We start from the raw sequence: 54,920 nt of genomic DNA on the forward strand, positions 1-54,920 counted from the left end.
CATGATCTTCCAGCGAAAACTCATAAAACAGCGCCGCTTGCGCTTCTTGTCTCGGTCCCAACATCGCCAAATCCCTCCACAATACGGGAATTGAATCAGTAGTTCAGGCCGCAATCAAGGAAGAGTTTTTCAACAAAATACGCCGATAGTGTTGAAAAACTCCGTTTTTAGCTCTAATCAGCAAATTTTTTCGCCGTACAACATGACAAGCTTTTGGTGGCGAGGGGGTCGGCTAAATTGGCCTTTCACCGCTCATGTGCCAGCTCTCGCCGCCTCACGAACGATCTCATCTGACTTCGTGGGGTTATGAACTTTTGCCCGAAAATCTCGATGTCAGAATTTCAGAGTTTTTCAACACAATGCGCCCTTTGTGCATGAGTTTCTCATAATGCGACTGGACTTCAGCGACTGGCAGAGCGGTAGTGTTAGTGCGCGCGATAAGTATTCGCATGGCTCGCCCGAAACCACCGGGCTCTGCTCAGTAGCAGCGGGATCTTTCCGCTGATCATCTGAGGAGACAGCCATGACTCATTCACCTAAGAAACGCGTCACCAAGAAAGACCAGCTGATCAGGCTGCTCGGCACGAAGTCCGGCAGCGATATCAGATCACTGAGCGCAAAGCTTGGCTGGCAACAGCATACGACACGGGCGGCGTTGAGCGGTCTGCGGAAAGCCGGGTACGAGGTTGCCAGCGAGAAGCCTGTGTCCGGCGGCGTTTCAAAATACCGTATTCTGTCAACGCCTGCCTCACAGCAGAGCGCGCCAGCAACGGGACAGGCGCATGGGGCGTGATCCGAACCCTGAGCGTCCGGCGACACTCGCGCAATGGGAGGCGGTCTTCGGATCGTCTCCGCCGCCGTATATGTCTGTGCCGTTCATGCAGAAAGCCTTGCGCTATGAAGCACAGTGTAAAGCGCTGGGCGGCGTGCCTGCGGGAACAAAACGCGCGCTGAAACGCATTGCAACAGGGGAGCCGGTTGCCGCGTCGAACAGCAGCAGCCTGCGGCCGGGCGCGCAGCTTGTTCGGGAATGGAATGGCAGAACCTATCAGGTTCAGGTCGTAGAAGGTGGCTTTGAATTGGATGGCAAATCGTGGAAATCATTGTCCGCAATCGCCAAGCACATCACGGGGGCCACATGGTCAGGCCCGCGCTTTTTTGGGCTCAACAGTCGGGCAGGGCGGCCATGAAAAAGCTGCGCTGCGCAATATACACCCGGAAATCCTCGGAAGACGGCCTGGAGCAGGAGTTCAACTCGCTCGACGCTCAGCGCGAAGCCTGTGCGGCCTACATTTCCAGCCAGAAGCATGAAGGCTGGGTGCTGCTGCCCGAGCATTATGATGACGGAGGGATTTCCGGCGGATCATTGGATCGGCCTGCACTCAAAAGGCTGCTGCAGGATATTGCGGACGGGCTGGTGGACCAGATCATCGTCTACAAGATCGACCGGCTGACACGGTCCCTCGCAGATTTCTCCCGGATTGTCGATACGCTGGATGCGGCAGAGGCGTCGTTCGTATCGGTCACGCAGTCGTTCAACACGGCGACCAGCATGGGGCGTCTCACCCTGAACATGCTGCTGTCGTTTGCGCAGTTTGAGCGCGAAGTCACGGCAGAGCGCATCCGCGACAAAATCGCAGCCTCAAAGCGCCGGGGTCTCTGGATGGGTGGGAATGTGCCGCTGGGATACGATGCCGATGGCAGGACGCTGAAGATAAATGACAAGGAAGCAACGACGATCCGCGCGCTCTACGAACTCTACGAACAGCACGGCACTGTCCGGGAAGTTAAGGCGGTTGCGGATCAGCAAGGTTTACAAACGAGGCAAAGATCGACAGCCGATGGAAAGCAAACGGGTGGCGGGGCATTTGATCGCGGCCATATTCACCACATCCTGATCAACCCGGTCTATTCAGGACGCATCCGCCACAAGGAAAAGGTCTTTGACGGGCAGCATGATGCGATCATCGATCCGGATCGTTGGGACCGCATCCAGCAGCAGCTGCAGGAGGGTGCTGCGAAAGGCAGGGCTCGCAAGACGGCGAAGCAGCGATCGCTGCTTTGCGGCAAGCTCTTTGATGAAACCGGCGATCGGCTGACCCCGTCGCATTCCAGGACGCGGGCTGGGGTTCGGCTGCGGTACTATGTGTCACATCGCCTGATTAAGAAAAGCGGCGAGGCGAACCTTGATGGCTGGCGCTTGCCTGCGCAGGAGCTGGAGATCAGGGTTGCGCATCTCATGCGCGAGCAGCTGAGCGATACGACCTTCACGAGCAGGCTGGTTCCGAACTGCTCCGCAGAAGAAATAAAGACTCATCATAGCATCCTGCAAAAGCTGTGTGCCGACAAGGACATCAGTCACATGCTCAATCTCGTTGAGCGGATCGATCTGAGCCCCGGTGAGCTGACCATCACAATTGATTGCGTTCAGCTTGCTTTAATAATCAAAGCTGGCGCTGACGAGATCGACGAGGAGCTGCAGGCGATCACGGCGCCCTTCCAGCTGAGGAAGCGCGGCGTTGAGACAAAGCTGGTTCTTGGTAATGCTGCCAGCAACCCTGATGAAACCCTGATCAGAAACATCGCCAAAGCGCATCTCTGGTTTGGGCAAATCAAAGCCGGTAGAACACTGTCGGAGATTGCAAAAGCCGAAGGCACGACAAACGGCAGGATTTATCAGCTGATCAATCTGGCTTTCCTTGCCCCCGACATCATCCGCGATGTCCTCGACGGCCAACAACCTCTGGGCCTGACATCCGACTGGTGCGTGCGGCACACGCTGCCGACCAGCTGGCAAGACCAGCGCGCTCTGATCGCGACTCTCTGATCACCCCCTTCGGACACTCGTATCGCAAAATACCCGAACTCAGACTTAGGGGTGTATTGAGGCTTATCTGCGGGGCGTGAACGGTCTGCGTTGAGTGAACATAACCGTAACCCTCTGAAATACCGCCACTACCTCGAGCGACAGTCGTATCGTCTGTTCTTGAAAGAGTGTTTGGCTGGGATGGTAGGATTCGAACCTACGGTACACTGTACCAAAAACAGTTGCCTTACCACTTGGCTACATCCCAACGTGACGCGGTAACTAAGCCGCTCTGGCCCGACGCGCAAGACCCGTTTTTTACAAAAATTGTGCATTTTCGGTTAATGAAAGCAGATAGCAGATCTGAAGCACGTACCTTTTTCTCCGTTTTGGAAGTGGCAAGTGTCACGCTGGACACACTCACTTTGAACAGTGTCTTTGTCGCGAGGGGTTCGGTCGAATTCACGACCAGCCATGTCGGCGAATTAACAGGCGTGCCGTGTGCTGGCTTCAACTGCCTGTGCTTACCCTTTTTGATGCAGAGGAGTGGACCAGTCTGGATTGGGCTTTGTAGTGATGACTGCACTCTCGGTCAGGCGAAAAGCGGCTGATAGCTACTGGAGATTTACCGGAACAACAAATTGGCCCGGAATTGATCCATTTTATCAATGGGCTAACCACTTCGACCGAGCGCCAACGTACGGGTCGAACTTAATTGCGGATTTCATCTTGCATCACGCCCCACAGGCGCGATTTGGGAGCCCAGCCACGATAGCCGCCCGATTTAACATGGCACCATTCAGGGCCGCATTTGCCCAGTTTCGCGATCACGCCGGCTTCCAGGGCCGCTGCGACAGGAGCTTCCAAGTCAGGACGCATGTGGATTGCCAGCATGTTTTCTTCCACGATAACAGTTCGCACACCCGACAAGAGCGAATAGTGGACCCAGCCTCCCTGGCCGTCGCGATCTTCGACACGGCGCCAGTGGCCAAATTCGGCGGTAATCTGCAAAGGCATGTCGCGATGTTTAAAGACCCAGTCGATACGGTGAGTCAGAGAAGGGCCGCGCCTTACATTACCTTCAGAGGCTTTCATTGAGACGTAACGCGGGATTGGCAGATTTGTGACCGGGCCGATGTCTCGCGCCATGCCGACGGTCCCAAGCACAAATATCGTTAGCGCACCCAGGAGGGATGCAAGAAAAGTTTTGAACATGACACGGCCTGTTATTCGTATTTTACCCGATTGAACACGCGAGGTTCTTGTGCCTCGTCGCCTTCTCGGCCACCATGCCATGAAAAGGGTGATCACGCCAAGACCGGGGAGGCTCTAAATGCCAAAGCCAAAACTAAGTGTTGTCGTTACGCGACGGTTGCCAGAGGCCGTAGAAACCCGGCTTTCGGAGCTTTTTGATGTCAAACTGCGCGACAATGATGTTCCGATGAGCCGGAACGATCTGGTTGCGGCAATGAAATCAGCAGATGTCCTGATCCCAACCGTTACCGATGAAATTGATTCCACCCTCATTGGGCAAGCGGGTGACCGTTTGAAACTGATTGCGAATTATGGGGCTGGCGTTGACCATATTGATGTTTCGACAGCCCGACAGCGCGGGATATTGGTGTCGAATACACCCGGCGTTTTGACAGATGATACAGCCGATATGACGATGGCGCTGATGCTGGCGGTTTTGCGGCGCATGCCTGAAGGGTTGACCGTCATGCAGTCAGATGCCTGGGATGGTTGGGCGCCTACCGCGTTCCTCGGGGGGCGCGTTGGCGGGCGACGGCTGGGCATTCTGGGCATGGGGCGTATTGGGCAAGCCGTTGCGCGCCGGGCCGCTGCCTTTGGCATGCAAGTGCACTACCACAACCGCCGCCGTCTGCGCCCGGAGATCGAGGATGCACTCGAAGCGACATATTGGGAAAGTTTGGATCAGATGGTGGCTCGCATGGATGTGGTGTCGGTCAATTGCCCGGCCACGCCCTCTACCTTTCACCTGATGAACGCGCGTCGTCTGAAATTGATGAAACCTGAGGCCGTTCTGGTCAACACGTCGCGCGGCGAAGTGATTGATGAAAACGCGCTTACGCGAATGTTACGCGCTGGCGAGATCGCGGGTGCTGGTCTCGATGTTTATGAGCGTGGCGCCGGTGTAAACCCTCGACTGCGGGCTTTGGAAAATGTCGTTCTTTTGCCGCATATGGGATCCGCAACCCGTGAAGGCCGGGTTGAAATGGGTGAAAAAGTTATCATCAACATCAAGACCTTTGACGACGGTCACAGGCCGCCCGACCAGGTCGTACCGTCAATGCTGTAAACCACCCTTATCAGATTGGAGTGATCATGCGACTTTTCTTGACAGGACTGGCATTATTTGCGGCATCCGCCGCCCCTGCGCAGCAGGCGGCTGATGCGGTACAGCCCGAAGCGGCAACACAAGGCGCATTTCAGGCGATCTCTAAAGAAGTAGCCAGCGCGCTGGAAGCGAAATTCGCAGGCACACCGGTTGAGGCAGAGAACTGGATGGTGGCTGCGGCAAACCCATGGGCTGTACAATCAGGAGCGGATGTTTTGGCCAAGGGTGGGTCCGCGGCGGACGCTCTGGTCGCGGTTCAAGCCATGTTGGGGCTGGTGGAGCCGCAATCCTCCGGGCTCGGAGGTGGCGCGTTTCTGGTTTACTACGATGCCGCCAGCAGCACTTTGACCACGTTGGACGGGCGCGAAACCGCACCTTTGGCAGCGACCCCGCGCTTGTTTCAGGATGGTGAGGGCGAGCCCTTGGCGTTCTTCGACGCGGTCGTAGGTGGTTTGTCTGTCGGCACGCCCGGCACACCTGCGCTGATGGAAGACGCCCATGTGCGCTGGGGCAAACTGCCATGGGCCGAGTTATTGACCCCGGCAATTGAGCGCGCCGAAATGGGTTTCGAGGTATCGCCCCGCCTGGCCGGTCTGATTGAGGCTGATGCGGAACGTTTGGGCCGCTTTGCCACGACATCGCAGTATTTTATGCCCGGTGGCACACCTTTGGCCGAGGGTGATTTGTTGAAGAACCCCGCTTATGGCACGACCTTGCGGGCGATGGCCGAGGGTGGATCGCGGGCATTCTATACAGGAGAAATTGCCGCCGACATCGTCGCAACTATTCAGAACGCCGAAGGCAATCCGGGCGTGCTCTCCCCGCTGGATCTGAGTATTTACAAGGTGAAGGAACGTGCCCCCGTATGCGTCTCTTACCGCGCGCATGATGTCTGCGGCATGGGGCCGCCCTCTTCAGGTGCCTTGACGGTCGGACAAATCCTCGGCGTTCTGGATAGCTATGATCTGAGCGCTGGACCCTTGGATTTGAATGTGCGTCGCCTGATCGGGGACGCGTCGCGTTTGGCCTTCGCCGATCGTGGGCGCTATATGGCGGACAGTGATTTCGTGCCAGTGCCTGCGCAGGGCCTGCTTGACGGGGCCTATATTGCGGAACGCGCGGCGCTATTGGCTGGCGATGACGCTTTGCCCGAAGTCGCACCTGGAAATCCCGAATTTGACCATGCCCTGAACTGGGCAGATGATCAGTCGATTGAACTGCCTTCGACTTCGCATTTTGTCATCGTGGATGGCGAGGGCAATGTGGCCTCAATGACCACCACCATTGAAAATGGTTTTGGTAGCCGTCTGATGGTGCGGGGGTTTCTGCTGAACAACGAATTGACCGATTTTTCATTTCGCTCCCACGTCGATGGCGTGCCCATTGCCAATCGTGTTGAGCCAGGCAAGCGTCCTCGGTCATCGATGTCGCCGACAATCGTGATGAAAGACGGCGCGCCGGTTCTGGCCATCGGCAGCCCGGGCGGCAGCCGTATCATCGGCTATGTGGCGCAGAGCGTTATCGCGTATTTGGACTGGGGTCTGGATGTACAACAAGCTGTTTCTGTGCCACATGCAGTCAACAGATTTGGCAAATACGACGTCGAGGAAGGCACATCCGCCGAAGATCTGACCGAGGGTCTGACCGGGCTCGGATTTGAAGTTGGCAGCCGCGCTCTCACGTCGGGAATACATGCCATATCCATCGGCGAAACCTTAAAAGGCGGTGCCGATCCGCGCCGCGAAGGTATTGCGCTGGGCCAGTAGGTTCGCAGCGCAAGAAGGAGATACGCAATGGTGAAACACGCGACCTTGCCCCGCAACCAGACGGGTATCGACACGGTACTCGGTGTTCTGAAACAGCAGTTTGGGGAACGTATTCAGAATGGCAAGGCGATCTGCGAGCAGCATGGTCACACCACAACATGGATCGAAAATCAGCCGCCGGATGCAGTCGTTTTTGCTAAAAATACCCAGGAAGTTTCTGATATCGTGACGGTCTGTGCCGCGCATCGTGTTCCGGTGATTGCCTACGGCACCGGCACCTCATTGGAAGGCCATGTCAATGCGCCAGCAGGTGGGGTTTGTATCGACTTGAGCCAAATGGATGCGGTGGTCGAGGTCAACGCAGGTGATCTTGACTGCCGGGTGCAGCCCGGTGTGACACGGCGGGCATTAAACACGCATTTGCGCGATCAAGGATTGTTTTTCCCCATCGATCCCGGTGCAGATGCGTCATTGGGCGGCATGGCCGCAACACGGGCTTCCGGCACCAACGCTGTCCGTTACGGCACAATGAAGGACAACGTCTTAGCCGTTGAGGCCGTAATGGCGGATGGCAAGATTATTCGTACAGGGACACGCGCGCGCAAATCCTCGGCGGGCTACGATCTTACCCGCTTGCTGGTCGGATCCGAAGGCACATTGGGCATCATCACCGAGATCACCCTGAAGCTGCAAGGCATCCCTGAGGCCATAAGTTCTGCCAGGTGTTCTTTTCCAACGGTTGACGCTGCCTGCCAAACCGTCATGTCCGTGATCCAGTATGGTCTCCCTGTGGCGCGGATCGAATTGCTGGATGCAATGACAGTCGAAGCCGTTAACGGCTATTCCGGGCTGGATCTGCCGTTGACGCCGCTCCTCTTGCTCGAATTCCACGGATCCGAAGCCAGTGTTGTGGAACAAGCGGAAACTTTTGGCGCTTTGGCAGAGGATCACGGCGGCGAGGGCTATGCCGCGACCACGACCGCCGAAGAACGTACCAAACTCTGGAAGGCTAGGCATGACGCATACTGGGCGATGCTGCAATATCGGCCAGGAGCCAAGGCCATTGCGACAGATGTCTGCGTTCCGATCTCCCGTTTGGCGGAATGCGTCGTCGTTTCCCAAAAAGAGGCTGAGAAGTTGGGGCTTGTCGCCCCGATCGTTGGGCATGCAGGTGATGGCAATTTCCACGTGTCATTGCTCGTCGATATGGAAAATCCCGATGAACTGGACAGGGCGGCGGGATTTGTCAGCTGGCTCAACGGGGTGGCCATTTCCATGGATGGCACCTGCACGGGCGAGCACGGGATTGGACAGGGCAAGCGCAAGTATCTCAAAGACGAGTTGGGAGAGGCGACCGCCGTGATGTCGGCGATCAAGCGGGCTCTTGATCCCGACAACATCATGAACCCCGGTAAAATTCTGCCCTGAAGTCTGCACAGCCTTGATCCGTTGCCAGTGATGTCGCTTTCCCGTCAAGACCGGTCGGGGGCGTTTTGCGCAATTGGCCGTCAGGCGCTAAACCTTGGGCGTCAACATGCGTCAGGGAGTCTCGCGTCATGAAAACCCAAGTCAAAGCTCTTGTTGTCGGTGGCGGTGCTGTCGGAACATCTATTGCCTACCACTTGGCGCGGGCGGGTTGGGATGATGTGATGCTGCTGGAGCGTGACGAGCTGACGTCAGGGTCCACATGGCATGCGGCGGGCTTGTTACCCTATTTCAACATGTCTTTTGCGACGACGCATATTCATGACTACTCCATCCGGTTCTACAAAACGCTGGAAGAGGAAACCGGGTTGAACGCAGGCTTTGCGGTGGTTGGCAACCTGCGCATGGCACAGACGCAGGAGCGTATGGATGAATATATGCTCTATGCCTCTACGGCGGAAACTTGCGGCGTTCCCTACCAATGGATGACCCCCGATGAAATCAAAACCAAATGGCCGCTAATCCGAACGGATGACCTCAAAGGCGCGCTCTATCATCACACAGACGGTTACATAAACCCCGCCGATGTCACCATGGCGATGGCCAAGGGTGCTCGCCAGCGCGGCGTGATGATTGAGCGTAAGTGGCAGGTAGACGCCTTCCATTGGACGGGCAGCCATTGGGAGGTCACCGCGACCAAGATGGCGGAAAAAGGTGGCAATCTTGTGCCAACGGACGAGCAAGTCGTCGTCACTGCTGAACATGTGGTCACGGCCTCGGGCAATCACGCGCAGCGCACAGCCCAGATGTTGGGCATCAAGATGCCTGCGATCCCGGTAGAGCATCAGTTCATCGTAATGGAGCAGGACCCGTCGCTGGTAAAATTCCGCGCTGAAGGCAATGTGGAACACCCTGTTGTGCGTGATGCGGATGCCCAATCCTATGTGCGCGAAGAACGCGGCGGCTGGATATTGGGCGTCTATGAAAAGGGTGCACCCGTGCGGTTCGAATACGGCGTTCCGGACAGTTTCCGCGCAGACCTTTTCCAGCTCGATCTGGAACGGATCGAAGACCAATATATGGCGATGATCCATCGCCTGCCATCTTGCGAAAACTCTGGTCTAAAGGACGATTTCAACGGTCCTATTTGCTACACGCCTGATGGCAACCCGCTGGTTGGCCCGGCGCCCGGTCTGCGCAACATGTGGTTGGCGGAAGGGTTTTCTTTCGGGATCACAGCAGCGGGCGGCACGGGGTACTACCTGGCGCAGTTGATGGTCGAGGGGGAGGCCGAGATTGACATGGCCTCACTGGATCCCAAACGTTACGGCGACTGGATGACAACCGAATTCGCGGCGCGCAAGAACGAAGAGGCATATGATCACGTCTACGTTCTGCACCACCCGGACGAGGAACGCCCGGCCTGCCGTCCTCTGCGCACCTCACCTGCCTATGACCGGCAGGCGGCGCGCGGCGCGCAATTCGGTTGGGTCAATGGCTGGGAACGTCCGAACTACTTTGCCCCTGAAGGGTTCAGCGATCATGACAGCCGTTCGTTTCGCCGTGGAGGTTGGTGGCAGTATGCGGTTGACGAGGCCAAGGCGATCCGTGAGGGCGTAGGTCTAGTTGATGCGACGGCCTTCACCAAACATCTGGTGCGCGGGCCGGGAGCGACGCAATTCCTCGATTGGTTCACCTGCAACAAATTGCCTTCGATCGGTCGGATCAACCTGACCTATGCGCTGACCGGGCATGGCACGACGCGCACCGAATACACCATCGTGCGGCTGGGACAGGATGAATATTACCTTGTTTCCGCTGGTGCATGGACCGCCTATGACGCGGACTACCTGCGCAAAGCCATCGAGGATAAGGCGCCTGAATTTGGTTATGTCGAATGCCACGATGTGACAACACAATGGGGTGTTTTTGCCATTGCCGGGCCAAAGTCGCGTGATGTGCTGAATGAGATCGTCAAGGATGCAGACCCCGCCACAGTTCTGTCCAACAAGCGGTATCCTTGGCTGACCATGCGCAACATCGAGTTGGGCATGTGTCCGGTGCGGGCAATCCGGGTTGCCTATACCGGGGAGTTGGGGTGGGAGCTGCATCACCCGATAGAGATGCAGAACTATCTTTTTGACCAGCTCGAAAAAGCCGGTGAGGCACATGGCCTCAAATTGGTCGGCGCGCGGGCGCAAAACTGGTTGCGTCAGGAAAAATCCTATCGCGCTTTTGGCAATGAACTCGGTCGCGATGCGACGCCGCTAGAGGCAGACCTGCCTCGGTTTATCGATCTCACCAAAGACTTCCACGGCAAAGCTCAATTGGAGAAAACCGGCGTGCGCTCGAAATGTGTCACGGTTTTGATCGACGGGCCTGCCGATGCTGATCCTTGGGGACGCGAGGCCCTCTATCATGGCGACACCCGCGTTGGGCGTCTGACATCAGGCGGGTATTCTGTGGCCTTTGGCAAGAGCATTGGCATGGGCTATGTGACACCTGAATTTGCGGCCCAAGGTACGAAGCTCAAGGTGAAAATGCTGGATCGGCTCTGGGAGGCGGAGATCGTCGAAGACAGCCCCTATGATCCCAAAAACGCCCGTATCCGCGCTGATGGTTAGGCTTTGGTAGCGACAAAAGCGAGGTTGTTTGCAGGCATTTCCACCTTGTCAATGGATGAGGCACCCGCTGAATTCAACCAGGCTAAGATCTCCACATCGTCCTTGTAGCCGATCTTTGGGTCGGCCGCGCGCAAGCTCGCGTCAAAGCCAGCGTCGCCACTGCTGGTAAGAGCTCCGTTCCTTTTGAATGGACCGTAGAGTATAAACTTGCCCGCTGAAGGCAATGCATGCATCGCTTCGATCACAACTGTGTTTGCGACTGTGTCCGTGATCAGGTGCAGCAAGTTAATCAGCACAATCAAATCTGTGCCACGATGCTGTTGATGCCAACCGGGTTGTGTCGCATCCAGGAACGAGGCAGCCCTAACACTGGCCAGATCTGTGTCTTGAACATAGGCATCAATACTGGCCAGCCGGTCATGATCCACGTCCGTCGGTTGCCAGATAACTTTCGGCAGAGCCTCGGCGAAGGAAATGATATGCTGCCCTGTCCCACTGGCGATTTCCAGAGCGGTTCCGGTTTGTGGAGCATATTCGCGCAACAGATCACATAAAAACCGGGCGTTGCGAGTAGCGGCGGGCGCATGTAGTTTTGCGCCGTCCACAGCGTCGGCAACGCTGGCATTGGGGGGTAAATTTCTCGTCATCGCAACCGCTCTGGCCTCAGAGCCGCCGACACATCCTTGTCCAGTGATGGTGTTCGCCCGCAAACAAGGTCGGCCAACAGTTGCGATGCCGCAGGGGCTGTTTGAAAACCGTACCCGCCTTGCCCGGCACACCAAACAAACGCCGGGTGATCCGGATCACGACCCAAGACCAGCGTCCGATCCGGCGCAAAGCTACGCAGCCCGGCCCAGCTGGATTGCAGCCGCGTGACAGGTTCGGTCACCATCTCTTCATAGAGCGCCAAACCCTGAGCCAGTGTCAGATCTTCAGCCCAAGCGTCATGTGGTTTTACTGCATCTTCGTCGGCAGGGGATACGAGCAGACAGCCTGCATCCGGTTTCGCATACCATGTCTCATCAACCCCGAAAAACATCGGCCAGGCGCTGACATCATGCCCGCCGGGGGCTGGAATGCGGGCCATGGAACGGCGGTGTGGGGTGATCTCCAGCGGGGCAACATGCGCCAATTCTGCGATTTGATCGGCCCACGCGCCCGCCGCATTTACCAGCATCGGCGCGGTAAAATGCATGTCGGCTGCGCGCAGGTCCCACTTTCCCGACGCCCAATGGATCGCATCCACGCGACATCCGGTTTCGATGGTTCCGCCATTTTTCCGCAAAGTCCGTGCGAAGTCTTGCAGCAGAAGATCGGTGTCAATGTCCTGCGCATCCGCGTGATAGGCAGCATATGTGAGCTTTGCGGGGTTTAGCACGGGCACAAAAGAAATCGCCTCGGCTTGCGTAATGGGCGAAGTGCCCAAGGCGGCGGCGTCTTTTTCAAAAGCGGCGCGTTCGTGTGCCTGTGCGATGATCAACAATCCGCGGGGACTCAAGTAGCCACCAGATTCCAAAAAATCGACACTGGCTCGGTTGAGCGCCTGAACACTCGACGCGCCATAATTCGGCTCGATCAGGGCGGCAGAACGGCCCGATGCGTGATACCCCAGCGATGCCTCCGCTTCGATCACGGTCACTTTGGCGTTTTCCGACAGGCGCGCCGCGGCGGAGAGGCCTGCAATCCCGCCACCAATCACGAGGATGTCTGTCACTATTGCTCTTCGATCCGGTCGGTCGCAGGGGGTGGCGTCGGGCTCAGACCTGAGAGCCGGTCGTAAAGTTCAGGTGTCATCTGGAAATCCAATGCGGCCAACGAAGGCTCGAGCTGTTCGGCTGTTCTGGCAGAAATGATCGGGGTTGGTCCCATGGGGTGCGCCGCTGCCCATGCCACCGCCAAGGTCGCGGCGCTCACGTCGAGTTCTTGCGCTACTTGACCAAGACCAACGGCGGCTTGATGCATCCAATCCAATCCATAGCGCGCGGCATAGCGATCATCTTCGGTCAGCCGCCCGGTATCACCTAAGCTGTATTTCCCGGTCAGCAGGCCCCCGCCCAAGGGCGAATAGGGTGCGCAGGCCACACCTTGATCGGCACACATGGGCAGGATTTCAACCTCGGCTTGTCTTTTCACTAAGTTGTACATGGGCTGCAGGATATCCACGCTGATATCGAACTTGGCGGCGATGTTGATGGCCTTGACCACTTGCCAAGCGGCGAAATTGGACACACCGACATAGCGGATCAAGCCTTGTTGTTTCAGTTCCGCCAGCGCTTCCATGCTCTCGTGCAAGTCGGTGTCAGGGTCGAACCGGTGCATGTAAAGAACATCGACCACATCCAGCTTCAGCCTTTTGCGTGAAATTTCAAAGGAATCCTGGATGTTTTTTCGCGACCCGCCGCCGGTGTAAGCTGCTTTGGTTGCAATGATCAGACGCTCACGGTCATCGCCGAGCATTGCGCCCAGCAGTTCTTCGGACGCGCCATCGTTATAAACATAGGCGGTGTCGAAATGAGTGATGCCGCTTGCAAGCGATGCCTCGAATATTGCGCGCGAGGCTGCGACATCCGCCCGTCCGCCAAATTGCATTGTGCCAAAAGCGAGGCGGCTTGCGGGGGTGCCATCTAGGCTGGTGAGCTGTTTTTCCATTGCGCAAACGTGGCATGGCGCGCAGGCCCGTGCAATATTCAAAGATGTTCAATGCAGCCAGAAAGGAACCGGCGTGATCGTCACAAGCAAATCTGAATTAAAGGGGACACCGCGGGATGCTTCGGGCCCTGGCTGGACCAGCCTGAGGTTGTTGGTCAAATCTGACGACATGGGGTTTTCGATGACAGAGACACAAGTTCTGCCCGGCGCGGCCATGAAATTGGAATACAAAAACCACATCGAGGCCTATTACTGCATCGGTGGGGTTGGCGTCGTCACGGAGTTGGACAGCGGTGCCGTTCACCGCATCACGCCAGGCATGTTATACGCGCCCAACGCACATGACCGGCATGAAGTGCGCAATGACGGGAGCGTGCCCTTTCATCTGATTTGCGTGTTCTCCCCGGCGTTGCAAGGTGACGAGACGCATGGGCCGGATGGCAGTTATGCGTCGTCTTGAAGGGGGTCGGGTATCAGACACAAAACGAAATCAATAACTGTCCGTGCGGGCATTTCGCAGGGAAAGAGCCGTGATCCGGTTCCAAGACGATAGAAATTGAAGCTTATGTAGTCTTGCCCGGTAAGCTCTTCGGCAACCAGTTTCATGGATTTTCCCGCGTTGAACATGGTTTTACTGATAACTTAGCGACGGTCTTTTACACTGCCTTTGAAGGTGCCAATTGGCAATGCAGCAAGAGCGTACTCGAACCCTGCCGAGGGGCTTTCGTTCATGATTTCTGGCCGATTTTCGGTTCAGTTCCGGCGCGTAATCGGGCGATATTGGCGCGGTGTCGCCACATAACAAGAGCCGTTAGAACCGCGCCCAGCACCAAGGCCGCGCCAGAGTTCAGGATCACCATCAGAAAGGTCGAAGAGGCTGCAGCCACAAGAGCGCCCATCGACGATATGCGCCAGACCAGCGCGCCGACCAGCCAGGCGATGCAGCAACCGACCCCTACGGGAAGGCTGAGCGCCAGCATGATGCCTAGAAAGGTCGCGACGCCCTTGCCCCCCGCAAATTTCAACCAGACCGGGTAGCAATGCCCGATCATTGCCATCAGCCCGGCAATTTGCGCTGTATCTTCGCCCCCAAAGTATCGCGCCAGCAAGACCGCTACCGCGCCCTTGCCTCCATCGAGGAGCAGAGTCAGGGCTGCTGCGGTTTTGTTTCCAGTCCGCAAAACATTTGTGGCCCCGATGTTGCCCGACCCAATGCTACGCAGGTTTCCAAGCCCCATCACACGGGCCAGAACCATGCCAAATGGGATCGACCCAAGGAGATACCCGATCAAGGCCCAAAGCATCAGAACGCTTGCAGAATGTTCGATGACGGGCATCAGGTCCTCTCAAAAACGCAGGTACCTGCGACATAGGTCGACAGGACCTTACCTTGCATCCGTGCGCCGTCAAACGGTGTGTTGCGCGATTTCGATTGCAGGGTTGCGCGGTCCATCAAAAAGGGCGCATCCGGGTCAAACAACACCAGATCGGCCGGGGCACCGGGTGTCAAACGCCCACTGTCCAGACCCAGACGATTGGCTGGATTGAGCGACATGGCGCGCCACAGAACAGGCAGGTCAATCAATCCCGCATGATAGAGCCGCATAGCCGCGGGCAGGAGTGTTTCAAGCGCGACAGCACCTGAAGCAGCTTCTTCAAAGGGCAGGCGTTTGCTTTCTTCGTCCTGCGGCGTGTGCATAGACGAAATCACGTCAATCAGCCCGGATTTGACCGCATCGGCCACCGCAAGCCTGTCTTGCTCGTCTCTGAGCGGTGGTTTGAGTTTAAAGAATGTTCGATAATCCGCGACATCCAGCGCGTTCAGGGTGAGGTGGTGGATGGATGTCCCAGCAGTGATGTCCAATCCGTTTTTCTTGGCGCGCTCTAGGGCTGGCAAGGCGCGTGCGCAAGTTATTTGATCTGCGTGATACCGCGCGCCCGTCATTTCGATCAACGCGATGTCACGGTCCAGCGCCATGCGTTCGGCCATCGGAGACACCGCAGGCAGTCCGCGCAGTGATGCGAATTTGCCGGACGTGGCTGTAGCCCCCTTGCTGAGGCCGGGGTCCTGCGGGTGGGCAATCACAAGCGCGCCAAGGCCGCGGGCATAGGTGAGCGCGCGGGAAAACACCTTGGTGTCCGTCACCACGCGATCGCAATCGGTGAAGGCCACGGCGCCTGCATCCATCAAGAAACCGATCTCGGTCATCTCGCGACCGTCGCGCCCCTTGGTCAGGGCCGCCATGGGCATCACGTTGACAGGCGCTGCTTCATTGGCGCGGCGGGTGACAAACTCAAGCGTTTCGGGGTTGTCGATGGCGGGTTCTGTGTCGGGCCGTGTCACCATGGTCGTCACGCCTCCAGCGGCGGCGGCGAGGCCGGCGGAGCGATAGGATTCCTTGTGGCGGTCGCCGGGCTCGCAGACCTTGACGCCGATGTCGACAATGCCGGGTGCGAGGTATTTGAGGTTGCAGTCGATGACCCGACCAGAGGTCAGCCGCGGCGCATCTTTGGGCAAGAGCTTGGTGATGCGCCCATGTTCAACCACAAGTCCGCCGATGGTGATCTCGTCCTTTTCCGGATCAACAAGACGGGCATTCAGGAAAGTCAGTTTCGTCATAAGGTCGGGCTCCGCAGGCTGAGCGATTTTTGTATGTCAGTTCGGTTTGCCCTCATGTGCCCACCCAAAACATCAGGCCTACCACGCCAAAGGCCACCAGCAGGGCTATCATCGCGATGCGGCCAGACATTTTGGGGTCTTTGGGATCGTTCATCCTGACATTCCTCTGCAACTCATCTGCTCAGTCCCCACAATGCCAATCCCAAGATCAACAGGGCGCCCAAGACAACAACGACGCTTCCGGCGCGGCCACGCCGGGGCGATATGACCTTGTTCTGTGTCGTGCCGGTGTAGGGTTTCGCGCTATCCGCTGCGATGGCACCGGTACCCGCCGGTGGCTGGTATTCTATGTATGTGCCTATCAAGGTCAGATCGACCGTAGGTGTGAGGATCACGTCGGCCCCTGCCGAACCATCGGAAAACAGCAAGAGAACATAGGCATCCAGCGCGTCCAGTTTATTGCGATCCGCGTCAATCTGGGTGTCTTCTACCGCGTAGCCTTCACTCAGATAGGTTGCTAATCCCACGCCAGTCAAATCGGAGACTGGAAAAATTTCCGCGCTTGCCGTGTCGAGATGCGGGTTATCAAGAAGTTGGCGCGCTAAATCTGCCTTAGGCAGGGTTTTCAGAGCATCGGAAATTTCAGCAGCGGGTTTGTTGATTGCAAAAACGCGGATCGTGCCGCCTTCGTGTGCCGGGATGGTCAACCGCGCGGTCATGCAGGCTCCGCCCGTGTCAATTGCAAGTTACGTGCGAGCAGATCCATGGCCGCCATGCGTACGGCAACGCCCATTTCCACCTGATCCTGAATAACGCTGCGATTGATATCATCAGCCAGCGTACCATCAATCTCGACACCTCTGTTCATCGGTCCGGGATGCATCACGATGGCATCTGGTTTGGCGTGGGATAGTTTTTCGGCATCAAGGCCATATCGGTGATAATACTCGCGCTCGCTGGGGATAAAACCACCATCCATGCGTTCTTTTTGCAAGCGTAGCATCATCACCACATCCACGTCTTTAAGCCCGTCTTGCATGTTATCAAAGACTTCTACACCAAATTCATTGATGCCTGAGGGCATCAGAGTGGGTGGGCCAATCAGACGCAGGCGGTTCTCCATTTTGCCCAGCAACATGATGTTGGACCGCGCGACCCGGGAGTGAGCGATGTCGCCGCAAATGGCGATTGACAGGCGGTGCAGACGGCCTTTGGCGCGGCGGATTGTGAGTGCATCCAGCAACGCTTGCGTGGGATGTTCATGGCGACCATCACCGGCGTTGAGAACGGCACAGTTCACCTTTTGCGCCAGCAGATCAACCGCCCCGGAATGTGGGTGGCGCACCACCAGCAGATCTGGATGCATGGCGTTTAGGGTCAGCGCCGTATCCACCAGAGTCTCGCCCTTTTTAACCGAACTGGCCTGCATCGCCATGTTCATCACATCTGCGCCAAGGCGCTTGCCCGCGATTTCGAAACTCGCTTGGGTGCGGGTCGAGTTTTCAAAGAACATATTGATCTGCGTCAGACCGGTCAGTGCATCGGAATGCTTTTCAGGTTGCCGGTTCAGCGCGGCGTAGGTGTCCGCCAAATCAAGCAGTGTGGTAATCTCATCGGGACGCAGGGCCTCGATACCCAGCAAGTGGCGGTGCGGAAACGTCATCAGCGGCAACCTATCTTGATTTGTCACCTTATAGGAAGCGGGTGCCTTGCGGGCAAGCAAGGGTTGCAGGTTTAAACCGCAGTTCAATTCACCGAAAGGTCAGCGTAGTGTGGCGCCATGGAATCAGCAGAATTTCACTCCGCTTTGGCGCTTTTGGATTGGCAGATCGAACTTGGCGCGACCGAGGCGATCTGCGACGCGCCGGTCAACTGCTATGATCTGCCCGACCGTTTGGTAAAACGTGATGTCAAATCCGCCGCGCTTGTGGAGTCCGGCCCCGTGCCTGCAGCACCCGAAATCGATCCTGTTGCGGAGGCTAAGCGTATCGCCCAGGCGGCGCCTACACTTGATGCGCTGAATACGGCACTGGCTAGTTATGAACACTGCGAATTGAAACGTGGTGCGCACAATCTGGTGTTTTCCGATGGTGTGCCGGGTGCGTCGGTCATGATAATTGGCGAGGCGCCCAGGCGTGACGAAGACCGTGAAGGGCGCCCTTTTGTCGGGCGCGCAGGGCAGTTGCTCGACAAGATGTTGTCGGCCATCGATATGGGCCGAGACCATGCTACATCGCCGGTCTACATCACTAATGTGCTGCCCTGGCGGCCGCCGCAAAACCGCGATCCGCACCCTGAAGAAATTGCGATGATGCGCCCCTTTCTGGAACGCCACATTGCTCTCGCACAACCGCAAATGCTTGTGATCATGGGAAATATCAGTGCACAGGCCTGTTTGGGCAAACGCGGTATCACCCGGCTGCGTGGGAATTGGGCAGAAGCTTTTGGTCTGCCAGCCCTGCCGATGTTTCACCCGGCTTACCTGTTGCGCCAACCTGCCGCCAAACGCGAGGCCTGGGCAGATTTGCTAAGTTTGAAGGCGCGTATCACCGGTGGTTGATCCTATTGTTCTTATTGCTTTTGTGCCTGCAGCGCTTGCGCTCAACCTCACCCCGGGGGCGGATATGATGTTTTGCCTGGGGCAGGGGCTGCGGTCCGGTCCAAAGGCCGCGTGGTTGGCCAGCGCGGGGATTGCCACCGGTGGTATGATCCATGTTCTTTTGGCAGGCGCCGGGCTGAGCGCGGTGCTTGCCTCGATGCCGCTGGCTTTTGATTTGATCCGATGGATGGGTGTGGGCTACCTCTTGTGGCTGGCCGTGAATGCGCTGCGTCGCGCGGCCGAGACCCCAGAGGCACGGGCCCTGCCGGATGGGCAGGCCTTCCGGCAGGGATTGTTCGTCAACCTGACAAACCCAAAGGTCATTCTCTTTGTGCTTGCTTTTGTGCCACAATTCATCCGCCCTGATGCCGGACCTGTGCTGATGCAATTCGCCGTGTTTGGTGGCGTGTTGGGTTTGGGTGGTTTCTTGATCAACGGGTTGGTCGGCGTTTTCGCGGGCTCAATGGGTCAGCGGTTGGCGCAGGGCAGCCGGGTCTTGGATTGGATTACGGCGGGCGTATTTACAACCCTCGCCCTGCGACTTGCCGTTTTGGAGAGGTCTTGAAGTGAGCCGAATTGATGAATCCAAAGACTTCATTCCGGTGCGTATCGCTGTTTTGACCGTATCCGACAGCCGTGGCTTGTCAGAAGACCGCTCGGGCGACACGCTGGTCCAGCGTCTGCTGGACGCGGGCCACGTATTGGCGGATCGGCGCATCCTGCCAGACGAACGTGCTGAGATCTCAACTCAGCTGCGGGCATGGTGCAAAGACAGTGGCATCGACGTCGTCATTTCTACCGGGGGCACTGGGCTGACTGGACGTGATGTTACCGTTGAAGCGCACAGAGATGTTTATGAAAAGGAAATCGATGCTTTTGGCACCGTTTTCACGATCGTTTCGATGCAGAAAATCGGTACAAGTGCGGTTCAAAGCCGCGCGACTGGCGGTGTCGCCAAGGGTACGTATCTTTTCGCCCTGCCTGGCAGCCCTGGCGCCTGCAAAGATGCCTGGGACGAAATTCTCTCAAAACAGCTGGATTTTCGGCATCGCCCCTGCAATTTCGTAGAAATTTTACCACGTCTGGCCGAACATCAGCGACGCAAATAACGTTTCAGTGCGTATAACGATTGCAGGTTGGTATGCACAGATTACCAACTAAGTTATAATACGGTGCAGTAAACCATTAGGATTTCGGCGAAATGCGGTTTTTACGCCAAAGCATGATTGGGTTTTTTCTGTCGGCGGTGACGCTGGGTCTTTTGGCCTATGCGGGCCAACTGGTGGGCAGCGCTATTCAGGATCGACTGGCGGAAGAACCAGCTGCTGCGGGATCGCGGGAACGGGTTTTCGCAGTTGACCTGATCCGCGCCGAAGCTCAGACGGTGAACCCTCAGCTTGAAACTTTTGGCGAGATAAACTCCCGTCGCACTCTGGAGTTACGTGCAGCCATCGCAGGGCGCATCGTCGAGCTTTCGGATGCCTTTGAGGATGGAGGGCGCGTGCGCGGCGGAGATGTGTTGGTGCGGATTGACCCTGCAGATATGCAAGCGGCGCTGGATCGTGCCAAGGCAGATTTGGCGGATGCACAGGCCGAGGTCAGCGACGCGGCGCGTACACTGGATTTGGCGCGGGATGAAGAAGCCGCCGCCGAAGATCAGGTGACTTTGCGTCAGAAAGCCTATCGACGCCAAGTGGATTTGGCCGCCCGGGGTGTCGGGACATCGGCTTCGATCGAAACAGCCGAGCTTGCGGAAGCTGCGGCACGGGCGACCGTTCTGGCACGCCGGCAGGTTGTAACGCAAGCCGAAGCGCGCATCGACCAGGCGGCCACTCGTTTGGTCCGTGCACGTATCGCTTTGGAGGAGGCCAAGCGGGATCTGAACGATACCACCGTGCGTGCCCCGTTTGATGGCACACTCAGTAAAACGGCTGTGGTGGCGGGGCGTTTGGTTTCGGCGAACGAACGTTTGGCGGATCTGATTGACCCGGAAGACCTCGAAGTGGCTTTCAGGATGTCAACTGCGCAATACGCGCGTTTGTTGGATGCGCAAGGTGACCTGATTGCAGCACCGGTGACCGCAACACTCGATGTAACGGGCGTTGATCTGCAAGCAACGGGTGTATTGAGCCGCGTCGGCGCAGCCACGGCCGAAACCCAGACAGGCCGGCTGGTATTTGCGCGTTTGACTGATGCACCCGGGTTTCGACCCGGCGATTTTGTTTCGCTCAGCGTCACCGAGCCACCGCTTGAAAACGTCGTTCGATTGCCCGCCTCTGCGCTCAATGCGCGTGGCGAAGTATTGGTTTTGGGAAGCGATGACAGGTTGCAAGCCCTTTCTGTAACGCTACTCCGGCGTCAAGGTGACGATGTGCTGGTACGAAGCGATGAATTGATCGGGCGCGATGTGATCCGCGCGCAGACGCCGCTGTTGGGGCCGGGGATCACGGTACGACCCATGCGCCGGGAGAGCGAAAAAACGGTTGTTTCGCGGGATATGCTGGCGCTTTCTGAAGAGCGTCGTGCGCGGTTGGTCGCCTTTGTTGAGAACAACCGGGCGATGCCGCAAGACGCAAAGGCACGCGTTCTGGCGCAATTGGCAGAGCCTGAAGTGGCCGCGGCTGTGGTGGCACGCATTGAAAGTCGCATGGGAGGTTAGGGTTTTATGACGCGGCGCGTCTCTGATACGGCTGGCGGTGTCCTTTCTTATTTCGCGCGCCATCGCACCGTTGCGAACCTCGTTCTTGTGGTCATGGTGATTGCAGGATTTGCTGCTTTGCCAAATATGCGCACGCAGTTTTTCCCCGATACGATCCTCGATCGGGTCACGGTCAACACAACCTGGGAGCATGCTGGTGCGGATGATGTGGACCGCGCCGTGATCCAGGTGCTGGAGCCCGCTTTGCGTGTGGTCGAAGGTGTCGAGAGCACTGAGTCGTCCGCCGAGCAAGGACGCGCCAAGATTACTTTGCACTTTGAGCCCAATTGGGACATGACGCGCGCGACGGGCGAGGTTCAGGACGCGGTGGCGGGGGTGACGGATCTGCCTGATGGTGCAGATGAGCCGGAAGTGCGGCGCGCTGTCTGGCGCGACCGCGTGACGGATGTTGTGATCACTGGACCGGTTGGACCCCAACAGCTTGGGAATTTTGCTGATGAATTCGTGAACCGCCTTTTCGCGGCAGGGATTACGCGCGCAAGCATCCGCGGCGTCGCGGCCCCGCGCATAACCGTCGAAGTGCCTACGCTGCAACTCATTTCCTACGATGTGACCATGTCCGAGATTGCCGAAGCGATTGCTGCTGAAGTGGATGTCACGCCTGCGGGCAGCGTAACAGGCGCGAACACACGGGTGCGCACCGGGTCCGAGAAAAGAGAGCCGGACGAGATTGCAGGGATCGTGTTGCGGTCAAATCCGGATGGCTCGAAGCTGACAATCGGTGATGTGGCAACGATCACCAAGGAAAGCGGAGACCGGAACCGCGCCTATTTTGTAGGTGAAAATCCGGCCATTTCTGTGCGCGTGGACCGGTCAGCCGAAGGCGATGCAATTGAGATTCAGGCTACAGTTGAAGAGATTGCAGCGGATTTGCAGGCAACTCTGCCCGCAGGCTCCACACTGGAATTGATCCGCACGCGGTCCGCCTCAATTTCCAGCCGCCTTGATCTTCTTGTCGACAATGGTTTGATCGGGCTGGGATTGGTTTTGGGGCTTTTGTTTCTGTTCCTCAATGCGCGCACTGCCTTTTGGGTGGCTGCAGGTATTCCGGCGGCGATGTTGGCCGCAATTGCGCTCATGTATGCGGGCGGGATCACCTTGAACATGGTCTCGCTCTTTGGCTTGATCATCACGCTTGGGATCGTGGTCGATGACGCCATTGTGGTGGGCGAGCACGCCGATTACAGGGCGCGTCACCTGAAAGAGGACCCGTTCGTGGCGGCTGAATCTGCAGCGCGCCGCATGTCGGTTCCTGTTTTTGCAGCAACTCTGACGACTATTATTGCGTTTTTTGGTCTCCTGACTGTCGGTGGACGATTTGGTACACTCATCAAGGACATACCCCTGACGGTGATCGCCGTTCTGATTGCCTCTTTGGTTGAGTGTTTCCTGATCTTGCCAAACCACATGGCGCATTCTATCGCCCGCGCCAAGGAGACTGGTTTTTCCAAAGGAAAACTGGCTGCAGCTCTTGCCGTGGTTGTCGTTGTGGTCGGCGGAATGGCGGCATTTCTTCGCAGGCTCTGGCTCGCACCGCCGGATGCCATGATCTCAGATCTGCCTTATGCCAGTGACGTGACAACCGGAGTTCTGGCCATCGGCGGGATTGCCGCGCTGTTTCTTGTGATGCCACGGCACCGCAAGGTTTTTGCGATGGAGTGGATGGGCATGCGCGGCATCGATTGGCCTTCGACGCTGGTCAACTACGGGTTTAACTGGGTCCGGGATACCCTTTTTCGTCCCTTTATGGCCGGGGTGATTGCAGCACGGTATGTGGTGTTGGCCGGGCTAGTCGTTTTGCTCGCCAGTCAGGTTGCGGTTTTCATCAGAGGCGACGTGCAATGGCGGTTTTTCAATGCGCCTGAGCGTGGTTCGGTTTCTGGAAATTTCGCAATGACCGAAGGGGCAACGCGGGAAGATTCCATCGCGATGATGCGGGAGTTGCAACGCGCGACAGCGGAACTCGGCCTAGAATACGAAAAAACCTATGGTGTCAATCCGGTTGAATTCGTTTTGTCGGAAGTTGGTGGCAATACCGGCCGGGGGTTGGACGGGACCGAAGCAAAAGCCAGGGATTTGTTGGGAGGCATTTCGATAGAACTGATCGATGCCGACCTTCGACCCTATTCCAGTTTCGCCTTTACAGCTGACTTGCGGGACCGGGTTGTAAATCATCCACTTGTGGAGACCGTTTCCTTTCGCGGCTGGCGGTCCGGTCAGGGTGGAGATGCGTTGAGCGTACGCTTTTCCGGCGGCGATACCAAAATCCTAAAACGAGCCAGCCTCGATTTGCAGGACGCTCTTTTGGAATACCCCGAAGTGCTCGCGGTGCAGGACAACCTTGCCTATGGTAAAGAAGAACTGATCCTCAACCTTACGGCCAAAGGTCAGGCGCTGGGGTTCAAGATCGATGCTTTGGGTCGCGTGCTCAGCAACCGCTTGGGCGGGATCGAAGCCGCAAAATATCCCGACGGCAGCCGCAGCGCTACAATTCAGGTCGAATTGCCGGAAAACGAACTGACGTCCGATTTTCTTGAGCGCACACAGATGCGCACGCCCGACGGAATATATGTACCCCTGGCCGATATCGTGAATGTGCAGAACCGCGATGGGTTTCGAACCGTCAAACGTCAAAATGGCGTCCGGGTTGTTTCGGTCAGTGGAGACATTACCGAAGACGATCCCGAACGCGCAGCGGAGATACAGCGAGCCTTAACTGAGGACATTCTGCCGAGGATCGCCAGCGAGCGTCAGGTTTCCTGGGAACTGTCAGGGCTGGCGGAACAGGAACAAGAGTTTCTGAATGACGCGACGACCGGGCTGATCCTGTGCCTTGTGGGCATATTTCTGGTGTTGGCCTGGGTCTTTGGCAGTTGGTCGCGCCCGGTGTTGATTATGGCGATCATACCTTTTGGTCTGATCGGAACGATCTACGGGCATGTGGTTTGGGAAGTGCCCCTGAGCATGTTCACCGTCGTTGGCCTGTTGGGCATGACCGGCATCATCATCAACGATTCCATCGTTTTGATCACGACCATTGATGAATATGCGCAAGATCGCGGCCTGATCCCTTCCATCATTGACGGCACTGCAGACAGATTGCGGCCTGTCATGCTTACCACAATGACCACGGTTTTGGGTATGACGCCGCTGCTCTATGAAAGCAGCCGTCAGGCACAGTTTCTCAAGCCGACGGTGATCACGCTGGTCTATGGTTTGGGTTTCGGTATGGTTCTGGTGATGCTGATTGTGCCAGCTCTGGTGGCCGTGTCGCATGACGTGTCGCGTCAGATGACAGCCATGCGCCGGAGTCTCAAGGCGCCGGTTTTGGGTATACGACTGGCTTTTGCGAGCCTTTGGGTGCTTGTTCTGGTCTGGGCTTGGGTCACTTTGGGTATTGCCATTTGGCACGGAGCACTCGCGCCGGAAATGGCCGCACTTGTGCCCGCGGTGGAAACTTGGCCCGCAATGCCTGCCGCGCTGTTCTTGTTTGTCGTTGGCGCTGGGCTTGTTGTTTTTTTCGCCTATGCGATTGCGGCGCTGTCCATGATGCTGCGCCAACGTCGGTCCCTGGTCTAGCCAGCGTCGCAGCCTCTGATGTCAATCGCGTGATCTTTGCCCAAAACCGTCAAACGGATGGCAGACCGATCAACACCAATTGTGCCTCCTTCCACATGTATCATTTCGGATACGGCGGTTATGCGGTTGCCGGACCGTTGGGTAACGGCCTCACTGACCCAGACATCCGCAATGCCCGGTTCAATCACCATGACTTCGTCCTGCCCAGCAGAGGGTGCTGAAACACGCGCCTCAATGCGAAGCCCATCACGCGTGGGTTCAATCAAGCAGGAGGCTGCTGTGACACCAGCTTCTTTTGCGGTGTAGGGCCGTTGCGCCAACGCCGCGGCAATCGCAGGGGTTGGTTTGCTGCCCCCGCCCTCCAGCGTGGTATCGAAATTGAGGGTGTGCGGTACGCAAATATCCGAACAAATGCCAATGCCCATGTCGAGTTTGATCGAAATGGGCTTTCCCGCCTCGGACGGAGCAAGCACGACCGGAATCACCAACTCGTTCTCATACCCGATTGATCGCATTCCATTTTGGTCAAAAACCTTGGGCGTGGGCCAGGTCAAGGCGACCGAATGCAAATTACGTGACCCGGACCAATTGAAACTCGGCGGGATGCCTGCGTCACCGGGCGCGCGCCAATAGGTTTTCCAACCCGGTTCCAACGATAAGCGGATGCCTGTCATTCGGGAGCCATCATCTCGTATCCAGCCGGGTAAGATTTCTGCCGAAACCGGCATGTTAAATCGATCCTGAGCAGCAATCGGAAACGCAGCAAAGCAGGCGAGTACAGCAGTGGCAAACATTTTTTTCATCATTTTGATATGGTCGAGCACGATTGAAATGCCAAGTCACGATCAGGTTAGCCATGTTTCGCCGTCTGCTGTTGTATGCCTCTTGCACCAATAGGAAGCTCAGGTCATTCTATATCTATGGGGGTTCGCATATCTGAGTCAGAAACGCTTGATTTGACCGGCTCGCTTTTGGTGGCGATGCCATCAATGGGCGATATCCGATTCGAGAAGTCGGTGATCTTGCTCTGTGCCTACTCGGACAAGGGTGCCATGGGCTTGATTGTCAACAAACAAAGCGCTGATGTCCGCATGAGCGATGTGCTGGACCAACTGGAGATTGAACCCACGCCGAAGGCGGCACAGATGCCGGTGTTTTTTGGCGGACCTGTTGAGACGGGGCGGGGTTTTGTTCTGCATTCGAATGACTACCAATCAAGCTTGCAAACGCTGGCGGTGCCCGGCGGCTACGGCATGACCGCAACCTTGGATATTCTGGAAGAGATTGCCCGCGACGCGGGACCTGCCCGGGCTTTGATGACGCTTGGATATGCCGGGTGGGGCCCTGGGCAGTTGGAAGCCGAGATAGCAGGCAACGGGTGGCTGACAACCGAAGCGACGAGCAAATTGGTGTTTGAGACATCACCGGAACGTAAATGGTTTCAGGCGGTCAAGAGTATTGGTATTGATCCGCTCGGATTGTCTGCGACGGCCGGTCGCGCATGAACAATTCTTTGGTTGGTCTGCGGCCCAACCTAGGGCATGCGTGGTGCGGAAGCGCGATTAAGTCGGTCGTTTATGGCATTGCCCAAACCGTGCATGGGGATCGGTGCCACAGCGATCGGGCGGTTCAGATCATCCAGGCGATGTAAGTGGTCAAAAAGATTGGCCGCAGCCTCGTACAGGTCTCCTGATACCGACAGGTTGAGATCACAGGCCATCGGTCCAAAACCCAGCAAGAGTTCCCCGGGCGCGGCTGAGGTTGCGTTCATTCTGAGCGTTGCGTTTGGGGCGTAGTGCGACGCAAGTTGTCCTGGGGCGGTCACCGTTTCGTTGGAGCTTGGACGCGGCAGATTGGATAGGCGTAAGCCCAATGATGCCTCAATGGCCTCCAAAGGCAATCCGCCTGCGCGCAACAGGGTCGGTTCTGGCACGAGGCCAACGATTGTGCTCTCAAGCCCAACAGAACACGCGCCGTCATCCACAACCGCCGTTACGCGCCCACCCAAGCCCTGAACCACATGATCGGCGGTCGTAGGGCTGATCCGGCCCGAGGGATTGGCCGAGGGGGCCGCCACCGGGCCGCCAAACGTTTCCAGCAGGACCTGGGCAGAAGCTTGAGCAGGCGCGCGCAAGGCCACCGTCGGAAGGCCAGCGGTCACCAGCGGCGATAGTCCATGGTCTTCCGCGAGAGGCAGAACCAGGGTCAGAGGGCCCGGCCAAAAAGCTCTGGCAAGAATATCGGCGGTGTCGGACCAAACCACATATCGGCGCGCAGCAGAGATGCTCGGCACGTGGACGATTAAGGGGTTGAAATGGGGGCGGTCCTTGGCGGCAAAGATACCGGCAACCGCTGCGCCATTGCGGGCATCGGCACCAAGCCCATACACCGTCTCAGTTGGGAAGGCGACGAGGCTGCCTTTTGCCAGTAGTGCAGCAGCGCGTGCCAGTCCAGCCGCGTCGGGTTGCAGGATCAGCGGTGAGGTCTTATTCATCACGCTCCGTGACGCCGCGTTTTTATTGCCCAAGGCGGCGATGCGGCACATGTTCAAACGCAAGGACCCATATAGGGCCAAATCTTGCTTGCCAAGACCAACGCGCGGTCAATCGGAGACACCACAATGCCCTATCATGCACCCGTAGATGGGTTTTCCTTTTTACTGAAACATGTGGTGGATTACGCAAAACTGCGCGAAACAGATCGTTTTGCAGAGGCAACGGATGATGTTACCGATGCGATTCTGGCAGAAGCGGGAAAGCTTTCAAATGAAGTTCTGGCGCCGCTTCAACGCGCTGGAGACCTCAACCCCGCAAGACTGGAAAACGGAGTTGTGCGCACATCGCCTGGGTTTGCTGAGGCTTGGAAAGCCATCGCCGAGGGCGGATGGGTCGGGATGGCCGCGGACCCCGCCCATGGCGGGATGGGTTTGCCTATGACCTTGACGTCTGCGGTCAACGAAATGATGAGTGGCGCATGTATATCGCTGCAACTCGCCCCTTTGATGAGCCAGGGCCAGATCGAGGCACTGCAACATCATGCCAGCGAAGACATAAAGGCGCTTTACCTGCCTAAATTGACGGCAGGCGACTGGACAGGCACGATGAACCTGACCGAACCGCACGCAGGCTCTGATGTGGGTGCTTTGTCGACAAAAGCCGAAGACAATGGCGATGGCACATTTGCGATTACGGGCCAGAAAATATACATCAGCTGGGGCGATCACGATGTGGCTGAGAACGTGTGCCATCTTGTACTGGCGCGTCTGCCGGGTGCGCCTGCGGGCACAAAAGGCATCAGTCTGTTCCTGGTACCCAAGTTTGTTCCAAACTCGGACGGCACCCTGGGCGCGGGAAACAGCCTCAAAGTGGTCAGTCTGGAACATAAACTTGGCCTGCATGGATCTCCGACCGCAGTGATGCAGTTTGACGCAGCAACAGGTGTCTTGATTGGTCAGGAACAGGAGGGAATGGCCGCGATGTTCACCATGATGAACAATGCACGCCTTGGTGTTGGTGGCCAGGGCATTGGCGTTGCAGAAGCTGCATTTCAACACGCGTGCGACTATGCCACTGACCGCAAGCAAGGCCGGGTATTGAGAGCAGGTGGTACCGGCACGATTGTGGATCACGCCGATGTGCGGCGCATGTTGATGACCATGAAAGCGGACGTTTTTGCCGCCCGCGCCATTGCTCTGAGCTGCGCGATGGCGATTGATATGGCGCATGCCACAAGGGATGCCGACTGGGATGCCCGTGCGGCGTTTTTGACACCCATTGCCAAGGCATTTGGTTCGGACACCGGTATTGCAGTTGCTGAGATGGGCGTACAAGTACACGGAGGCATGGGAGTCATTGAAGAAACCGGTGCCGCGCAATTCAGTCGTGACGTGCGCGTGACCGCCATTTATGAAGGCACCAACGGCATCCAGGCCATGGACCTTGTGGCACGCAAAATGATGGATGGCGGAGATACTGCCGCGCGTCTTTTTGACGAGATTGAAACTTGTGCAGAGGCTGCCCGCGCCGTTCTGCCAGACCTTGCTGAACCCGTCTGGCAGGCGTCGGAAAGCCTCAGGGAGGTGACAGAGTGGTTGGTCGCAGAACCTGACTTGAATACGCGGTTTGCTGGTGCGGTGCCCTATCTGCGGGCATTCGCGCGGGTCTTGGGCGGATATATGCACCTCAAGGCTGCCTTGGCAGACAAAGGCGGCGCGCATGAAGCGCTGGCGCGTTTTTACATCAAACGGCTATTGCCAGAGCACCTTGGTCTCCTGGCGCATGCACGGGCAGGTGCGGAAGATCTATATGCGCTGAGCGCTGACGGATTGGCCGCCTGATGAAAGATCAAGTTCCAGCAGGCCTGCGGTATCCGTGGGAGCAAGCACCATCCGAAGGTGAAGCCACCGAGGTGGCTCCAGGCGTTCTGTGGATGCGGTTGCCACTGCCGATGAAGCTGGACCATGTGAATGTCTACGCGCTGGATGATGGCGACGCATGGACAGTGGTCGATACGGGATTTGCCTCCAAAAGAACAAAATCGATCTGGCAAAAACTTATGGCAGGGGCCCTGCAAGGCAAGCCTATCAGCCGCGTTGTTGTCACACATCATCACCCGGATCATATGGGTTTGGCCGGTTGGTTGCAGTCAAACCATAATGCCGAGCTGATCACCACGCGAACGGCTTGGCTCTTTGCGCGTATGCTGACCTTGGATGACCAGCCGTTGCCATCGCAGGAAAGCAGGGCTTTTTACCGTAGCGCCGGTATGGACGCTGAGATTTTCGCGCAGCGGACACAAGAAAGACCCTTCAACTTTTCGGACGTCGTCGCGCCAATGCCTTTGGGTTACAAGCGGATCAAACAGGGCGACGTGATCGAAATGGGTGGACGTACCTGGGACATCCATATCGGCAACGGCCATGCGCCGGAACATGCGACTTTCTGGAGCCGTGACGACAATCTGGTGCTGGCGGGAGATCAGATATTGCCCTCAATCAGCCCCAACATTGGTGTTTATGCTACAGAGCCCATGGCCGATCCGATAGCGGACTGGTTGGAGGCTTGTGAACGGCTTTCAATACTGGCCCGCACGGACCATCTGGTTCTGGGAGGCCACAAACTGCCCTTTACAGGATTGCCGATGCGGATGCGGCAATTGATCGACAACCATCATGGCGCACTGTCCCGTTTGCTGGAGTTCCTCGATGTGCCAAAATCGGCAGCGGAATGTTTTACCCCTCTATTCAAACGAAGTATTGGACCCTCTGAGTACGGCTTGGCGCTGGTGGAAGCCGTTGCCCATGTGAGCCATCTTTACCAGGCAGGGCTTGCTACACGACGGCGACGCGAAGATGGTGCTTGGGTATACCAACGCGGAGGATGAAATATGGGTGAGGACATTGCAACCGCAGCTGAGGCAATTGAAGCCGATGTATTGCCGCGCGTTTATGAGGTCCATTGTGACCCCAACACCCCCGAAAGCGCCGGGCCAAGCGTACCGGATGCCTTGAAGTCTAAACCGGTTGCGCAAAAATCCCCCGCGCAATGGGCCTACGAACGCATTGTTCTCTACCTCAAGAATTTCGAAGAGCAACTCGACAGTTCTCACGAAGTTGCCATGGGGTTTACGGGTGGGGAGGTGGGTGTTTTGCGTATCGAAGGCATGGGCTATTTTGACCCGGACATCATCACCTTCTACGGAACAGACAGCGCGGGCGGCAAAACCCAACTCATTCAGCATGTTAGCCAGTTGAACGTCATGTTGCGGGCCCTGCCAAAACCGGATGCCAAAATTGAGGCCAGGCGCATCGGGTTTCGTTTGGCGAAGGACATTGAGAAAAGTGAATAAAGTCTCTGCAGCCGGATGAGCATCAAGCGCATTCAATTTTGGCGGGAAATTGCGGTGATGGGTGACATCTGCTGCCGAATCCATTAGGGCTGGTGGCAATATTACAAAAAGGGCTGCGGCAATGGCAGAGCACAAACACGGTGACATGGATATCACCACGCAAGAAAAGACTTTTGACGGCTTCATGAACTGGACCACAAAGATTGTGATCGGAATAATCGTCTTGTTTGTCTGGATGGCAATTTTCATCACGTGACATTGATGTCGGTGGGGGTCGCGTGATGCGCGCTTTGATTGTGCTGGTCCTTGTGACCCTGTTGACCGGCTGCGCAATATCCTCACCTTTTGAGGCCACGCCAGAAGAAATAGCTGCCAAATCCTATACCGCGGATGGGCCACCCAAGCTGACTGTTTTCACCGTGGTGAACAACAATTCTGGCAGCGGCGGGCATTCCGCTCTTATGGTGTCGGGATCACAGCGGGTGATTTTTGACCCTGCAGGCTCATTTTTTCATGCGGATGTGGCGGAACGCGGGGACGTTCTTTACGGCATGACGCCGGGCTGGGTGCAAGCTTACAAAAGCGCCCATGCGCGCAGTACGTATCACGTTGTCACTCAGGAATTTACTGTTACCCCCGAACAAGCGGAAATCGCATTGCAATTAGTGCGCGCCAATGGCGCTGTTCCCGGTGCCTTTTGCACACAGTCCACGTCTTCGATTTTGAGCCAGGTGCCGGGATTTGAGGACGTAGAGACAACATTTTTTCCAATCAGATTCATGAAACAGCTGGATCAGCGTCCGGATGTCGTGACCGACACTTACTATGAAAACGATGCGGGCGATGTGCGCGATGGCATTGTCGCCGCGCAAAGCTGACTATCGGGTCAAGCGGCCAAGTACAACAAGCCGAGCAGTGTCGCCGCCCCAGAAAACACCGCCGCCAATACATTTTTGGTGATCAAACCAACGGCCAGAGTCACGAAAGCAGCGGACATTCTAGGCAGGTCTGCTGCACCCCCGGTTGCGGCTGGCCATACAACTTGTGGCGCGACCAATGCGGGTAATATGGCCACCGCCGTGTAACGCAAATGGCGCAGCAACCAGGCTGGCATTGGGCGATCCCCGACAATGCCCAAAAATGTAAACCTCAGGGCGTAGCTGCCGACACCCAGACCAATAATCACTGTCCAGAGTTTTACCGGATCAAGCATCAGGAAATCTCCTGCGTTCTAAAAAGACTTCTGCCTGAGCGCCAGCCATCATGCCGCAGGTACCGGCGATGATCAGTCCCAGTGAATAGGGGACCCAGGCGGTCAGAAGGCTGGTGATGATGGCCACAAGGGCCGCGGCAACATGCGCTGGTGTGCGCAGCATCGGGCCGACGAAGGCCAAAAACGTGATCGGGAGCGCAAAATCCAGCGCCCATGTTTCGGGGACCTGTGTCCCAACCAGAGCGCCAAAAAGAGTGCTGATGTACCAGGTCGGGACAATTGGGGTCAAAACGCCAGCGAAATAGGCCATGCGCTCGGGCACGGTCATGTGCGGTTCCTTTTCGAACTGCATTACCGAGCAGGCATAGGACTGGTCCACGGTGAAATAGGCCGCAATTGCGCGCTGCCACAGTGGTGCCGCACCGATCCACGGGGTCAGTGCCGCGGAATACATCGCCACACGCAAATTGACCGCCAAGGCAGAAGCCAACACAACAATCGTTGGAGCGTTTTCCTGCATCAATTGCAGGGCAGTGAATTGTGCTGCCCCGGCGAAGACCACGGCTGAAAACAAGAGTGTTTCGACCACATTGAGCCCGGCCTCGGTGGACAAGACGCCAAACAATATGGCGAAGGGGGCTACGACCAGCAAAAAGGGCGCGCCGTCGGCGGCACCTTTCCAATAGGCTTGCGCCCTTATGCGTGTTTTCGGTGTGGTGGAGGGCATAAGATGCTTCTAGAGTTGGCCCAAGTCGTAGCGTAGCCGTAAGGGGGATGCAATTGGCCAAACTGCAGGACACAAGCGATTACCTGATCGCGCCTGACCCGGGTGCATCGCGTCTAACGCGCGCGGTGGCAGGAACGGATCATGAAGGCAATCCTGTAAACGCCAATGTCGTGGAAGAGCGCCCGTTGACGATTTTCCTGAACAGTCAGGAAATTGTTACGGCGATGACGATTGGCGACTACCCGGACTACCTGGCCTTGGGATTTCTGCGCAATCAGGGCATGCTCAGCGCCTCCGACGACATCAAGGGCGTGGACTATGACGAAGAGCTGGAAACAGTTGTGGTGCGTACGGCCCGTCAAACCGATTTTGAAGAAAAGATGCGCAAGAAGACCCGCACGAGCGGCTGCGCGGTGGGCACTGTATTTGGCGATATGATGGCGGGTTTGGAGGGGGTAAGCCTGCCAGCGACGCCGGTCAAAACATCCTGGCTTTATGCCCTGAGCGCTCGCATCAACCGTACCCCATCGCTTTATCTTGAGGCCGGTGCCATACATGGAACCGTGCTCTGCCATGAAGATAAACCATTGGTTTATATGGAAGATGTGGGACGGCATAATGCGGTCGACAAGATCGCAGGGTGGATGCTATCCGAAGATATCCTTGCGGTGGACAAGATCCTTTATACCACGGGGAGATTGACCTCCGAGATGGTGATCAAGACGGCGATGATGGGCATACCGGTCCTGGCGTCACGTTCCGGTTTTACCGCTTGGGGCGTTGAAATTGCGCAACAGGTGGGGTTGACCTTGATCGGGCGGATGAAGGGACAGCGTTTCGTTTGTCTCGCAGGCGAAGACCGGCTGATCCGCGATGCCGACCCTGCGGCCATTCCAAAAGAGCCGCGTCGCGCGGCTCGAAAGGGCGCAAAATGAAGCAACCTTTGGGCGTGATCCTGGCCGGTGGACAGGCCACCCGCATGGGCGGCGGTGACAAGGGGCTGTTGAAGATCGGTCAGCAAACCCTCTTGTCGCGGGTGATCGACCGCCTGTCAGTCCAGGTGGCGGAACTGGCATTAAATGCAAATGGCGATCCCGCACGATTTGACCGTTTTGGATTGCCGGTGCTGCCGGATAGCATTGAGGGTTTCGCGGGGCCCTTGGCGGGTGTTCTGGCCGGGCTAGATTGGGCGGCGGAACGCGGCGCCGACACAATTGTGACGGCGGCGGCAGACACACCTTTTTTTCCCGGCGACCTAGTGCCACAGCTTTTGCTGGCCAGCGAGGGCATGACGCACCCTCTGGTGCTATCCGCGACGCCTAACCGTGAACGAGGGCGTGTGCGCCATCCTACGTTTGGCTTGTGGCCTGTGGCCTTGCGTGAAGATCTGCGCGCGGCAATACAAGGCGGGTTGCGCAAGGTTGTTCTCTGGACCGACGCGCACGGGGGACGCGAAGCGCTGTTCCCGGTCACGACAATCGATCCGTTTTTCAATGTGAACACGCCAGATGATCTTGCACGGGCGGAGGCCTTGCTGTGAGGGTTTACGGCATTGTTGGCTGGAAGAACGCGGGCAAAACCGGTTTGATGGAGAGGCTGGTGCGAGAGATATGTGGGCGTGGTTATTCTGTATCCACGGTCAAACACGCGCACCATGTTTTCGACGTGGATCAGCCCGGCAAAGACAGCCATCGGCATCGCGTGGCTGGGGCGACCGAAGTCTTGCTGGCATCGCGCAAACGATTTGCCTTGATGCACGAGTTGCGGGATGCAGACGAGCCCACCCTGGAAACGCTTCTGGCAAAACTCTGCCCCGTCGATCTGGTTCTGATTGAGGGCTATAAACGCGATTCCCATGCCAAGATCGAAGCCCATCGCGCAGAGACCGGGAACCCGCTCATCGCCCCGACGGACGAGACCATTCGCGCTGTGGCGAGCAATGCACCCATGACGTTGGACAGGCCGGTGTTCGATCTGGATGATACGGCATCCATTGCGCAGTTCATCTTGTCAGAGGTCGGTTTGTGACAGGTTTTGATACCTTTGTGATGGTTGATTGGTCGGGCGGCAATGATACCGGCAAGTCGCCGCGACAGGACGCAATCTGGGCCTGTGTCGCGCGGATGGGACGGGCAGAGGAGCCGGTTTACTTGCGCAATCGTAGAGTTGCAGAGGATTGGCTCGCGGCTTTCTTTGACGCTGAGACTCGCGCTGGACGACGCGTTTTGGCTGGATTTGACTTTCCTTTTGGGTATCCATGCGGTTTCGCCAAAGCACTGACTGGGCGCAAGGATGCATTTGCCGTTTGGGGCTGGTTGACGGATCGCATCGAGGACACACCCCAATCCAATAACCGGTTCGATGTAGCAGCAGACATAAATCGACGCTTTGGCGGAGAGGGTCCGTTCTGGTTCAACGGTCTGAAACGCGACATTGACGGATTGCCGCGTCGCAAAGACAGCTACAACAATCCTTTCCCTGAAAAACGCGCGGCTGAAGACCTTGCAAAAGGCGCATTTTCTTGCTGGCAACTCGGTGGTACAGGCGCGGTTGGCTCGCAGGTTTTGATGGGTCTGCCTGTTCTGTCGCGGCTGAAAAAGCGTTTTGATGCATCAGTTTGGCCGTTTGAGCCCCTGACGAACAGCATTGCGTTTGTCGAGATCTGGCCGTCGTTGACCCTTGGAGCTGGGCCGGACGGTGCGATCAAGGACGCGTGGCAGGTGAAAGAAGTGGCACGGTCGGTGTCCAACTTGGAACCTGACGTTTTGGACCGGCTTCTGGAGGTCGATGCCCGCGAGGAAGGGTGGATTTTTGGCCTTGGCCACGAAGCGGTGCTGGTGGATGCAGCGGCGCAACCGCCAAAACTGACAAACGATTGCTTTGCCTTGCCTCCGGGCGTGCATTGGACGCCCGTCGCCGAAACACTGGCGATGTTGAAAACGCGCCTGCAACCGGTCACACCGATCAAAACGGTTCCGATCTGTGCCGCTGCAGGCCATGCGTTGGCCAGCGATGTGGTTGCGTTGCGGTCAAGCCCGCCTTTGCCCAATACGGCGGTGGACGGATATGGGTTTGCTGGCAGCAAGGACGCAGGCATCCACCGCATGCCGCTTGTAGAGGGGCGCGCCGCCGCTGGAGATGCGCCGGGCGCGGTGCCGGAGGGGTTTGCCGTACGTATTCTCACAGGTGCTGCGTTACCGGACGGGATCAATACGGTGGTCTTGCAGGAGGACGTCAGTGTCCAAGACGGCGAAATCGCATTTCGCGGGCCCATCAAGCTGGCAGCCAACACGCGGCGCGCCGGAGAGGATGTGGAGAAGGGCGAGATCGTCTTGACCAAAGGCACCCGAGTCGGTCCGGCCGAGGCTGCCTTATTGGCCGCAACTGGCATTCGTGAGGTTGACGTGCATGCGCCTTTGCGCGTTGCGGTCATTTCAACAGGGGCGGAACTTGTCGAAGCAGGTGATCAGGCAGCCCCGGGTCAGATCTATGATGCCAACCGGCCGATGTTGCTCGACCTGATCCGCGCGTTTGGTCATGTGCCCGTGGATATGGGGCGGGTCGCTGACAACCGCGATCAGCTTTCCAAGGTTCTGAATGCCGCTGCAAAACAGTCCGATCTGGTCCTGACCAGTGGTGGGGCCTCGGCGGGCGACGAGGATCATGTCTCTGCCTTGCTGACTGAAACCGGGTCCATGACCCTCTGGCGTATCGCAGTGAAGCCAGGGCGACCCTTGGCGCTGGGAATGTGGGCTGCCACTCCCGTCTTTGGGTTGCCTGGCAATCCGGTGGCCGCCATGACCTGTGCCATGATATTTGGCGCGCCGGCAATGGCGCGTCTGGCGGGGCAAGCATGGAAGGAGCCGCAGGGCTATCAGGTGCCAGCCGGATTTTCCAAGCGCAAGAAGGCCGGGCGCACCGAATATCTGCGCGCGCGCATGCGCAATGGTCAGGCGGAGGTATTCGCATCAGAAGGATCCGGACGGATCAGTGGATTGGCTTGGGCGGAAGGGTTTGTAGAACTCCCCCCGGACGCTGCGGACATAACGCCCGGTATCCTTGTCAAATACATTCCTTTCGGCAGTTTCCTCACCTAGGGCCTGGCTTTCCTTACGTAGGATGCGCGCTAAGTTCTACAAAGTAACAAAGAAAAAGGCTATGAATTCCATGATCAAAAACACAATTTTGGGGGTCCTGTTTGCCGGCTTTGGCGCGTCAGTTGCTCAATCGGAATGCATACAGTCCTTGACTGTGAAGTTTGTGGAAAGCGCTCCGAAAGATCGGTTTGAAATCATTCATACGGCCACCGGCGTTTTCGTGACGGGCCTGCGTATTGACTTGCAAGGATCGGCCGGGCGTCTGGTTTTTGATACCGCAGCAGGTGGCGATGGTGTTGAAGTCTTTCAACCTTTTGAGCCACAAGGTGACATGCAAACGATCGAGGTCGTTGATGGTGCTGATCAGTTGAGCGTTGCCTTGAATGACATGTCTACCGGTCAACGTGCCGGTTTCACCATTGACGTCGACGATCGCCAAACACAATCAGATCTGGGCCAGATCCGGGTAACAGGTGGTGAGATGGAAGGTGCGCGCGTGTTCTTCAGCCTTTCCGACGGTACGATCCTCGAAACACGATTTGATGATGCCAATCGCGCAAAGGTCTGCACCTAGATCAGTTGAAAGTGCCAGCTACCCGGCCCAGCAACATGAAAGCGCGGGCCGTCCGGGTCTGGGCGAGGGCAGATATATCCGCGTCTGACGCGTTTGGCTCAAACTCGGCAAATGTTTGATCAAACTTGCGTAGAAAGTGGTGGGCCGCGTCCCGAAAAATTGGGTCTTGTTTCATGCGACCGGAAGTGAGGGCCAGCGAAGACCTGTCACGCACGCCGCCCAAACCTGCGATCGCCCGACCGCGTGCTCCTTGACCAAATTGTCGCCAGACCTCTGGTTTTGCACGATCAGGCAGCAGATCGTCCATGTAAATGCCATCTTGGCTCAAAAGCGTCAGCACGTCCTGCGCGGCCTGAATAAGTTGGGCGGCAGAGCGGTCTTTCAAGGCTCGCCGCAGGGACGAGAACCCGACCTCATCTTCTGCGGTTTCAGGAAAGTTCAATGCGCGAATGAAATCTTCGTTGGACAAAGGGGGCGCCATATCGACCGCTTGTGTCCCCAATGCCAAAGCAGGTTGGTCATCTTGAGGGGGGCTCTGCGCAACGGTCGGCCCGGCCTCGCGATCCTGGTCCCTGCGTGACGTAAACGTTGCCAGAACCGTTTCTGTATTGCGGGTTGCTGCTGCGATCTCATCTAGTTTGCGCGCAACACTGGCAGGTTCGTGCCCCAAAGGACCGCTTTGACTCTGCGCAATATAGGAATGCCGGATTGCATCAATCGCGGCCTGCAACCGTTGGCTTTCTTCGCGCATCACGCGGCTTGAACGCGCCGCCGTTGCCGCCACCCAGATCATTGCAACCGGCATGAAGATCGCCAGCATCGTGAGCATGAATTGCGCGCTGTTGCTGGTTTCATCGTCGGTGCCCGGCACAAAAACGAAATAGATTACCGCACCGAGCAACCAGATACCTGACAGTGCAAGCGCGACGACCTCAATGCTTGTGATCCCGTCCGATTGCGGACGATCGTAGATGCCAAGCGGGGTTGGGCGGGTCCGCGTCTCGGGGGGCTCGTTTGGTTCGGTCGTGTCAGCCATGTCTGTCGGTCCTGTCACGCATAGACGATTTTAAGCACCTCATAGGACTTTTCACCCCCCGGGGTGCGTACCCCTACGCTGTCACCTTCATCCTTGCCAATCAACGCCCGCGCAATAGGCGATTTTATGTTCAGCAGACCTTTTTCGACGCTGGCTTCGTGCTCGCCCACAATTTGCCAGGTTTTCTCCTCATCCGTGTCCTCATCCACCAGTGTGACAACAGCACCGAATTTGATGGTGCCCGACAGCTTCGAGGGGTCAATCACCTCTGCAAGGCTCAACACGCCCTCCAACTCTTTGACCCGTCCCTCGATGAAGGAGTGCTTTTCCCGCGCTGAATGGTACTCGGCGTTTTCGGACAAGTCTCCATGCTCGCGAGCCTCGGCAATGGCCTGAATAATCGCGGGCCGTTCGACGGTCTTCAGAATCTTTAGTTCCGCTTCCAGAGCGGCGTGCCCTTTGCGGGTCATGGGGATTTTGTCCATCGGTGTCGTCCATGAAATGATGCGGCCCGCCGGGGTAGACCGGGGGCCGCAGGTTGGAGTTCGCATCTACCTGACCTAAAGGCGACGCGAATTGCAAGGGGCACGGTGCCATATTGGCGCCAGGTGGCCTAGTCGTATTGGACAACTTCGTATTCAATATTGTCGTGGTCATGGAAGTAAAACCGCCGTCCCGGTTCGTAATCGGCGTGGTTACCTGTGGTGAAACCGGCCTCTGAAATTGTCTTCTCCATTGCATCAATGTCATCAACCACAACTGCGATATGGTTGAGACCACCACATGTCAGGTAGCTGTTGGGCTTTTCGGTGGTGGATTTCCCGGGCGTATAAAGTGCCAGATATTGCGTATCATTGCCAACATGGATCGATTGCCCCCCATCGATGGATGGACCTTTCCAGCGGATATGCCAGCCAAAGAGATCGCACATCCAGCGTGCGGTCGCATCACTGTCGGAGACGGTATAATTTGCGTGTTCTAGCATCGCGGCCATTGGTTTTTCCTTTCAGTAGCTCTCGATCCTATGTACCGTAATTTCTAAACCTAACTTTAGGTCAAGGGAATTATTCATGGCGATCAATGACGGGCTTTCCATTGGCGCTCTGGCAAGTCGAACCGGTCTGGCTGTATCAGCCATTCGATATTACGAAGCGCAGGGGCTGATCAAACCCTGGCGCAATGCGGGTGGACAGCGTCGATTCCAAAGGTCCGATCTAAGGCGTCTGAGCTTTGTCATGATCGCGCAGCAATTTGGATTTACATTGCCGCAAATCCGGGCCGAGCTTGACAGATTACCAGGCCAGCGCACGCCTACAAAGGCGGATTGGGCAAAAATCAGCGCGGGTTTTCGGGCCAGTTTGGACGAAAAGATAGATACTCTGACCCGAATGCGGGATAGTTTGGATGGGTGTATTGGCTGTGGTTGTCTGAGTCTGCCAAACTGTGCGCTTTACAATCCAACAGACCGAGCTGCGAAAAACGGGCAGGGTCCACGTTATCTGATGGGGGACAAACCTGACGTTTGATGCAAATCAGACCGATTTATTCGGAACTGCGGCGCTTTCTCACAGTTAGAACGTTCGGTTGAGATTGCATTGCTCGACACCGTGGTTTAGCCAGTCGCGAACAATAATTGCGCAGTGTGGGCTGTGACCACAAGATTATGATGGGAGCCGGACATGTCCGAAATTGAACGTGAAGCCATGGAATACGACGTTGTGATCGTTGGCGCAGGACCGGCGGGCCTTTCTGCCGCGATCCGACTCAAGCAACTGGACACGGACTGCAATGTCGTGGTGCTTGAAAAAGGCTCCGAAGTCGGTGCGCATATTCTTTCTGGCGCTGTTTTGGATCCGGTCGGTCTGGATACACTGATCCCTGATTGGAAAGACAAGGGCGCACCTTTGAACGTGCCAGTTGTCGAAGATAATTTTTACATGTTGGGCGAAGCAGGCCAACTGCGCATTCCCAATGTACCGATGCCACCGCTGATGAACAATCATGGTAACTATATCGTTTCCATGGGCAACGTCTGTCGTTGGATGGCGGAATATGCCGAAGAGCTGGGCGTTGAAATATTCCCCGGCATGTCGTGTTCGGAACTGGTTTATGGAGACAAGGGCGAGGTTAAAGGCGTTGTTGCAGGCGAATTTGGCAAGAATCCGGACGGCAGTCACGGTGATGGCTATGAGCCAGGCATGGAACTGCACGGCAAATATGTTTTCCTGTCAGAAGGTGTGCGAGGCAGCCTGTCAAAACAGGTCATTGCGAAATACGATCTGTCCGCCGGGTATGAACCCCAGAAGTACGGGCTGGGCATGAAGGAAATCTGGGAGATTGATCCTGCCAAACACAAAGAAGGTTCCGTCACGCATACGATGGGCTGGCCTTTGGGCGGTAATGCCGGTGGCGGGTCTTTTATCTATCATCTTGAGAAAAATCAGGTTTACGTGGGTTTTGTCGTCCACCTGAACTACAAGAACCCGCATCTCTTTCCCTATATGGAATTCCAGCGTTTCAAGCACCACCCGATGGTTGCTAAATTGCTGGAAGGCGGAAAACGCATCGCCTACGGCGCGCGCGCCATTTCTGAAGGTGGATATCAGTCGATGCCCAAGATGGTGGCACCGGGCGTGGCTCTGCTGGGGTGCTCAGTGGGCATGGTCAACGTGCCGCGGATCAAGGGCAACCACAACGCAATGCTCTCTGGGATTGCCGCGGCGGATGCGGCCATGGAAGCCATTGCGGACGACCGGAGTAGTGATGAACTGGCTGCTTACGAAAGCAAGGTTCGTACCGGTCTGATCGGGAAAGATCTGCGCAAAGTTCGAAACGTGAAACCGCTTTGGTCCAAATACGGACTGACGGCCAGCCTCGTCATGGGCGGCATCGACATGTGGACCAACACCGCCGGGTTTTCGCTTTTGGGCACATTGGCGCATAGCAAGACCGACGCTGAAGCAACCGAAGAGGCCGCCGGTCATCAACCCATCGATTATCCAAAGCCAGATGGGAAACTGTCGTTTGACAGGCTGACCAATGTGGCGTTCTCCTTTACCAACCATGAAGAAAGCCAGCCAGCACATCTGACGCTGAAAGATGCAAATGTGCCGGTTCAAAGCAACCTGCCCAAATTTGCCGGTCCCTCAGCACGGTATTGCCCGGCAGGCGTTTACGAATTTGTCGAAGAAGAGGGCAAAGATACCCGCTTTGTCATCAACTTTCAAAACTGCGTGCATTGCAAAACCTGTGACATCAAAGACCCGGCACAAAATATTGTGTGGACGACGCCCCAGGGTGGGGATGGGCCGAACTACCCGAATATGTAGGCAGAAAATCGATCAACCTTTGCGCAATGACATGGCACTCGTGCAAAAGGACGGGGCGTCATTTTCGATATCGCGTTCTCAGCATTGCACAGCCGTTTGAAAATGTTACTTTGTGGGAAAAGAAAGTTTCTTACGAGGCGTGGTTTTGTGTTCAATAAAATGATGACGTCCGCAATCGCGATTGCGCTATCGATGGTATGTGCCGTTCCTACTTTGGCACAGTCGAATTCCGGTTCCTATCTCGCAGCGCGTGCCGCGGCTATGGAGAGCGATTTCGAACAAGCGGCGTCCTATTTTACACAGGCTTTGACCCGGGATCCTGGAAACGTCGAGATAATGGAGAGCGTCCTTGTCTCGCAACTTGCACTGGGGCGCGTTGACCGCGCTGTGCCCGTCGCAAAAACTCTGCTGAAATCTGATCAGGCAAGCCAGGTCGCTGGGCTGGTTCTGACCGCTCATAGCGTTATGGAAAAAGATTTTGCCGCGCTTCAGGTCAAACCTGCGGAAGGAGAGGGTATTGGGCCCCTCGTGGATGGTTTGGTACAGGCCTGGGCTCTCATGGGAGAGGGTCGTGTTTCGGATGCGCTGGCATCTTTTGATGAGATTTCGCAACAACCCGGGTTGCTCGGGTTTGCTCTTTTTCACAAGGCGATGGCTTTTGCTTCAGTGGGTGACTTCGAGAGTGCAGAAGAAATCTTCAATTCGGATACCACAGGGACCGTCATTCAAACGCGGCGCGGCGTGTTGGCTCGGGTCGAAATTCTGTCTCAATTGGGTGACAACCAGAAAGCACTGGAACTGTTGCAGCAAATGTTTTCGGGTGCGACCGATCCCGAAATAGAGCAGATTATCGATGCCCTGAACCAAGGCGAGGCACTTCCTTTTCAGCACGTGAATTCGGTGCAGGATGGATTTGCCGAGGTTTTTTACTCTGTCGCCGCTGCGCTTCGGTCTGAAGCGGGTCCTGAATATACCATCCTTTACGCCCAGATTGCGCTGAACCTGCGCCCGGATCATGTCGACGCTTTGCTTTTGACGGCTGAACTGTTTGAGGCGTTGGAGCAATTCGATCAGGCGATTGCCGTTTACAAGCGTGTACCAGCGGACGACCCCTCCTATCATGCTGCAGAACTGGGCCGCGCCGCGGCATTGCGCCGGTCCGGCAGGCCGGAAGCGGCGATCGAGGTTCTGGAGCAATTGGCGCGCAGTCATGGCGAACTGGCGACGGTTCATTCTTCACTGGGGGATGCGCTGCGGCAACAAGACAGATTTGGCGATGCTGTTGAGTCCTATAATAAAGCGGCGGCACTGGTGGTTGACAAGGGCGGCCCCAGTTGGTTCTTGCTTTATGCCCGAGCGATATCTCAGGAACGTCAAGGCAATTGGATTGAGGCGGAATCAGATTTCCGTGCGGCTCTGGCGATCAATCCAAATCAGCCCCAAGTTTTGAACTACCTTGGTTATTCGCTTGTTGAAAAACAACAAAACCTGGATGAGGCGCTGGAAATGATAGAACGCGCTGTCGCTGCAAGCCCCGATAGCGGCTATATTATCGACTCATTGGGCTGGGCGCTCTACCGGTTGGGTCGCTTCGAAGAAGCCGTGCCGCATATGGAGCGCGCAGTGGCGCTGATGGCCGTGGATCCTGTAGTCAATGATCATCTGGGCGATGTGTACTGGGCCGTGGGGCGAAAGCGCGAGGCCGAGTTTCAATGGGCACGGGCGTTGTCATTTGTCGATGAAGATGATCCTTTGAGCGAGGCCAAACCAGATCGCATTCGGCGTAAGCTTGAGTTCGGGCTCGATGCGGTGCTCGAGGAAGAGGGTGCCGAACCCTTGGAGGTCGCGAGAGACTGATGCGTAAACGTGTCTGAACCCGCGCAAGCCGTACGAGTTTTTGCACCTGCGAAGATCAATCTAACGCTGCATGTGACGGGCCAACGCTCGGACGGGTACCACTTTCTGGACAGTCTGGTAGCCTTCGCGGATGTGGGCGACACTTTGATTGCTGTAAGACACAAAGATCTTTCGTTGCGTGTCCACGGACCCGAGTCAAGTACGCTGCCGGAAAGCGATGAAAATCTCGTCCTGCGCGTTGCCCGGCTCTTTGGCCGCATTCAAGGATGCAGTTTTCAATTGACTAAAGAGTTGCCCGTTGCTTCAGGGATCGGCGGCGGGTCGGCGGACGCCGCTGCCAGCTTCCGCGCGCTCAGCGCCCTTTTTGACACAATCGAACCCTCAAGCCGGCGTAGGGACATGCAAAACATGCCCCAGGTTGGCGAGCTTGTTTCGTTCGGGGCGGATATACCCATGTGCGTGGGCGCAAGAACTGCACGCGTGACCGGCATTGGCGAACACATCAAGCCGGTGGCTGGTTTCCCCCCCTTGTATGCCGTCCTTGTCAACCCGCGGCGCAGCGTTTCAACCCCAACGGTTTTCAAAGCGTTGCAACAGCGGGATCATCCGCCCATGTCTGAAGAGCTTCCTGAGTTTGCCCATGTGCATCAGGTAGCCGCTTGGCTGGGCGAACAACGCAACGATCTCGAAGCCGCCGCGATCTCTGTGGAACCTGCGATCAGTCAGACCAAAACGGCGTTGTCACAAAGCGAAGACTGTCTCCTCGCACGCATGTCCGGGTCTGGCGCTACGTGTTTTGGACTTTTTCCGGACATGAGGAGAGCCGAGGCCGCCGCCGCGTCAATATCCCGAGCGCATACCGATTGGTGGGTCAGAGCGACGCAGCTTGGAGATCAACACCAGCGGGCGCAGGCTCAATTAATGCGTTCAACCACGTAATCAGCCAGATCTACCAACATTTGCTTAACCGCGTGGTCAGGTACCTGTGACAAGGCCGATTTTGCCTTGGTGGCCCATGCGCGCGCGGCCACGCCCGTATCTGTCAAAGCGTCGTGTTTGTGCAATAGTGCCACAGCTGTTTCAAGATCCCCATCGGTCTGCTTGCCCTTTTCTATGGTCCTAACCCAGAAATCGCGTTCTTCTGCGTCTGCTCGCGCAACGGCCTTGATCAGCGGCATGGTCAGTTTGCGTTCGCGAAAATCGTCACCGATATTCTTGCCAATCGCACCTGCATCTCCTTGAAAATCTAGTAAATCGTCAACGATCTGGAAGGCAATTCCCAGCGCATCTCCATACTCGAAGAGTGCGCGCACCTGCGCTTCGGGTGCATCCGCGATCACACCGCCGACTTCCATGGCCGCAGAAAAAAGTGCCGCCGTCTTGCCACGCACCACTTTGAGATACACGTCTTCGTTGGTGGCTAAATCTTGGCTCGCGGTGAGCTGCAAAACTTCGCCTTCAGCAATCGTTGCCGATGCATTTGACAGAATATCCAACACCCGCAACGAACCGGTTTCTGTCATCAACTGAAAACTACGCGCAAAAAGATAGTCACCCACCAGAACCGATGACTTGTTGTCCCAGAGCAAATTTGCCGTTGGCCTTCCGCGTCGCTGGGCGCTCTCGTCCACCACATCATCGTGCAGCAAGGTCGCTGTATGAATGAACTCTACCGTGGCGGCCAAATTGATATGGTATGGTCCCTCATAACCGCACATATGGGCGGCCGCCAAGGTCAGCATGGGTCGCAAACGCTTGCCGCCTGCCTCCACCAAATGCGCCGTAACCTCAGGAATGCGGGGCGCATGTTCAGAGGCCATTCGCGTCCGGATTAACTTGTTCACGGCCGCCAAGTCGTCGGCCAGAAATGCGGCCATACGGTCGTGCGGTTTTTGTGAATTTTGGCTCTTCGGCATCAACTTCCCGTTTGCAGGCTCGACAAGGCTGTCAGCATGCCCTTACATCCCTGTTATGAAGGAACTTTTGCGTAGCACAGACCCCACGATCATTGCCTTTGCCATGGCTCTCTTACAAGGCGAGGATATAGACTGCTTTGAGCTGGACGTAAACATGAGCGTGCTCGAAGGAGGCATCGGAATCTTCCCACGTCGATTGATGGTTCGAACCGATGATCACACCGCTGCCTTGCGTGTTGTAAGAGACAACCAAATTCCATTGGGGAAATGACAGATACTCTGACAGAAGATGCGTTTCTGGGAGGCCGGGTGAAGCTCTTTCAGCCACGTGTTGGCTATCGCGCAGGCGTGGATCCGGTCCTGTTGGCCGCGAGCGTGCCCGCAACCGCCGGTCAAACTGTGCTGGATCTTGGATGCGGGGTCGGTGCAGCGGCACTATGCCTTGGGGCGAGGGTCCCTGGGCTGGCCTTGACAGGTGTGGAAAAACAAGAGGCCTATGCGCGGTTGGCAGAGAGCAATGGGTCAGGGATGTTGGAGGTTGTGGTCGCAGACCTGAATGCTCTTCCGCCGTCTTTACGAGAACGGCAATTTGATCACGTGATCGCGAATCCGCCTTATTTCGACAGATCTGCAGGGCGCGCGGCGCAAGATGCTGGCCGAGAAGCGGCCTTGGCCGAAAACACGCCGCTTCCAGTTTGGATCAAGGTCGCTGCCAAACGCGTCAAACCCAAGGGTCAGGTGCATTTCATACACCGCGCGGAACGCTTGCCTGAGATCCTGACCGCCCTGCCAAAATACATGGGAACAATTGAAGTATTGCCAATTAGTCCGCGGGCTGGGCGGCTTGCAGAACTGGTGATTTTGCGCGCCAAAAAGAATGGTCGTGCCGCCTTTAGGTTGTATCCACAACTGATTCTCCATGAGGGTGATCACCACAAAAAAGACGCGGATAGCTATGTTTCAAAGGTCAAAGCCGTGCTTCGGGATGGTGCGAAGCTTGAATTCTGAGCGGCGTTAACACAATTTTAACGAGAATTATGCCCATGCTGCTCCTGCGGCGTGACTCACAGCGCAAGGTGTGCTCCACTCTACGTCGTACCGTAGCAAACAGGAGGAATGAATGAGCGTTACTGCACATGTCGAACAGCTGAAAAGAAAACATCAGTCCCTGAGTGATGCCGTTGAAGAAGCGCAACGCGCTCCCGGCATTGACGACCTTGCAATCGCTGACCTTAAAAAACAAAAACTACGTGTGAAAGAAGAGATTACGCGGCTGTCGAGCTAATCATCTGAATTCAGACTGGCGCGGGCCGCAATCACGGCTCCGCCAGTTACCAAAAGTGCTGCGAGGCCCAAGGTGGGCGAGAGCGGCGCGACGCCTGCCAAGACAAGCACACAGGTAGACAGAAGGGGGGCCGCGTAAGATGCGGCGCCCAAAAGTTGGATGTCGCCGTGTTTGACACCAATGTCCCAAACAAAAAATGCCAAACCTACCGGGCCAAAACCCAGAAGCGCCGTTGAGATCCATGCTATATTTGTCTGCGGCCACAAGGTTTCTTCAAAAACCAAGTGCAAAGGTAGTGACAGCAGAGCTGCCACCAAACAGAATATGGTGACGGATTGCGTCGGTGCCTGCCCAACCAGGCGCGAGAGAACAGAATAACTCGACCATGTAAGTGCGCAGATCAGAGCCAAACCATATCCCGGCAAATAATTCATCTCAAACCCGCTACCCCCGCCCGAGATGATCAACACCGCGCCCGCAAAGCCGATAAGGGCCCCAACCAGATGCCCGCGCTTAACCTTTTCGCCGGGCAGAAACCCGGACAGAACCACAATCAACAAAGGCCACAAATAGGCGATAAGCCCGGCTTCTGCCGCCGGCGCCAGCCGTAGGGCCGAGAAATACAAGGCGTGGTATCCAAAAAGGCCGAGAGATCCAAAGATGTAGACGCGTATGGGCACGGATCTCAGAACGCCTAAACCACCGGAAAAATAGGTCCATATCAAACCGCATGCACCGCCGATGGAAAAGCAAATGGTGTTCAGCAGTAGTGGCGGTGTTGGTGCAGAACCAACTGTCAAGAGCGCCAGCAGCGACCACAAAACCACAGCGACAAAACCAATGAGAGTTGCGCGATGGGATGTCATATTGGTCTCTCCACCGATTCAACGATATGCAGGGCCTCCGTGATGTAAGTTGTTTTGCTGATCTCGTGCAACATCCATTCCCGGAATGCCCTGACCTGTTGGCGGTTTTCGGTGCCTTGTGGGCAAAGAAACCGAAAGCGCGCCCGCGTCGAAAGAGCAGTATTGACGGGCATGACCAACCGGCCATCGGCGATGTCTTTCACCACGAGCGCCCGGCGCCCGAGAACCACGCCAACTCCGGCCAAAGCGGCATCAACGGCATGGTCTGCCTGACTGAAACGGGGGCCATGACGCGGGTCGAAATCAATGCCCACAGCTGCAAACCAAGCCTTCCAGTCACACCGCGGTTGCAGGAAGTTGATCGAGTCGTCAAAGATCAAAGGCGCCGAAGTCAGGCTTTCCGCGTCAGGATACAGCGCGGCGAGGTGGGGTGTCATAACCGGCGCAACCCACTCCTCGGCCAGTGGCAAAGAGTAGAGGCCCGCGTCGTTGTCATATCCAAATCGAATCGCAACATCGATCGCATCTCTGCCGAAGTCCATCATTTTGAGAGAAGCGGAAAACCTCAATTCGACCTCGGGATGTGCCTGTGCAAACTCATAGAGGCGGGGGGCCAGCCATTTGGCGGTGAAAGCGGGCCCGGCTGTGACCGTTAGAGATTGCTCGTCTTGCAGGCGTTGTGCCGCACGCCAGGCGTTCGACAGTGATTGAAACCCGTCAGATGTACCTGGAACAAGCGCCGTGCCTGCTTCGGTGAGCGCGACCGCGCGGTTCAGTCGGTGGAAAAGCGGTGCGCCCAAGTGTTCTTCAAGCGATTTGATCTGGAAACTCAAAGCCGCAGGTGTGACGGACAGTTCTTCGGCCGCTTTTACAAATGACATGTGCCGTGCGGCGGCTTCAAAGGCGCGCAGTGCTGTCAGGGGAGGGAGGCGACCGATCATTTCACACAAGTATATCTTAACTGAATTGATGAAAAGTCTCGTTTGTCAGCAATGTTTGCGAATGACATATTGGCATCAGATCAAATGCACTGAAGTAAAGCTAGGAATGAACCATGTTTGAAACGCCCACAAATACCCTCATGCGCAACGCAATGATCCGTGCCCACGAAGAGCGCGCACAGGCAATGAAAGACGCATGGAACTGGTTGTTCTCGTCTTCCCGCTGACGGATCGCGACTGTCTTACGGGATAAAGAAGGGGTCGGTTAACCCAACCGGCCCCTTTTTTCGATCGGCACCATTTTCGCCCTTAGACGAAGAATTGCGCGCCGTTGGCAGATATTGTCGATCCGTTGACAAATCCGGAATCGTCAGAAGCCAGGAAGACAACGCAGCGCGCAATTTCCTCAGGCTCGCCAAGACGTCCTGCGGGTATCTGAGCAATAATGGACTCGCGGACTTTTTCCGGAACTGCCATGACCATATCTGTCGCAATGTAACCCGGACAAATCGCATTGGCGGTTATCCCGGCCCGCGCGCCTTCCTGAGCCAGCGACTTCACGATGCCCAGATCGCCAGCCTTGGTTGCCGCATAATTCACTTGCGCAAATTGGCCCTTCTGACCATTGATCGAACTGATCACAATGACCCGACCAAATTTGCGTTCCCGCATGCCAGGCCAGATCGGATGAACGGTGTTGAACACACCTGTCAGGTTTGTGTCGATGACTTCCTGCCATTGTTCGGGCGTCATCTTATGGAAAGGCGCGTCGCGCGTGATACCGGCATTGGCAACGACCACGTCAATTGGTCCAAGATCGGCTTCAACCCCTGCGATACCGTCTTTGCAGGCGTTGTAGTCTGCGACGTTCCACTTGTAGGTCTTGATGCCCGTATCTGAAGTGAATTTCGCAGCTGCCTCGTCATTGCCGGCGTAGGTGGCAGCGACAGAATAGCCGGCGTCTTTCAGCGCATTGGATATTGAAGCGCCGATGCCTCGGCTGCCTCCTGTGACAAGTGCGACACGGGACATATTGGATTCTCCTTTGATGTTTTGATAATCTTGTTACGCATTGAAATCGCCCTGCGCAACAATATTGCGCAGGAAGCCATCGATAACACGCTAAAAAATCTGTAGCCGGACGCTTAATGGCGCCAGTGTGTTTATGGTCAGTCGCGTTCCAGGCACATGGCAACGCCCATGCCGCCACCGATGCACAGGGTCGCAAGACCTTTCTTGGCATCACGCCGCTTCATTTCGAAGAGCAGCGTGTTCAGAATGCGCGCACCAGAGGCGCCGATCGGGTGACCGATTGCAATTGCGCCACCGTTCACATTCACAATTTCCGGGTTCCACCCCATGTCCTTGTTCACGGCACAGGCTTGCGCGGCAAAGGCTTCATTTGCCTCGACCAGATCAAGGTCATCTGCACTCCAACCCGCTTTTTCCAGTGCTTTGCGGCTGGCGTAAATTGGGCCTGCACCCATGATAGACGGATCGAGTCCTACGGTGGCATAGCTTGCAATTCGGGCAAGTGGCTCAATGCCACGTTTTTCGGCCTCATCTGCCGACATCATCAACGCTGCCGCGGCGCCGTCGTTCAAACCTGACGCATTCGCCGCAGTCACGGAGCCGTCTTTTGTAAAGGCAGGGCGCAGCTTTTGCATCGCTTCCATTGTGGCACCATGGCGGATGTATTCGTCCTGATCGACGATGGTGTCGCCCTTGCGACCTTTCACGGTAAAGGCAGCGATCTCGTCTGCAAACTTGCCCGCTTTCTGCGCCGCCTCGGCCTTGTTCTGGGAGGCGACTGCGAATTCGTCTTGCTGGTCACGGTCGATTTGCCACTTTTCGGCGACATTCTCCGCTGTCTGGCCCATGTGATAGCCATTGAACGCATCCCAGAGGCCGTCTCGGATCATGGTATCGATGTATTTTAGGTCGCCCATTTTGTGGCCAGCGCGTAACGCGGCGGCATGGGGTGAAAGTGTCATATTCTCCTGCCCGCCCGCAGCGACAATAGTCGCGTCGCCCAATTGGATATGTTGGGCGGCCAAGGCGACAGACCTCAGACCGGAACCGCAGACTTGGTTGATCGACCAGGCTGCACTTTCAATAGGCAGCCCCGCATTGACATGTGCCTGGCGGGCCGGGTTCTGTCCCTGCGCTGCTGTTAGCACCTGTCCGAGAATCGTTTCGGAGACGTCAGATGGGTCGACGCCTGCGCGTGCAACAACCTCTTTCAATACCGCGGCGCCCAGGTCGTGCGCAGGGGTTGATGCGAAAGATCCGCCAAAACTGCCAACGGCGGTACGGGCCGCTGATGCGATAACAACGTTTGTCATGGAGATATGTCCTTTGCCAATTCTGGGAAGGGACGATAAATGACGCCTCGTTTCCGAGGCGGGCCACCCCTACCGTTAATAATTGGCTGCTTAACTCATTCGCTGCGAGGCGGCAACCAATGGAGCTAGCATAGATACAGAGGGGTTCGTTCGGGTGATGGAATGTCAGGACGCCGCACGTTTTTCTCTTTCCGGCATCCAATGCGGTCGCGTCGTTGCGGCTGCAAAGTAGTGACCCTGCAAACAGTCTACACCCAATTTTATCAGGGTCTCTGCGTCTTCTTTGGTCTCAACGAATTCGGCAACTGTCAGCATGTCGAAATGCTTCGCAATAGAAACCAGAGCCGCCGTCATCGCCTGATTGTCAGGGTCAGAACTAATGCCGCGAATAAATTGCCCGTCAATTTTCAACACATCGAAAAAGAAGTCTTTGAAATAGCTCAAAGCCGTATAGCCCGCGCCAAAGTCATCCAACGCAAAGCAAATACCTTCGATCTGCAAACGGTCCATGAAATCAACGACAAGCTCGGGTACAGTCATGGCAGAACTTTCGGTGATTTCCAAAATCACCCGTTCGGCGATCAGCGCGTTGCGCCCGAGCCATCTGTCCAATGTGCGGTTCCATTGGCGGTATCCAATGGATCGCGCCGACATGTTGATCGACAAGCGCAATCCCGGATTTTCGTTCAAGGCGCGTAGCCCCAGCCCCAATGCCAGCGTATCCAGCTGTCGTCCCAGTTCAGTATTCTCGATCGTGCCCATGAAGTCAGATGCCGGAATGATCCGACCGGTGGCATCCAGAACCCGGATCAGACCTTCGTAAAAGGCGACCTTCTTTGGATCGCGTGCCTGCATGATCGGTTGGTAGGCCAACATGACCTGTTTGTGTTTGATGGCATCGGCAACCATCTGTGTTATGTTCTGATCGCGCTGTGACACAGCAAAAGCCAACGGGTTGACAGCAGTTGCCGGGATATCTGCGAATTTTCTTTTTCTCGGTCCAGCCATTGATCTCTCGCCTTGAAAACGTACCGCCACTTTGTGACCAAAAATCCTAAATTCCAGTAAATATTCTCATTTTGTTCTAATTTGAATCGTGGTCTAACAATGAGGCAATGACGGCTGACCAAGGGCGACGGATATGGAAAGATGTGGATGGGCGGGACCAGACGAAATCTACTTATCCTATCACGATACCGATTGGGGCGTGCCCGAATACGACAGCCGGGCGCTTTGGGAAAAGCTGGTGCTTGACGGGTTTCAAGCCGGTCTGAGTTGGCTTACTATTCTGAAAAAGCGCAATAATTTCAGATCGGCCTTTGCAGGATTCAATCCCGATGTAGTCGCGCAATGGGGGCCGGAAGACGTCGAACGGCTCCTAGGGGATGCCGGGATCATCCGGCACCGTGGCAAAATCGAGGCCACCATTTCCAATGCCCGCGTTTGGCAGAAAATCGAAGCGGACGGCGGGTTCGATCGGTTTTTATGGAACTATGTCGATGGCGTGCCGTTGCAAAACAAGTGGGTTACGCTGGACGACGTGCCGGCCTTCACACCGCTCTCTATCAAGGTTTCCAAGGATCTGAAGAAAGAAGGATTTCGATTTTGTGGCCCGACTATCGTCTACGCTTTCATGCAGGCGGTGGGGATGGTCAATGATCACTTGGTGACTTGTCCGCGGCACGCGGCCGTTGCTGAAATGGCGCGCGCAAAGACCCGTTGACTCTGGGAGTATCGCGCGTATAAGCGCGGCTTCATTGGTGTTGGTGGCCCCCGCAAGGGACAGCCTGTCAGGCGCAAGCCAGAGGACAACGCCCTTCATGCCCATCTGGGCGCTTCGAGAAGGAGAACAGCCGTGACCAAACGCACGTCTGCCAAACACAAAATTGACCGCCGTATGGGCGAAAACATCTGGGGTCGGCCAAAATCCCCGGTCAACCGTCGCGAATATGGTCCCGGCCAGCACGGTCAGCGCCGCAAAGGCAAAATTTCCGACTTCGGTATTCAGTTGCGCGCCAAGCAGAAGCTCAAGGGCTACTATGGCGATCTGACCGAAAAGCAATTCCGCCGCATCTATGCAGAAGCGGAGCGGGTGAAAGGCGACACAGGTGAAAACCTGATCGGTCTGCTTGAGCGCCGCCTGGACGCCGTCGTTTACCGCTCGAAATTCGTGGCAACGGTCTTTGCAGCCCGTCAGTTCGTGAACCATGGTCATGTCAGAGTGAACGGTAAAAAGGTCAACATCCCGTCTTACCGCGTTCAGGAAGGCGATGTGATCGAAGTCCGTGACCGGTCCAAACAGATTGCAGTTGTTCTAGAAGCGACCCAATTGCCCGAGCGCGACGTGCCCGATTACATCGAGGCCGACCACTCCAAGATGACTGCAAAATTTGTCCGCACGCCTGCGCTGGGCGATGTGCCATATCCCGTCATGATGGAACCAAACCTGGTGGTGGAATTTTACGCGAAAAACTAAACTTCGCGATCTCAATGCAAAGGCCGTGCCGGATGTGTCCAGCGCGGCCTTTTTTCATGACAATTTAAATTGCGCGGGCCACAACCCCGAAACTTGTGCGTGACGGAGGCCCCGCGGGAAAGCTGTAGGGATGTTCGACCGCGAAACCTGCCGCTTCCAACATCTCGTTTAATTCCGGGCGGCGAAACGTGCGATGCCGCCATTGCAACCAGATCAAGGTGCTGCACCAATGCGGCTTTGAGACAGAGAGCCACAGATGCGCCCCCGGTCGGGCCAGCCGCCGCATGTGGCGCAAAGCCCGTGTCGGGTCAGCGAAATGCTCAATCACATGTGCGCCGAGCAGAACGTCAAATTGCCCTGCAGTGTCGTCATTCAAGCTTTCGACCCGGTAATCCGCCCGTACACCACGTCCGTTGAGCGTGGCTTCAGCTTTGGCCAGCATCGCTTTCGAGGGGTCGAGCAACACAAGCTTTTCCGGTGTTCCGTTGACAGCCACCCATGCCTCAGCCATCGCACCTGTCCCTGCTCCAATGTCAATCACCCGTTTGCCTGTCCTGTCGCCCAGCGGCAGGTGAGATAAAAAACCCAGATATGCATCATAATAGCCCAGAACGCGCATGCGATCTGACCATTTGGGAGCCGCGCTTTTGTAACGACGATCCAGTGTGGCGGTGTCTTGCGACATGGCAGGAGACTGGCACGGCGCGCAGGCTGCGGCAAGCCGGTTGCTGTCCGGTCAGACAACAGCTTTGGGCTGCAAAGTTCCGGTGGCAGAGCCTGCGCCACCTCGTTAATGTCCACCGGACAGGAGACGACGCATGACACACACGATCCGGCCACAGCCTGGTATAATGGACATCGCCCTTTATCAGGGCGGAGCGTCGCATATTGCCGGACAGGCCGATCCTCTCAAGCTCAGTTCAAACGAAAACCCGTTTGGGTCGAGCCCGCGCAGTATAGAAGCGGTTGTTGAAGCCGCGTCCGGATTGCACCGATATCCGTCCACCGATCATGTGGCGTTGCGCGAGGCCATTGCAGAGGTGCATGGATTGGATGCGCAGTGTATCATTTGCGGTGTCGGCTCGGACGAAATTCTGAATTTGCTGGCTCTGGCCTATGCGGGTCCAGGTGATGAGGTCCTATACACGGAGCACGGCTTTTCGCTGTATCGCATCTTTGCCTTGTCGGCAGGTGCAACCCCGGTTGTGGCGCCTGAAACAGATCGGCGTGTAGACATTGATGCCCTCATTGCGCGTATCACCGAT

General features: G+C 56.5%; 57 protein-coding genes and 1 tRNA gene (1 of these 58 running past the window's edge). 34 read left to right on the forward strand and 24 right to left on the reverse strand.

From position 1 onward, the window contains the following. Positions 1–523: 523 nt before the first annotated feature. Genes AB8B75_RS05495 through AB8B75_RS05505 form a run of 3 tightly spaced genes read left to right on the forward strand, consistent with a single transcriptional unit; the run spans position 524 to position 2,827 of the window. On the forward strand, positions 524–793 hold the full coding sequence (locus AB8B75_RS05495; protein WP_405360474.1) for a DUF3489 domain-containing protein: 270 nt from the start codon (positions 524–526) through the stop codon (positions 791–793). Continuing rightward, positions 783–1,190: a DUF2924 domain-containing protein gene (locus tag AB8B75_RS05500; protein WP_405360476.1), complete on the forward strand. Its 408-nt coding sequence runs from the start codon at positions 783–785 to the stop codon at positions 1,188–1,190. The genes AB8B75_RS05495 and AB8B75_RS05500 overlap by 11 nt, the downstream gene beginning before the upstream one ends. Next, complete coding sequence (locus tag AB8B75_RS05505) at positions 1,187–2,827, forward strand: recombinase family protein (protein ID WP_405360478.1); 1,641 nt, start codon at positions 1,187–1,189, stop codon at positions 2,825–2,827. The genes AB8B75_RS05500 and AB8B75_RS05505 overlap by 4 nt, the downstream gene beginning before the upstream one ends. 172 nt (positions 2,828–2,999) lie before the next feature. Here the strand turns inward: AB8B75_RS05505 and AB8B75_RS05510 are convergent. Then, positions 3,000–3,074, reverse strand: a tRNA-Gln gene (locus AB8B75_RS05510). A 443-nt stretch (positions 3,075–3,517) separates the two neighbouring features. Continuing rightward, positions 3,518–4,021: an SH3 domain-containing protein gene (locus AB8B75_RS05515; RefSeq protein ID WP_405360480.1), complete on the reverse strand. Its 504-nt coding sequence runs from the start codon at positions 4,019–4,021 to the stop codon at positions 3,518–3,520. A 118-nt stretch (positions 4,022–4,139) separates the two neighbouring features. Here AB8B75_RS05515 and AB8B75_RS05520 point away from each other — a divergent pair, with 118 nt between their 5' ends. The 4 genes from AB8B75_RS05520 (at position 4,140) to AB8B75_RS05535 (ending at position 10,980) form a co-directional block, all read left to right on the forward strand. Then, complete coding sequence (locus tag AB8B75_RS05520; protein ID WP_405360482.1) at positions 4,140–5,126, forward strand: 2-hydroxyacid dehydrogenase; 987 nt, start codon at positions 4,140–4,142, stop codon at positions 5,124–5,126. 26 nt (positions 5,127–5,152) lie between these two features. Beyond that, complete coding sequence (ggt, locus tag AB8B75_RS05525; protein WP_405360484.1) at positions 5,153–6,931, forward strand: gamma-glutamyltransferase; 1,779 nt, start codon at positions 5,153–5,155, stop codon at positions 6,929–6,931. Between the two features lie 27 nt (positions 6,932–6,958). Next, a complete protein-coding gene (locus tag AB8B75_RS05530; protein ID WP_405360486.1) occupies positions 6,959–8,359 on the forward strand; it encodes an FAD-binding oxidoreductase in 1,401 nt (466 codons plus the stop codon). 128 nt (positions 8,360–8,487) lie between these two features. Beyond that, positions 8,488–10,980 carry an FAD-dependent oxidoreductase gene (locus AB8B75_RS05535; RefSeq protein WP_405360488.1) on the forward strand — a complete coding sequence of 831 codons (2,493 nt, stop codon included), beginning with the start codon at positions 8,488–8,490 and terminating at the stop codon, positions 10,978–10,980. On the opposite strand, the gene AB8B75_RS05540 is transcribed toward AB8B75_RS05535, so the two are convergent. Genes AB8B75_RS05540 through AB8B75_RS05550 form a run of 3 tightly spaced genes read right to left on the reverse strand, consistent with a single transcriptional unit; the run spans position 10,977 to position 13,629 of the window. Next, the gene (locus AB8B75_RS05540; protein ID WP_405360490.1) at positions 10,977–11,627 is read right to left on the reverse strand and encodes a DUF938 domain-containing protein; all 651 of its coding nucleotides are present in this window, start codon (positions 11,625–11,627) and stop codon (positions 10,977–10,979) included. The genes AB8B75_RS05535 and AB8B75_RS05540 overlap by 4 nt on opposite strands. Further along, on the reverse strand, positions 11,624–12,694 hold the full coding sequence (locus tag AB8B75_RS05545; protein ID WP_405360492.1) for an NAD(P)/FAD-dependent oxidoreductase: 1,071 nt from the start codon (positions 12,692–12,694) through the stop codon (positions 11,624–11,626). Before AB8B75_RS05545 ends, AB8B75_RS05540 begins: the two co-directional genes overlap by 4 nt. Next, positions 12,694–13,629 (reverse strand): aldo/keto reductase, encoded by a 936-nt coding sequence (locus tag AB8B75_RS05550; protein ID WP_405360494.1) that lies wholly within the window; start codon positions 13,627–13,629, stop codon positions 12,694–12,696. Before AB8B75_RS05550 ends, AB8B75_RS05545 begins: the two co-directional genes overlap by 1 nt. A 73-nt stretch (positions 13,630–13,702) precedes the next feature. On the opposite strand from AB8B75_RS05550, the gene AB8B75_RS05555 reads away from it, so the two are divergent. Next, the gene (locus AB8B75_RS05555) at positions 13,703–14,089 is read left to right on the forward strand and encodes an ectoine synthase (protein ID WP_405360496.1); all 387 of its coding nucleotides are present in this window, start codon (positions 13,703–13,705) and stop codon (positions 14,087–14,089) included. Here AB8B75_RS05555 and AB8B75_RS05560 read toward each other — a convergent pair. From AB8B75_RS05560 to AB8B75_RS05580, 5 genes are all read right to left on the reverse strand, one after another. Continuing rightward, complete coding sequence (locus AB8B75_RS05560; RefSeq protein WP_405360498.1) at positions 14,074–14,235, reverse strand: hypothetical protein; 162 nt, start codon at positions 14,233–14,235, stop codon at positions 14,074–14,076. The genes AB8B75_RS05555 and AB8B75_RS05560 overlap by 16 nt on opposite strands. A 122-nt stretch (positions 14,236–14,357) precedes the next feature. After that, positions 14,358–14,966, reverse strand: a complete 609-nt coding sequence (gene plsY, locus AB8B75_RS05565) for a glycerol-3-phosphate 1-O-acyltransferase PlsY (protein ID WP_405360500.1) — start codon at positions 14,964–14,966, stop codon at positions 14,358–14,360. Then, entirely contained in the window at positions 14,966–16,249 is a 1,284-nt protein-coding gene (pyrC, locus tag AB8B75_RS05570) for a dihydroorotase (RefSeq protein ID WP_405360502.1), read from the reverse strand. Before pyrC ends, plsY begins: the two co-directional genes overlap by 1 nt. A gap of 173 nt (positions 16,250–16,422) precedes the next feature. Beyond that, entirely contained in the window at positions 16,423–16,968 is a 546-nt protein-coding gene (locus AB8B75_RS05575) for a hypothetical protein (protein ID WP_405360504.1), read from the reverse strand. After that, positions 16,965–17,912 carry an aspartate carbamoyltransferase catalytic subunit gene (locus AB8B75_RS05580; RefSeq protein WP_405360506.1) on the reverse strand — a complete coding sequence of 316 codons (948 nt, stop codon included), beginning with the start codon at positions 17,910–17,912 and terminating at the stop codon, positions 16,965–16,967. The genes AB8B75_RS05575 and AB8B75_RS05580 overlap by 4 nt, the downstream gene beginning before the upstream one ends. A gap of 117 nt (positions 17,913–18,029) precedes the next feature. On the opposite strand from AB8B75_RS05580, the gene AB8B75_RS05585 reads away from it, so the two are divergent. The 5 genes from AB8B75_RS05585 (at position 18,030) to AB8B75_RS05605 (ending at position 25,146) form a co-directional block, all read left to right on the forward strand. Next, on the forward strand, positions 18,030–18,809 hold the full coding sequence (locus AB8B75_RS05585) for a uracil-DNA glycosylase family protein (protein WP_405360508.1): 780 nt from the start codon (positions 18,030–18,032) through the stop codon (positions 18,807–18,809). Continuing rightward, positions 18,802–19,413 carry a LysE family translocator gene (locus AB8B75_RS05590; protein ID WP_405360510.1) on the forward strand — a complete coding sequence of 204 codons (612 nt, stop codon included), beginning with the start codon at positions 18,802–18,804 and terminating at the stop codon, positions 19,411–19,413. The genes AB8B75_RS05585 and AB8B75_RS05590 overlap by 8 nt, the downstream gene beginning before the upstream one ends. Before the next feature lies 1 nt (position 19,414). Beyond that, positions 19,415–19,957 carry a molybdenum cofactor biosynthesis protein B gene (gene moaB, locus AB8B75_RS05595; RefSeq protein ID WP_405360511.1) on the forward strand — a complete coding sequence of 181 codons (543 nt, stop codon included), beginning with the start codon at positions 19,415–19,417 and terminating at the stop codon, positions 19,955–19,957. 92 nt (positions 19,958–20,049) lie between these two features. Continuing rightward, positions 20,050–21,507 carry an efflux RND transporter periplasmic adaptor subunit gene (locus AB8B75_RS05600; RefSeq protein WP_405360512.1) on the forward strand — a complete coding sequence of 486 codons (1,458 nt, stop codon included), beginning with the start codon at positions 20,050–20,052 and terminating at the stop codon, positions 21,505–21,507. 6 nt (positions 21,508–21,513) lie between these two features. Further along, positions 21,514–25,146 carry an efflux RND transporter permease subunit gene (locus AB8B75_RS05605; protein ID WP_405360513.1) on the forward strand — a complete coding sequence of 1,211 codons (3,633 nt, stop codon included), beginning with the start codon at positions 21,514–21,516 and terminating at the stop codon, positions 25,144–25,146. Here AB8B75_RS05605 and AB8B75_RS05610 read toward each other — a convergent pair. After that, positions 25,143–25,940 (reverse strand): protein-disulfide reductase DsbD domain-containing protein, encoded by a 798-nt coding sequence (locus tag AB8B75_RS05610; protein WP_405360515.1) that lies wholly within the window; start codon positions 25,938–25,940, stop codon positions 25,143–25,145. The genes AB8B75_RS05605 and AB8B75_RS05610 overlap by 4 nt on opposite strands. Positions 25,941–26,066: 126 nt before the next feature. Between AB8B75_RS05610 and AB8B75_RS05615 the strand changes: the two genes are divergently transcribed. Beyond that, positions 26,067–26,651 carry a YqgE/AlgH family protein gene (locus AB8B75_RS05615; RefSeq protein ID WP_405360516.1) on the forward strand — a complete coding sequence of 195 codons (585 nt, stop codon included), beginning with the start codon at positions 26,067–26,069 and terminating at the stop codon, positions 26,649–26,651. A 29-nt stretch (positions 26,652–26,680) separates the two neighbouring features. Here AB8B75_RS05615 and AB8B75_RS05620 read toward each other — a convergent pair whose 3' ends face one another. After that, entirely contained in the window at positions 26,681–27,640 is a 960-nt protein-coding gene (locus AB8B75_RS05620; RefSeq protein ID WP_405360518.1) for an L-threonylcarbamoyladenylate synthase, read from the reverse strand. A 126-nt stretch (positions 27,641–27,766) separates the two neighbouring features. Here AB8B75_RS05620 and AB8B75_RS05625 point away from each other — a divergent pair, with 126 nt between their 5' ends. The 5 genes from AB8B75_RS05625 (at position 27,767) to AB8B75_RS05645 (ending at position 31,871) form a co-directional block, all read left to right on the forward strand. Further along, positions 27,767–29,482 carry an acyl-CoA dehydrogenase gene (locus tag AB8B75_RS05625; RefSeq protein ID WP_405360519.1) on the forward strand — a complete coding sequence of 572 codons (1,716 nt, stop codon included), beginning with the start codon at positions 27,767–27,769 and terminating at the stop codon, positions 29,480–29,482. After that, complete coding sequence (locus AB8B75_RS05630; protein ID WP_405360521.1) at positions 29,482–30,528, forward strand: MBL fold metallo-hydrolase; 1,047 nt, start codon at positions 29,482–29,484, stop codon at positions 30,526–30,528. Before AB8B75_RS05625 ends, AB8B75_RS05630 begins: the two co-directional genes overlap by 1 nt. A gap of 3 nt (positions 30,529–30,531) precedes the next feature. Continuing rightward, on the forward strand, positions 30,532–30,993 hold the full coding sequence (locus AB8B75_RS05635; RefSeq protein ID WP_405360523.1) for a DUF6173 family protein: 462 nt from the start codon (positions 30,532–30,534) through the stop codon (positions 30,991–30,993). A 121-nt stretch (positions 30,994–31,114) separates the two neighbouring features. Further along, a complete protein-coding gene (locus AB8B75_RS05640; RefSeq protein ID WP_405360524.1) occupies positions 31,115–31,249 on the forward strand; it encodes an aa3-type cytochrome c oxidase subunit IV in 135 nt (44 codons plus the stop codon). A 25-nt stretch (positions 31,250–31,274) separates the two neighbouring features. Beyond that, the gene (locus AB8B75_RS05645) at positions 31,275–31,871 is read left to right on the forward strand and encodes a hypothetical protein (protein ID WP_405360525.1); all 597 of its coding nucleotides are present in this window, start codon (positions 31,275–31,277) and stop codon (positions 31,869–31,871) included. A gap of 8 nt (positions 31,872–31,879) precedes the next feature. On the opposite strand, the gene AB8B75_RS05650 is transcribed toward AB8B75_RS05645, so the two are convergent. Both AB8B75_RS05650 and AB8B75_RS05655 read right to left on the reverse strand, forming a co-directional pair. Then, positions 31,880–32,206 carry an AzlD domain-containing protein gene (locus tag AB8B75_RS05650; protein WP_405360526.1) on the reverse strand — a complete coding sequence of 109 codons (327 nt, stop codon included), beginning with the start codon at positions 32,204–32,206 and terminating at the stop codon, positions 31,880–31,882. After that, positions 32,199–32,933 carry an AzlC family ABC transporter permease gene (locus AB8B75_RS05655; RefSeq protein ID WP_405360527.1) on the reverse strand — a complete coding sequence of 245 codons (735 nt, stop codon included), beginning with the start codon at positions 32,931–32,933 and terminating at the stop codon, positions 32,199–32,201. Before AB8B75_RS05655 ends, AB8B75_RS05650 begins: the two co-directional genes overlap by 8 nt. Positions 32,934–32,980: 47 nt before the next feature. Between AB8B75_RS05655 and AB8B75_RS05660 the strand changes: the two genes are divergently transcribed. From AB8B75_RS05660 to AB8B75_RS05680, 5 genes are all read left to right on the forward strand, one after another. Continuing rightward, positions 32,981–33,868, forward strand: coding sequence for a formate dehydrogenase accessory sulfurtransferase FdhD (locus tag AB8B75_RS05660; protein ID WP_405360528.1), 888 nt, complete (start codon positions 32,981–32,983; stop codon positions 33,866–33,868). After that, a complete protein-coding gene (gene mobA, locus AB8B75_RS05665) occupies positions 33,865–34,473 on the forward strand; it encodes a molybdenum cofactor guanylyltransferase MobA (protein ID WP_405360529.1) in 609 nt (202 codons plus the stop codon). Before AB8B75_RS05660 ends, mobA begins: the two co-directional genes overlap by 4 nt. Next, complete coding sequence (gene mobB / locus AB8B75_RS05670) at positions 34,470–34,961, forward strand: molybdopterin-guanine dinucleotide biosynthesis protein B (protein ID WP_405360531.1); 492 nt, start codon at positions 34,470–34,472, stop codon at positions 34,959–34,961. Before mobA ends, mobB begins: the two co-directional genes overlap by 4 nt. Positions 34,962–34,981: 20 nt before the next feature. Further along, a complete protein-coding gene (gene glp, locus AB8B75_RS05675) occupies positions 34,982–37,030 on the forward strand; it encodes a gephyrin-like molybdotransferase Glp (protein ID WP_405360724.1) in 2,049 nt (682 codons plus the stop codon). A 70-nt stretch (positions 37,031–37,100) separates the two neighbouring features. Next, positions 37,101–37,604: an aggregation factor core gene (locus AB8B75_RS05680; protein ID WP_405360533.1), complete on the forward strand. Its 504-nt coding sequence runs from the start codon at positions 37,101–37,103 to the stop codon at positions 37,602–37,604. Position 37,605: 1 nt separating this feature from the next. On the opposite strand, the gene AB8B75_RS05685 is transcribed toward AB8B75_RS05680, so the two are convergent. The 3 genes from AB8B75_RS05685 to AB8B75_RS05695 form a co-directional block, all read right to left on the reverse strand. Beyond that, a complete protein-coding gene (locus AB8B75_RS05685; protein ID WP_405360534.1) occupies positions 37,606–38,640 on the reverse strand; it encodes a hypothetical protein in 1,035 nt (344 codons plus the stop codon). A 14-nt stretch (positions 38,641–38,654) separates the two neighbouring features. Then, positions 38,655–39,125, reverse strand: a complete 471-nt coding sequence (greA, locus tag AB8B75_RS05690) for a transcription elongation factor GreA (protein ID WP_405360535.1) — start codon at positions 39,123–39,125, stop codon at positions 38,655–38,657. 128 nt (positions 39,126–39,253) lie between these two features. Next, positions 39,254–39,634 carry a VOC family protein gene (locus AB8B75_RS05695; protein ID WP_405360537.1) on the reverse strand — a complete coding sequence of 127 codons (381 nt, stop codon included), beginning with the start codon at positions 39,632–39,634 and terminating at the stop codon, positions 39,254–39,256. Between the two features lie 76 nt (positions 39,635–39,710). Here AB8B75_RS05695 and soxR point away from each other — a divergent pair, with 76 nt between their 5' ends. From soxR to AB8B75_RS05715, 4 genes are all read left to right on the forward strand, one after another. Further along, positions 39,711–40,166, forward strand: coding sequence for a redox-sensitive transcriptional activator SoxR (gene soxR, locus AB8B75_RS05700; RefSeq protein WP_405360539.1), 456 nt, complete (start codon positions 39,711–39,713; stop codon positions 40,164–40,166). A 153-nt stretch (positions 40,167–40,319) separates the two neighbouring features. Continuing rightward, entirely contained in the window at positions 40,320–41,969 is a 1,650-nt protein-coding gene (locus AB8B75_RS05705) for a 4Fe-4S dicluster domain-containing protein (RefSeq protein WP_405360541.1), read from the forward strand. Between the two features lie 147 nt (positions 41,970–42,116). Next, on the forward strand, positions 42,117–43,826 hold the full coding sequence (locus AB8B75_RS05710) for a tetratricopeptide repeat protein (RefSeq protein ID WP_405360542.1): 1,710 nt from the start codon (positions 42,117–42,119) through the stop codon (positions 43,824–43,826). Between the two features lie 9 nt (positions 43,827–43,835). Next, positions 43,836–44,765 carry a 4-(cytidine 5'-diphospho)-2-C-methyl-D-erythritol kinase gene (locus AB8B75_RS05715; protein WP_405360543.1) on the forward strand — a complete coding sequence of 310 codons (930 nt, stop codon included), beginning with the start codon at positions 43,836–43,838 and terminating at the stop codon, positions 44,763–44,765. On the opposite strand, the gene AB8B75_RS05720 is transcribed toward AB8B75_RS05715, so the two are convergent. Then, positions 44,741–45,742: a polyprenyl synthetase family protein gene (locus tag AB8B75_RS05720; RefSeq protein ID WP_405360544.1), complete on the reverse strand. Its 1,002-nt coding sequence runs from the start codon at positions 45,740–45,742 to the stop codon at positions 44,741–44,743. The two genes, AB8B75_RS05715 and AB8B75_RS05720, sit on opposite strands and share 25 nt — an antisense overlap. Before the next feature lie 55 nt (positions 45,743–45,797). Here AB8B75_RS05720 and AB8B75_RS05725 point away from each other — a divergent pair, with 55 nt between their 5' ends. From AB8B75_RS05725 to AB8B75_RS05735, 3 genes are all read left to right on the forward strand, one after another. Continuing rightward, the gene (locus tag AB8B75_RS05725) at positions 45,798–46,013 is read left to right on the forward strand and encodes a DUF2007 domain-containing protein (protein WP_405360545.1); all 216 of its coding nucleotides are present in this window, start codon (positions 45,798–45,800) and stop codon (positions 46,011–46,013) included. Further along, positions 46,010–46,750 carry a tRNA1(Val) (adenine(37)-N6)-methyltransferase gene (locus tag AB8B75_RS05730; protein WP_405360546.1) on the forward strand — a complete coding sequence of 247 codons (741 nt, stop codon included), beginning with the start codon at positions 46,010–46,012 and terminating at the stop codon, positions 46,748–46,750. Before AB8B75_RS05725 ends, AB8B75_RS05730 begins: the two co-directional genes overlap by 4 nt. 112 nt (positions 46,751–46,862) lie before the next feature. Beyond that, positions 46,863–47,027 carry a YdcH family protein gene (locus AB8B75_RS05735; RefSeq protein WP_405360547.1) on the forward strand — a complete coding sequence of 55 codons (165 nt, stop codon included), beginning with the start codon at positions 46,863–46,865 and terminating at the stop codon, positions 47,025–47,027. Here the strand turns inward: AB8B75_RS05735 and AB8B75_RS05740 are convergent. From AB8B75_RS05740 to AB8B75_RS05760, 5 genes are all read right to left on the reverse strand, one after another. Then, positions 47,024–47,893, reverse strand: a complete 870-nt coding sequence (locus AB8B75_RS05740) for a DMT family transporter (RefSeq protein ID WP_405360549.1) — start codon at positions 47,891–47,893, stop codon at positions 47,024–47,026. The genes AB8B75_RS05735 and AB8B75_RS05740 overlap by 4 nt on opposite strands. Next, positions 47,890–48,834, reverse strand: a complete 945-nt coding sequence (locus AB8B75_RS05745; protein WP_405360551.1) for a transcriptional regulator GcvA — start codon at positions 48,832–48,834, stop codon at positions 47,890–47,892. The genes AB8B75_RS05740 and AB8B75_RS05745 overlap by 4 nt, the downstream gene beginning before the upstream one ends. Before the next feature lie 309 nt (positions 48,835–49,143). Then, positions 49,144–49,866 (reverse strand): acetoacetyl-CoA reductase, encoded by a 723-nt coding sequence (phbB, locus tag AB8B75_RS05750; RefSeq protein ID WP_405360553.1) that lies wholly within the window; start codon positions 49,864–49,866, stop codon positions 49,144–49,146. Between the two features lie 137 nt (positions 49,867–50,003). After that, on the reverse strand, positions 50,004–51,179 hold the full coding sequence (locus AB8B75_RS05755; RefSeq protein ID WP_405360555.1) for an acetyl-CoA C-acetyltransferase: 1,176 nt from the start codon (positions 51,177–51,179) through the stop codon (positions 50,004–50,006). Positions 51,180–51,344: 165 nt separating this feature from the next. Beyond that, the gene (locus AB8B75_RS05760; protein ID WP_405360556.1) at positions 51,345–52,187 is read right to left on the reverse strand and encodes an EAL domain-containing protein; all 843 of its coding nucleotides are present in this window, start codon (positions 52,185–52,187) and stop codon (positions 51,345–51,347) included. Positions 52,188–52,320: 133 nt separating this feature from the next. On the opposite strand from AB8B75_RS05760, the gene AB8B75_RS05765 reads away from it, so the two are divergent. Both AB8B75_RS05765 and rpsD read left to right on the forward strand, forming a co-directional pair. Then, on the forward strand, positions 52,321–52,902 hold the full coding sequence (locus AB8B75_RS05765; protein WP_405360557.1) for a DNA-3-methyladenine glycosylase I: 582 nt from the start codon (positions 52,321–52,323) through the stop codon (positions 52,900–52,902). Between the two features lie 132 nt (positions 52,903–53,034). Further along, the gene (gene rpsD, locus AB8B75_RS05770; RefSeq protein WP_405360559.1) at positions 53,035–53,655 is read left to right on the forward strand and encodes a 30S ribosomal protein S4; all 621 of its coding nucleotides are present in this window, start codon (positions 53,035–53,037) and stop codon (positions 53,653–53,655) included. 64 nt (positions 53,656–53,719) lie between these two features. On the opposite strand, the gene AB8B75_RS05775 is transcribed toward rpsD, so the two are convergent. Beyond that, a complete protein-coding gene (locus tag AB8B75_RS05775; RefSeq protein WP_405360561.1) occupies positions 53,720–54,340 on the reverse strand; it encodes a class I SAM-dependent methyltransferase in 621 nt (206 codons plus the stop codon). 133 nt (positions 54,341–54,473) lie between these two features. On the opposite strand from AB8B75_RS05775, the gene hisC reads away from it, so the two are divergent. Beyond that, positions 54,474–54,920: the 5' end (the start) of a histidinol-phosphate transaminase gene (hisC, locus tag AB8B75_RS05780; RefSeq protein ID WP_405360563.1), read on the forward strand. 639 nt of this gene lie beyond the right edge of the window; 447 of the gene's 1,086 nt are visible here — the first part of the coding sequence; the start codon lies at positions 54,474–54,476; its stop codon lies off the right edge, out of view.

It is taken from the genome of Roseobacter sp. (assembly GCF_045106495.1).
Lineage (GTDB): Bacteria > Pseudomonadota > Alphaproteobacteria > Rhodobacterales > Rhodobacteraceae > Roseobacter.

Bases quoted from the DNA above. Each gene is read 5' to 3' on its own strand.
- AB8B75_RS05685 (WP_405360534.1), bottom strand. From the start codon at position 38,640: ATGGCTGACACGACCGAACCAAACGAGCCCCCCGAGACGCGGACCCGC.
- AB8B75_RS05775 (WP_405360561.1), bottom strand. From the start codon at position 54,340: ATGTCGCAAGACACCGCCACACTGGATCGTCGTTACAAAAGCGCGGCT.
- AB8B75_RS05755 (WP_405360555.1), bottom strand. From the start codon at position 51,179: ATGACAAACGTTGTTATCGCATCAGCGGCCCGTACCGCCGTTGGCAGT.
- AB8B75_RS05580 (WP_405360506.1), bottom strand. From the start codon at position 17,912: ATGACGTTTCCGCACCGCCACTTGCTGGGTATCGAGGCCCTGCGTCCC.
- AB8B75_RS05535 (WP_405360488.1), top strand. From the start codon at position 8,488: ATGAAAACCCAAGTCAAAGCTCTTGTTGTCGGTGGCGGTGCTGTCGGA.
- AB8B75_RS05515 (WP_405360480.1), bottom strand. From the start codon at position 4,021: ATGTTCAAAACTTTTCTTGCATCCCTCCTGGGTGCGCTAACGATATTT.
- AB8B75_RS05680 (WP_405360533.1), top strand. From the start codon at position 37,101: ATGATCAAAAACACAATTTTGGGGGTCCTGTTTGCCGGCTTTGGCGCG.
- ggt (WP_405360484.1), top strand. From the start codon at position 5,153: ATGCGACTTTTCTTGACAGGACTGGCATTATTTGCGGCATCCGCCGCC.
- AB8B75_RS05655 (WP_405360527.1), bottom strand. From the start codon at position 32,933: ATGCCCTCCACCACACCGAAAACACGCATAAGGGCGCAAGCCTATTGG.
- AB8B75_RS05765 (WP_405360557.1), top strand. From the start codon at position 52,321: ATGGAAAGATGTGGATGGGCGGGACCAGACGAAATCTACTTATCCTAT.
- AB8B75_RS05625 (WP_405360519.1), top strand. From the start codon at position 27,767: ATGCCCTATCATGCACCCGTAGATGGGTTTTCCTTTTTACTGAAACAT.
- AB8B75_RS05505 (WP_405360478.1), top strand. From the start codon at position 1,187: ATGAAAAAGCTGCGCTGCGCAATATACACCCGGAAATCCTCGGAAGAC.
- AB8B75_RS05615 (WP_405360516.1), top strand. From the start codon at position 26,067: ATGGGGGTTCGCATATCTGAGTCAGAAACGCTTGATTTGACCGGCTCG.
- AB8B75_RS05540 (WP_405360490.1), bottom strand. From the start codon at position 11,627: ATGACGAGAAATTTACCCCCCAATGCCAGCGTTGCCGACGCTGTGGAC.
- phbB (WP_405360553.1), bottom strand. From the start codon at position 49,866: ATGTCCCGTGTCGCACTTGTCACAGGAGGCAGCCGAGGCATCGGCGCT.
- AB8B75_RS05635 (WP_405360523.1), top strand. From the start codon at position 30,532: ATGGGTGAGGACATTGCAACCGCAGCTGAGGCAATTGAAGCCGATGTA.
- AB8B75_RS05735 (WP_405360547.1), top strand. From the start codon at position 46,863: ATGAGCGTTACTGCACATGTCGAACAGCTGAAAAGAAAACATCAGTCC.
- AB8B75_RS05560 (WP_405360498.1), bottom strand. From the start codon at position 14,235: ATGAAACTGGTTGCCGAAGAGCTTACCGGGCAAGACTACATAAGCTTC.
- AB8B75_RS05705 (WP_405360541.1), top strand. From the start codon at position 40,320: ATGTCCGAAATTGAACGTGAAGCCATGGAATACGACGTTGTGATCGTT.
- AB8B75_RS05730 (WP_405360546.1), top strand. From the start codon at position 46,010: ATGACAGATACTCTGACAGAAGATGCGTTTCTGGGAGGCCGGGTGAAG.
- AB8B75_RS05585 (WP_405360508.1), top strand. From the start codon at position 18,030: ATGGAATCAGCAGAATTTCACTCCGCTTTGGCGCTTTTGGATTGGCAG.
- AB8B75_RS05760 (WP_405360556.1), bottom strand. From the start codon at position 52,187: ATGGCTGGACCGAGAAAAAGAAAATTCGCAGATATCCCGGCAACTGCT.
- pyrC (WP_405360502.1), bottom strand. From the start codon at position 16,249: ATGACGAAACTGACTTTCCTGAATGCCCGTCTTGTTGATCCGGAAAAG.
- AB8B75_RS05610 (WP_405360515.1), bottom strand. From the start codon at position 25,940: ATGTTTGCCACTGCTGTACTCGCCTGCTTTGCTGCGTTTCCGATTGCT.
- AB8B75_RS05740 (WP_405360549.1), bottom strand. From the start codon at position 47,893: ATGACATCCCATCGCGCAACTCTCATTGGTTTTGTCGCTGTGGTTTTG.
- greA (WP_405360535.1), bottom strand. From the start codon at position 39,125: ATGGACAAAATCCCCATGACCCGCAAAGGGCACGCCGCTCTGGAAGCG.
- plsY (WP_405360500.1), bottom strand. From the start codon at position 14,966: ATGCCCGTCATCGAACATTCTGCAAGCGTTCTGATGCTTTGGGCCTTG.
- AB8B75_RS05630 (WP_405360521.1), top strand. From the start codon at position 29,482: ATGAAAGATCAAGTTCCAGCAGGCCTGCGGTATCCGTGGGAGCAAGCA.
- AB8B75_RS05745 (WP_405360551.1), bottom strand. From the start codon at position 48,834: ATGATCGGTCGCCTCCCTCCCCTGACAGCACTGCGCGCCTTTGAAGCC.
- AB8B75_RS05600 (WP_405360512.1), top strand. From the start codon at position 20,050: ATGCGGTTTTTACGCCAAAGCATGATTGGGTTTTTTCTGTCGGCGGTG.
- AB8B75_RS05530 (WP_405360486.1), top strand. From the start codon at position 6,959: ATGGTGAAACACGCGACCTTGCCCCGCAACCAGACGGGTATCGACACG.
- AB8B75_RS05645 (WP_405360525.1), top strand. From the start codon at position 31,275: ATGCGCGCTTTGATTGTGCTGGTCCTTGTGACCCTGTTGACCGGCTGC.
- AB8B75_RS05660 (WP_405360528.1), top strand. From the start codon at position 32,981: ATGCAATTGGCCAAACTGCAGGACACAAGCGATTACCTGATCGCGCCT.
- glp (WP_405360724.1), top strand. From the start codon at position 34,982: ATGGTTGATTGGTCGGGCGGCAATGATACCGGCAAGTCGCCGCGACAG.
- mobA (WP_405360529.1), top strand. From the start codon at position 33,865: ATGAAGCAACCTTTGGGCGTGATCCTGGCCGGTGGACAGGCCACCCGC.
- AB8B75_RS05575 (WP_405360504.1), bottom strand. From the start codon at position 16,968: ATGACCGCGCGGTTGACCATCCCGGCACACGAAGGCGGCACGATCCGC.
- AB8B75_RS05500 (WP_405360476.1), top strand. From the start codon at position 783: ATGGGGCGTGATCCGAACCCTGAGCGTCCGGCGACACTCGCGCAATGG.
- AB8B75_RS05695 (WP_405360537.1), bottom strand. From the start codon at position 39,634: ATGGCCGCGATGCTAGAACACGCAAATTATACCGTCTCCGACAGTGAT.
- AB8B75_RS05495 (WP_405360474.1), top strand. From the start codon at position 524: ATGACTCATTCACCTAAGAAACGCGTCACCAAGAAAGACCAGCTGATC.
- AB8B75_RS05520 (WP_405360482.1), top strand. From the start codon at position 4,140: ATGCCAAAGCCAAAACTAAGTGTTGTCGTTACGCGACGGTTGCCAGAG.
- soxR (WP_405360539.1), top strand. From the start codon at position 39,711: ATGGCGATCAATGACGGGCTTTCCATTGGCGCTCTGGCAAGTCGAACC.
- AB8B75_RS05605 (WP_405360513.1), top strand. From the start codon at position 21,514: ATGACGCGGCGCGTCTCTGATACGGCTGGCGGTGTCCTTTCTTATTTC.
- AB8B75_RS05650 (WP_405360526.1), bottom strand. From the start codon at position 32,206: ATGCTTGATCCGGTAAAACTCTGGACAGTGATTATTGGTCTGGGTGTC.
- AB8B75_RS05725 (WP_405360545.1), top strand. From the start codon at position 45,798: ATGAAGGAACTTTTGCGTAGCACAGACCCCACGATCATTGCCTTTGCC.
- AB8B75_RS05720 (WP_405360544.1), bottom strand. From the start codon at position 45,742: ATGCCGAAGAGCCAAAATTCACAAAAACCGCACGACCGTATGGCCGCA.
- AB8B75_RS05550 (WP_405360494.1), bottom strand. From the start codon at position 13,629: ATGGAAAAACAGCTCACCAGCCTAGATGGCACCCCCGCAAGCCGCCTC.
- AB8B75_RS05620 (WP_405360518.1), bottom strand. From the start codon at position 27,640: ATGAATAAGACCTCACCGCTGATCCTGCAACCCGACGCGGCTGGACTG.
- AB8B75_RS05640 (WP_405360524.1), top strand. From the start codon at position 31,115: ATGGCAGAGCACAAACACGGTGACATGGATATCACCACGCAAGAAAAG.